General features: G+C 57.8%; 55 protein-coding genes, 3 pseudogenes and 1 riboswitch (2 of these 59 cut by a window edge). Of the genes and pseudogenes, 30 read left to right on the forward strand and 28 right to left on the reverse strand.

Features of this window, described 5'->3' with window-relative positions; genetic code table 11:
- The 6 genes from AXE86_RS06280 to dhaL form a co-directional block, all read left to right on the forward strand.
- On the forward strand, window positions 1–262 hold the 3' portion of the coding sequence (locus tag AXE86_RS06280) for a PTS sugar transporter subunit IIA (RefSeq protein ID WP_061945666.1). Its footprint begins 194 nt before the window's first position; 262 of the gene's 456 nt are visible here — the last part of the coding sequence; its start codon lies beyond the left edge, outside the window; its stop codon occupies window positions 260–262.
- Between the two features lie 101 nt (window positions 263–363).
- Window positions 364–645 (forward strand): PTS sugar transporter subunit IIB, encoded by a 282-nt coding sequence (locus tag AXE86_RS06285; RefSeq protein WP_006690682.1) that lies wholly within the window; start codon window positions 364–366, stop codon window positions 643–645.
- Between the two features lie 29 nt (window positions 646–674).
- Window positions 675–2033 carry a PTS galactitol transporter subunit IIC gene (locus AXE86_RS06290; RefSeq protein WP_006690681.1) on the forward strand — a complete coding sequence of 453 codons (1359 nt, stop codon included), beginning with the start codon at window positions 675–677 and terminating at the stop codon, window positions 2031–2033.
- Window positions 2034–2074: 41 nt separating this feature from the next.
- The gene (locus tag AXE86_RS06295) at window positions 2075–2743 is read left to right on the forward strand and encodes a class II aldolase/adducin family protein (protein ID WP_006690680.1); all 669 of its coding nucleotides are present in this window, start codon (window positions 2075–2077) and stop codon (window positions 2741–2743) included.
- Between the two features lie 38 nt (window positions 2744–2781).
- Entirely contained in the window at window positions 2782–3786 is a 1005-nt protein-coding gene (locus AXE86_RS06300) for a dihydroxyacetone kinase subunit DhaK (RefSeq protein ID WP_061945668.1), read from the forward strand.
- A gap of 8 nt (window positions 3787–3794) precedes the next feature.
- Window positions 3795–4430 carry a dihydroxyacetone kinase subunit DhaL gene (gene dhaL / locus AXE86_RS06305; protein ID WP_061945670.1) on the forward strand — a complete coding sequence of 212 codons (636 nt, stop codon included), beginning with the start codon at window positions 3795–3797 and terminating at the stop codon, window positions 4428–4430.
- 410 nt (window positions 4431–4840) lie between these two features.
- On the opposite strand, the gene AXE86_RS06310 is transcribed toward dhaL, so the two are convergent.
- Both AXE86_RS06310 and AXE86_RS13255 read right to left on the reverse strand, forming a co-directional pair.
- Complete coding sequence (locus AXE86_RS06310) at window positions 4841–6337, reverse strand: serine hydrolase domain-containing protein (RefSeq protein ID WP_061945672.1); 1497 nt, start codon at window positions 6335–6337, stop codon at window positions 4841–4843.
- Between the two features lie 566 nt (window positions 6338–6903).
- Window positions 6904–7029, reverse strand: coding sequence for a secretion protein HlyD (locus tag AXE86_RS13255; protein ID WP_071884749.1), 126 nt, complete (start codon window positions 7027–7029; stop codon window positions 6904–6906).
- A gap of 62 nt (window positions 7030–7091) precedes the next feature.
- Between AXE86_RS13255 and AXE86_RS06320 the strand changes: the two genes are divergently transcribed.
- The 5 genes from AXE86_RS06320 (at window position 7092) to AXE86_RS06340 (ending at window position 12568) form a co-directional block, all read left to right on the forward strand.
- Window positions 7092–7922: a menaquinone biosynthesis protein gene (locus AXE86_RS06320; RefSeq protein WP_061945676.1), complete on the forward strand. Its 831-nt coding sequence runs from the start codon at window positions 7092–7094 to the stop codon at window positions 7920–7922.
- Between the two features lie 115 nt (window positions 7923–8037).
- Entirely contained in the window at window positions 8038–8778 is a 741-nt protein-coding gene (locus tag AXE86_RS06325) for a peptidoglycan-binding protein (protein WP_442983646.1), read from the forward strand.
- An 11-nt stretch (window positions 8779–8789) separates the two neighbouring features.
- Complete coding sequence (locus AXE86_RS06330) at window positions 8790–10652, forward strand: phosphoethanolamine transferase (RefSeq protein ID WP_061945680.1); 1863 nt, start codon at window positions 8790–8792, stop codon at window positions 10650–10652.
- 10 nt (window positions 10653–10662) lie between these two features.
- Window positions 10663–11664, forward strand: a complete 1002-nt coding sequence (locus AXE86_RS06335) for a pyridoxal-phosphate dependent enzyme (RefSeq protein ID WP_061945682.1) — start codon at window positions 10663–10665, stop codon at window positions 11662–11664.
- Between the two features lie 4 nt (window positions 11665–11668).
- Window positions 11669–12568 (forward strand): Ppx/GppA phosphatase family protein, encoded by a 900-nt coding sequence (locus tag AXE86_RS06340; protein WP_061945684.1) that lies wholly within the window; start codon window positions 11669–11671, stop codon window positions 12566–12568.
- A gap of 303 nt (window positions 12569–12871) precedes the next feature.
- On the opposite strand, the gene AXE86_RS06345 is transcribed toward AXE86_RS06340, so the two are convergent.
- On the reverse strand, window positions 12872–13468 hold the full coding sequence (locus AXE86_RS06345; protein WP_061945686.1) for a hypothetical protein: 597 nt from the start codon (window positions 13466–13468) through the stop codon (window positions 12872–12874).
- Window positions 13469–13765: 297 nt separating this feature from the next.
- Here AXE86_RS06345 and AXE86_RS13265 point away from each other — a divergent pair.
- Both AXE86_RS13265 and AXE86_RS06350 read left to right on the forward strand, forming a co-directional pair.
- Window positions 13766–13912 (forward strand): annotated as a pseudogene (locus AXE86_RS13265) (secretion protein HlyD); the annotation flags it as partial.
- 77 nt (window positions 13913–13989) lie between these two features.
- Complete coding sequence (locus tag AXE86_RS06350; RefSeq protein WP_061946959.1) at window positions 13990–14886, forward strand: hypothetical protein; 897 nt, start codon at window positions 13990–13992, stop codon at window positions 14884–14886.
- Between the two features lie 154 nt (window positions 14887–15040).
- Here the strand turns inward: AXE86_RS06350 and AXE86_RS06355 are convergent, their stop codons facing one another.
- The 8 genes and pseudogenes from AXE86_RS06355 to AXE86_RS06385 all read right to left on the reverse strand — a co-directional run bounded on the left by AXE86_RS06355 (window position 15041) and on the right by AXE86_RS06385 (window position 22077).
- Window positions 15041–15445, reverse strand: coding sequence for a hypothetical protein (locus AXE86_RS06355; protein ID WP_157040584.1), 405 nt, complete (start codon window positions 15443–15445; stop codon window positions 15041–15043).
- Window positions 15446–15937: 492 nt separating this feature from the next.
- Window positions 15938–17173, reverse strand: coding sequence for a serine hydroxymethyltransferase (locus AXE86_RS06360; RefSeq protein WP_050341991.1), 1236 nt, complete (start codon window positions 17171–17173; stop codon window positions 15938–15940).
- A 194-nt stretch (window positions 17174–17367) separates the two neighbouring features.
- A complete protein-coding gene (locus AXE86_RS06365; RefSeq protein WP_050341989.1) occupies window positions 17368–17871 on the reverse strand; it encodes a hypothetical protein in 504 nt (167 codons plus the stop codon).
- Window positions 17872–17895: 24 nt separating this feature from the next.
- On the reverse strand, window positions 17896–19470 hold the full coding sequence (locus AXE86_RS06370; RefSeq protein WP_061945690.1) for an AAA family ATPase: 1575 nt from the start codon (window positions 19468–19470) through the stop codon (window positions 17896–17898).
- Window positions 19467–19976, reverse strand: coding sequence for a hypothetical protein (locus AXE86_RS06375; protein WP_232294851.1), 510 nt, complete (start codon window positions 19974–19976; stop codon window positions 19467–19469). The genes AXE86_RS06370 and AXE86_RS06375 overlap by 4 nt, the downstream gene beginning before the upstream one ends.
- Complete coding sequence (locus AXE86_RS06380) at window positions 19928–20122, reverse strand: hypothetical protein (protein ID WP_061945692.1); 195 nt, start codon at window positions 20120–20122, stop codon at window positions 19928–19930. Before AXE86_RS06380 ends, AXE86_RS06375 begins: the two co-directional genes overlap by 49 nt.
- Before the next feature lie 55 nt (window positions 20123–20177).
- A pseudogene (locus AXE86_RS13270) lies at window positions 20178–20300 on the reverse strand (secretion protein HlyD); the annotation flags it as partial.
- A 61-nt stretch (window positions 20301–20361) separates the two neighbouring features.
- The gene (locus AXE86_RS06385; protein WP_061945694.1) at window positions 20362–22077 is read right to left on the reverse strand and encodes a DUF456 domain-containing protein; all 1716 of its coding nucleotides are present in this window, start codon (window positions 22075–22077) and stop codon (window positions 20362–20364) included.
- 218 nt (window positions 22078–22295) lie between these two features.
- A riboswitch (cobalamin riboswitch) is annotated at window positions 22296–22467 on the forward strand.
- Between AXE86_RS06385 and AXE86_RS12730 the strand changes: the two genes are divergently transcribed.
- Both AXE86_RS12730 and AXE86_RS06390 read left to right on the forward strand, forming a co-directional pair.
- Window positions 22426–22569 (forward strand): hypothetical protein, encoded by a 144-nt coding sequence (locus AXE86_RS12730; RefSeq protein WP_157040583.1) that lies wholly within the window; start codon window positions 22426–22428, stop codon window positions 22567–22569. It overlaps the preceding riboswitch by 42 nt.
- 89 nt (window positions 22570–22658) lie before the next feature.
- A complete protein-coding gene (locus AXE86_RS06390) occupies window positions 22659–24752 on the forward strand; it encodes a TonB-dependent receptor (protein WP_083501164.1) in 2094 nt (697 codons plus the stop codon).
- A gap of 107 nt (window positions 24753–24859) precedes the next feature.
- Here AXE86_RS06390 and AXE86_RS06395 read toward each other — a convergent pair whose 3' ends face one another.
- Window positions 24860–26119 (reverse strand): SLC13 family permease, encoded by a 1260-nt coding sequence (locus tag AXE86_RS06395; protein WP_061945696.1) that lies wholly within the window; start codon window positions 26117–26119, stop codon window positions 24860–24862.
- A gap of 136 nt (window positions 26120–26255) precedes the next feature.
- Entirely contained in the window at window positions 26256–26504 is a 249-nt protein-coding gene (locus AXE86_RS06400) for a DUF1653 domain-containing protein (RefSeq protein ID WP_061945698.1), read from the reverse strand.
- Window positions 26505–26719: 215 nt separating this feature from the next.
- Here AXE86_RS06400 and AXE86_RS06405 point away from each other — a divergent pair, with 215 nt between their 5' ends.
- The 7 genes from AXE86_RS06405 (at window position 26720) to AXE86_RS06435 (ending at window position 34356) form a co-directional block, all read left to right on the forward strand.
- Window positions 26720–27682 (forward strand): D-2-hydroxyacid dehydrogenase, encoded by a 963-nt coding sequence (locus AXE86_RS06405; RefSeq protein WP_061945700.1) that lies wholly within the window; start codon window positions 26720–26722, stop codon window positions 27680–27682.
- 407 nt (window positions 27683–28089) lie between these two features.
- The gene (locus tag AXE86_RS06410; RefSeq protein WP_061945702.1) at window positions 28090–29325 is read left to right on the forward strand and encodes a glycerate kinase type-2 family protein; all 1236 of its coding nucleotides are present in this window, start codon (window positions 28090–28092) and stop codon (window positions 29323–29325) included.
- A gap of 18 nt (window positions 29326–29343) precedes the next feature.
- Window positions 29344–30066 carry a 16S rRNA (guanine(527)-N(7))-methyltransferase RsmG gene (rsmG, locus tag AXE86_RS06415; RefSeq protein ID WP_061945704.1) on the forward strand — a complete coding sequence of 241 codons (723 nt, stop codon included), beginning with the start codon at window positions 29344–29346 and terminating at the stop codon, window positions 30064–30066.
- A gap of 191 nt (window positions 30067–30257) precedes the next feature.
- Entirely contained in the window at window positions 30258–30971 is a 714-nt protein-coding gene (locus AXE86_RS06420; protein WP_061945706.1) for a hypothetical protein, read from the forward strand.
- Between the two features lie 161 nt (window positions 30972–31132).
- Window positions 31133–33292 (forward strand): GGDEF domain-containing phosphodiesterase, encoded by a 2160-nt coding sequence (locus AXE86_RS06425; RefSeq protein WP_061946960.1) that lies wholly within the window; start codon window positions 31133–31135, stop codon window positions 33290–33292.
- A gap of 166 nt (window positions 33293–33458) precedes the next feature.
- Window positions 33459–34088 carry a sigma-70 family RNA polymerase sigma factor gene (locus AXE86_RS06430; protein WP_050341967.1) on the forward strand — a complete coding sequence of 210 codons (630 nt, stop codon included), beginning with the start codon at window positions 33459–33461 and terminating at the stop codon, window positions 34086–34088.
- A gap of 43 nt (window positions 34089–34131) precedes the next feature.
- On the forward strand, window positions 34132–34356 hold the full coding sequence (locus tag AXE86_RS06435) for a type II toxin-antitoxin system RelB/DinJ family antitoxin (protein ID WP_039981258.1): 225 nt from the start codon (window positions 34132–34134) through the stop codon (window positions 34354–34356).
- A gap of 124 nt (window positions 34357–34480) precedes the next feature.
- Here AXE86_RS06435 and AXE86_RS06440 read toward each other — a convergent pair whose 3' ends face one another.
- Together AXE86_RS06440 and AXE86_RS06445 are read right to left on the reverse strand one after the other, a co-directional pair.
- Complete coding sequence (locus AXE86_RS06440) at window positions 34481–35233, reverse strand: phosphatase (protein WP_061945708.1); 753 nt, start codon at window positions 35231–35233, stop codon at window positions 34481–34483.
- 382 nt (window positions 35234–35615) lie between these two features.
- Window positions 35616–37592, reverse strand: coding sequence for a methyl-accepting chemotaxis protein (locus tag AXE86_RS06445; RefSeq protein WP_061945710.1), 1977 nt, complete (start codon window positions 37590–37592; stop codon window positions 35616–35618).
- Window positions 37593–38146: 554 nt separating this feature from the next.
- Between AXE86_RS06445 and AXE86_RS06450 the strand changes: the two genes are divergently transcribed.
- Entirely contained in the window at window positions 38147–38407 is a 261-nt protein-coding gene (locus AXE86_RS06450) for a DUF997 family protein (RefSeq protein ID WP_061945712.1), read from the forward strand.
- On the forward strand, window positions 38404–39855 hold the full coding sequence (gene panF / locus AXE86_RS06455; protein ID WP_061945714.1) for a sodium/pantothenate symporter: 1452 nt from the start codon (window positions 38404–38406) through the stop codon (window positions 39853–39855). Before AXE86_RS06450 ends, panF begins: the two co-directional genes overlap by 4 nt.
- Window positions 39856–40498: 643 nt before the next feature.
- Here panF and AXE86_RS06460 read toward each other — a convergent pair.
- From AXE86_RS06460 to AXE86_RS06475, 4 genes are read right to left on the reverse strand one after another with little or no spacing between them, the layout of a single operon-like run.
- Window positions 40499–41791: a glutathionylspermidine synthase family protein gene (locus AXE86_RS06460; protein WP_061945716.1), complete on the reverse strand. Its 1293-nt coding sequence runs from the start codon at window positions 41789–41791 to the stop codon at window positions 40499–40501.
- Window positions 41788–42375 (reverse strand): hypothetical protein, encoded by a 588-nt coding sequence (locus tag AXE86_RS06465; protein ID WP_061945718.1) that lies wholly within the window; start codon window positions 42373–42375, stop codon window positions 41788–41790. The genes AXE86_RS06460 and AXE86_RS06465 overlap by 4 nt, the downstream gene beginning before the upstream one ends.
- A gap of 11 nt (window positions 42376–42386) precedes the next feature.
- Window positions 42387–42818: a DUF350 domain-containing protein gene (locus AXE86_RS06470; protein WP_061945720.1), complete on the reverse strand. Its 432-nt coding sequence runs from the start codon at window positions 42816–42818 to the stop codon at window positions 42387–42389.
- A gap of 45 nt (window positions 42819–42863) precedes the next feature.
- Entirely contained in the window at window positions 42864–44054 is a 1191-nt protein-coding gene (locus tag AXE86_RS06475; RefSeq protein ID WP_061945721.1) for a DUF4178 domain-containing protein, read from the reverse strand.
- A 77-nt stretch (window positions 44055–44131) separates the two neighbouring features.
- On the opposite strand from AXE86_RS06475, the gene AXE86_RS13280 reads away from it, so the two are divergent.
- The gene (locus tag AXE86_RS13280; protein WP_071884751.1) at window positions 44132–44257 is read left to right on the forward strand and encodes a secretion protein HlyD; all 126 of its coding nucleotides are present in this window, start codon (window positions 44132–44134) and stop codon (window positions 44255–44257) included.
- Window positions 44258–44328: 71 nt separating this feature from the next.
- Here AXE86_RS13280 and AXE86_RS06480 read toward each other — a convergent pair whose 3' ends face one another.
- The 3 genes from AXE86_RS06480 to AXE86_RS06490 all read right to left on the reverse strand — a co-directional run bounded on the left by AXE86_RS06480 (window position 44329) and on the right by AXE86_RS06490 (window position 48179).
- Window positions 44329–44640 carry an AzlD domain-containing protein gene (locus AXE86_RS06480; protein WP_061945723.1) on the reverse strand — a complete coding sequence of 104 codons (312 nt, stop codon included), beginning with the start codon at window positions 44638–44640 and terminating at the stop codon, window positions 44329–44331.
- Window positions 44633–45400 (reverse strand): AzlC family ABC transporter permease, encoded by a 768-nt coding sequence (locus AXE86_RS06485; RefSeq protein WP_083501168.1) that lies wholly within the window; start codon window positions 45398–45400, stop codon window positions 44633–44635. Before AXE86_RS06485 ends, AXE86_RS06480 begins: the two co-directional genes overlap by 8 nt.
- A 130-nt stretch (window positions 45401–45530) precedes the next feature.
- Window positions 45531–48179, reverse strand: a complete 2649-nt coding sequence (locus tag AXE86_RS06490; RefSeq protein ID WP_061945727.1) for a heavy metal translocating P-type ATPase — start codon at window positions 48177–48179, stop codon at window positions 45531–45533.
- A gap of 158 nt (window positions 48180–48337) precedes the next feature.
- Between AXE86_RS06490 and AXE86_RS06495 the strand changes: the two genes are divergently transcribed.
- Together AXE86_RS06495 and AXE86_RS06500 are read left to right on the forward strand one after the other, a co-directional pair.
- Complete coding sequence (locus tag AXE86_RS06495; protein ID WP_061945729.1) at window positions 48338–48772, forward strand: flavodoxin; 435 nt, start codon at window positions 48338–48340, stop codon at window positions 48770–48772.
- A 247-nt stretch (window positions 48773–49019) separates the two neighbouring features.
- A complete protein-coding gene (locus AXE86_RS06500) occupies window positions 49020–49610 on the forward strand; it encodes a flavin reductase (protein WP_061946961.1) in 591 nt (196 codons plus the stop codon).
- Between the two features lie 2 nt (window positions 49611–49612).
- Here AXE86_RS06500 and AXE86_RS06505 read toward each other — a convergent pair whose 3' ends face one another.
- Both AXE86_RS06505 and AXE86_RS06510 read right to left on the reverse strand, forming a co-directional pair.
- On the reverse strand, window positions 49613–49882 hold the full coding sequence (locus tag AXE86_RS06505) for a GNAT family N-acetyltransferase (RefSeq protein WP_061945731.1): 270 nt from the start codon (window positions 49880–49882) through the stop codon (window positions 49613–49615).
- A gap of 115 nt (window positions 49883–49997) precedes the next feature.
- A complete protein-coding gene (locus AXE86_RS06510) occupies window positions 49998–51281 on the reverse strand; it encodes an S-layer homology domain-containing protein (RefSeq protein ID WP_061945733.1) in 1284 nt (427 codons plus the stop codon).
- A gap of 264 nt (window positions 51282–51545) precedes the next feature.
- On the opposite strand from AXE86_RS06510, the gene dpaL reads away from it, so the two are divergent.
- Window positions 51546–52745 (forward strand): diaminopropionate ammonia-lyase, encoded by a 1200-nt coding sequence (dpaL, locus tag AXE86_RS06515; protein WP_061945735.1) that lies wholly within the window; start codon window positions 51546–51548, stop codon window positions 52743–52745.
- 50 nt (window positions 52746–52795) lie between these two features.
- Here dpaL and AXE86_RS06520 read toward each other — a convergent pair whose 3' ends face one another.
- The 4 genes and pseudogenes from AXE86_RS06520 to AXE86_RS06525 form a co-directional block, all read right to left on the reverse strand.
- Window positions 52796–53197, reverse strand: a complete 402-nt coding sequence (locus AXE86_RS06520; RefSeq protein WP_232294853.1) for a DUF4411 family protein — start codon at window positions 53195–53197, stop codon at window positions 52796–52798.
- Window positions 53170–53320: pseudogene (locus tag AXE86_RS13285) on the reverse strand (secretion protein HlyD). Before AXE86_RS13285 ends, AXE86_RS06520 begins: the two are co-directional and overlap by 28 nt.
- 4 nt (window positions 53321–53324) lie before the next feature.
- Window positions 53325–53450, reverse strand: coding sequence for a DUF4411 family protein (locus AXE86_RS13290; protein ID WP_083501206.1), 126 nt, complete (start codon window positions 53448–53450; stop codon window positions 53325–53327).
- 20 nt (window positions 53451–53470) lie between these two features.
- Entirely contained in the window at window positions 53471–54628 is a 1158-nt protein-coding gene (locus AXE86_RS06525; protein ID WP_061945737.1) for an ImmA/IrrE family metallo-endopeptidase, read from the reverse strand.
- 242 nt (window positions 54629–54870) lie between these two features.
- On the opposite strand from AXE86_RS06525, the gene AXE86_RS06530 reads away from it, so the two are divergent.
- Entirely contained in the window at window positions 54871–56049 is a 1179-nt protein-coding gene (locus tag AXE86_RS06530) for a hypothetical protein (RefSeq protein ID WP_232294854.1), read from the forward strand.
- Window positions 56050–56058: 9 nt separating this feature from the next.
- A protein-coding gene (locus tag AXE86_RS13295) for a hypothetical protein (RefSeq protein ID WP_232294855.1) crosses the window boundary here: on the forward strand, window positions 56059–56593 show its 5' portion. It continues 122 nt past the right edge of the window; the window shows 535 of its 657 coding nt (coding positions 1–535); the start codon lies at window positions 56059–56061; the stop codon falls past the right edge of the window.

Here is a 56593-nt window from a genome sequence, read left to right on the forward strand (position 1 = left end):
TGCTGCGGCGGCGCATGCCGTTGAGGCGGCGATTCTGGTTGCACGGCTAAAGCATCCTGTTACGTTTAAGGAGATGGGCGGCACTGGAAAAGATGTGCCGGCACGTCTTGTGTTCATGCTCTCCATTGATGATCCCGAGGGACATGTCATTATGCTTGGGAAGTTTATGTCCATTTTCTGTGACGAGGGAAAACTTGTCGATCTTTATGAGACAAATGATCCAAAGGCCGTTGTCGAAAAACTTTCGAAGGTCGTTGCCTGAGGATATTGTCATATTATTTCGTATTCCTTAAAGAGGTGCGAAATGGAGTGCTTTTTGCTTCCTGATTTGTGGGGAGCCCGTATGCCGAAAGGGGCGATAACATGAAGAAGATTTTTGTTGCGTGTGGATCCGGTGTGGCAACCAGCCAGACAGTTGCATCCAAGATCGGAAATATGATCGAGGATGAGGGGCTGGATGCCTCTGTTGAGGCAGTTGATATCAAATCCCTCGAGAGTATCATTGATCAGTGTGATATCTATGTTTCCATTGTATCCAGCGATGCAGAGAGTTATGGCAAGCCGACAGTGAGCGGGATTCCGTTCCTGACCGGTGTTGGCATGGATGAAACATGGGAGCAGCTGAAGTCTTATATCGAGGCATGATTCTTACGCTGTAATGGGGGAGTTTATCTATGTTGGATGTAGTCAATTATATCCTTGGATTGGGAGCGGCGATCTTCTTGCCGCTTGTTATGATTATCCTGGGACTCGCCATGGGGATGAAGCTGAAAAAGGCGATTGCCGCGGGTTTGACGCTCGGTATCGCATTCACCGGCATGAATGTCATCCTCGGATTTATGTTTGATGCGATCGGACCGGCGGCAACGGCGCTGGTGGAACATACAGGCCTTCATCTGACGGCGATTGACGTTGGCTGGTCGCCGATTGCGGCGATCGCATGGGCGTGGCCGTATGCATTGATTCTGTTCCCTGTGCAGATCGGCATCAATCTCTTGATGCTTGCGCTGAAATGGACGAATTGCCTTAACGTCGACCTCTGGAACGTCTGGGGGAAGATTTTTGTCGCAGCAATGGTCATGGGGCTGACGGGCAGTCTGGTGTTTGGCCTGATTGCCGCAGGCATCCAGATTGTCTTTGAGTTGATCAATGGTGATCTGATACAGAAGCAGCTGTATCGCATCTGCAAGATCCCGGGGGTTACCTGTACACATCCGATGATGCTGCAGGCTCCGCTGCTGGCACTCATCAATCGTGCTCTGGATTTTGTTCCCGGACTGAACGCAATCAATATGAATGCTGCGGATATGCGTAAGAAACTCGGCCTCTTTGGTGAGAACAGTGTGATGGGATTTCTCATCGGTGCACTGATCGCTGTCATGGGCGGATATGATCTCAAGGGCGTTCTGACGACAGCGATGCAGGTTGCGACCTCGCTCGTTCTCTTCCCGATGGTGGCAAAGCTTTTCATGCAGGCTCTCGCACCGATCGCTGACGCAGCGGGTGCATTTATGAAGGCTCGCTTTAAGGGTCGTGAGTTTTATGTCGGACTTGACTGGCCGTTCCTTGCTGGTTCGTCCGAACTTTGGGTGACTGCCATTATCTTGGTTCCGTTTGAACTCCTGTGGGCAGTCGGCCTCAGCTACTTTGATATGAACAATGTTATTCCTCTGGCTTCCGTTATCAATGTGGTAGTTGCGGTTCCGGCACTGATTGTCACGGGCGGGAACCTCATTCGTATGATTATCATCTGCATTATTGCAACACCTACGTATCTCTGGGTTGCAACGAGTTTTGCCGGTATGCTGACCGATATGGCGGCGCAGACAGGAACACTGCAGGTGAATGCAGGACAGTATATTACGTGGATTCAGCTGGAAGCACCCGAATTCCGCTGGGCTCTGGCACATGCGTTTAACGGAGAGGCTGCAGGCGTTGGTGTACTGATTGCATTTTGTGCACTGTTCGTTTGGTATTTCAAGCGGATGAAGGCGCGCGATGCTGAGCTTGAGACGGCAGACAATAAGGCATAATTTCAGTGAAAAATTGCTGTGCGCGAAAGGAAGGCACTGTTATGTTAGAGGATTTGAAGAAACAGGTTGCAGAGTATGCACTTCAAGCAGACCGCATGGGACTCTGCAAGCATCGTTCGGGGAATTTCAGCATACGTGACGAAAAGACGCAGCTGGTTTGCATCACACCGACCGGCATGGATCGTGAAGAGATGTCCTATCATGATGTTGTTGTCATGAATATGAATGCCGAGGTGGTGGAGGCGGAAACCGGACAGCGCCCGACCAGTGAATCGCTGATGCATCTCATGGCATATAAGACGCGCCCGGAGATCCATGCGATTGCGCATACGCATTCGAAGATCGCGACGGCCTTTGCTGTGCTGAATAAGCCCATTCCTGCGGTCGTCTATGAGATTGCTACGCTTGGCTGCAAGGAGGGGTATATCCCGGTTGCACCATACGGCAGACCCGGGACGCCGGAGCTTGCCTCGTCCATTGTCGAGCCGCTGAAGATTTCGGATGTTGCACTCATGGAGAAGCATGGCGTTATTGCTGTGGACAGCAGCGAGCTTAAGGAGGCACTGCTAAAGGCTTCCTATGTCGAGGAGATGGCTGAGATCTATCTGACGACATTGACGGTTCTTGGCGGCAAGGAGCCGCCTGCCGTTCCGAAGAATGAACTGCAGAAATGGGAGTATCCGAAAGAGATCAAGCTCCTTCAGAAATAAACCGTATCGATCTCGGAAGGAAAAGGGAGGGGTCATTGATGAAAAAATTGATCAATAAGCCGGAGGATTTCGCACGGGAAACGGTGGAAGGGATCATTGCGGCGTATTCAGATCAGCTGAAGATTCTGGACGGCAGCTGGCACCGTATGGTACGTGTCGACGCAAAGAAGAAAGGCAAGGTTGCTATAGCCACGGGCGGCGGTTCCGGCCATTTGCCCGTGTTTCTCGGCTATGTCGGTTATGGACTCTGCGATGGCGTGACAATCGGCAATGTCTTTGCCTCACCGAGTGCAGAGGATATGTATGAGGTGGACAAGGCAATTCACAGCGGTGCCGGTATTCTCCATCTTTATGGCCGTTATGGCGGCGACATTATGAATTTCGGTATGGCGAAGGATCTCTGTGAGATGGACGACATTGAGGTTCGTGAGGTTCTCGTCACGGACGATGTTGCCTCTGCGCCGAAGGGCAGTGAGGATAAACGTCGCGGTGTGGCAGGACTTGTCTTCGCGTACAAGGTTGCCGGTGCTGCGGCAGAGAAGATGCTTTCGCTGGATGAGGTCTCACGTATCGCCCAGAAAACAGTAGACAATACGCGGACGATGGGGGTGGCACTGACGCCGTGCATTGTCCCAGAGGCGGGAAAGGCAACCTTCTCGATTCATGACGACGAGATGGAGATCGGCATGGGCATTCATGGCGAACCAGGCATTGAGCGGACGAAACTGCAAACAATCGATGCGACGGTGGAGACGATGCTCTCCCGTATTTTGGAGGATCTGCCGTTTGTGTCCGGAGATACAGTCGCCATTCTCATCAATGGCCTTGGGGCTACGCCGAAGGAGGAGCTCTACATCGCATATCGCAAAGCGGCGGAGATTCTGAAGGGAAAAGGAATTTTCATTCACCGCAACTATGTGGGTGAATTCGCCACCTCGCTTGAGATGGCCGGGATGTCCATTTCGCTGCTGCGTCTGGATGATGAGCTGAAGGAGCTGCTTGATGCTCCGTGTCATTCTCCGTTTTTTGCACAGACAAAGTAAGGAGGCACATGGTGGATATTGTTCGAAAGGAAGAACTGACGCAAATCCTTGATTCGATTGTTGCCGTCATGGAGGGCGCGAAGGAAGAGCTGATCGAACTTGACGGCGCCATGGGCGACGGCGATCTCGGCCTTACGATGGTCAACGGGTTTACTGCCGTGGCAGAGGAGATTCGCGCCCTTGATGAGACGGATATGGGCAAGATCATGATGAAGCTCGGCATGAAGATGAATGCGACGGTGCCGTCGACGATGGGGACGCTCATTTCGGTGTGCTTCATCAAGGCGGCGCCTGCAGCAAAGGGGAAGACAGAGCTCAGGCTGCAGGATATGGTCAAGATGGGGCAGGGCGCCGTTGCCGGCGTGATGGAGCGTGGGAAATCGAAACCCGGTGATAAGACGATGCTCGATGCACTCCATCCTGCTGTAGAAGCACTTGGTGCAGCGGCTGCTTCTGGTGACACTCTTTCCGATGCATGGCAGAAAGCCTATGAAGCGGCTAAGGATGGTGTAGAGAAGACGAAGACCATGCAGTCTGTTCATGGGCGAGCTGCATATTACCAGGAGAAATCTGTCGGGCGGCAGGATCCCGGTGCCACCGCGATGATGTATATTGTGAGCGGAATTGCAAAGGCTGTTCGCTGACATTGCTGAACGGAAGATAGTCAAATGTTGTTAAGATGCCCGCTTTGTATTCATCCAGCGTGAATGCAGAGTGGGTATTTTAGGAAGTTCTGCCAAAGGCGCTGGTGCACGCAACAAACGTGCACCAGCGCCTTTTTTGTAAAAAAATAGTTCCCAATGTTTGATGACACCGGGAACTGGCATAAAAAGCATGTCAAAGCAGATTTTACACAAGGATTATACATCCTGCAGAGACGTTCAATCCAGCTTTCTCAAATTTAAGGAATCACTAATACATTCAAGCTTTTTTGGCACAACTTTTCGTACTTCGATGAAGCAACTGCCACAGGCTCATATACGGTGTCCGATTTTCCATCTCGTTTGGGTGAAAAATCTACGCCGATTCGAGGAGCTGGTTTATCAGAGGGCCTTTAATCTTTCGAGAGCAGAGCCTCGGTCAGGGCATCCATGATCTCCTCTTCCCAGATGTAGTTGCCGCTGAATGTGCCTGCGCTGCGCGGGTCGTCATCCTCGGCGACGGCTTCGCCGTTCATGATGTAGACGAAGCCGTCCTTCGTTCCAGGGCGGAAGAATACGCCGGAGAGCAGACCAAACGCCTCGCCGTTGTGCCCGACAAGATCGACCACATGGCTGCGGTTCACACGCGCCGTGCTGTCGCCTGCGATCTGCAGTTCGCCAAGCCCATAGGACAGCAGTGTGCCGCCGGCGGTGTTTCCGTTTTTCTGCGTTGCATCATACTGCCATTGGGGGCGCAGCATCTCTTGGATGGATGCAGGAGAGAGAATCTGTTTCCCGCGATAGGTTCCGCCGTTCATCAGCAGTTCCAAACCGTGTGTCAGCTCCTCATAGGAGATGCGCAGACCGCCCTGCGGGGAGAGCATCGTTGCATTCGTGCCGGGCACATAGCCTGCGAGGGGAAACCATCCCTGGATGTCCTCTGCGTACGGATTTTGCAGGTAGATGGACTCTGCTTTCGGCTGGCGGCCGTTATAGTCATCCGCCTTGCCGTACCAGGGGCCATTTTCATTCCAGGTGCCGTTTTCGTCCTTCTTTTGATAGATCGTGCCGAGCTTTGCAAAGCCGCGCTTCGTAAGATTGCCGGGCACATAGTCTGCTGCCGTATCCAGCTGCTTTAGAATGTGCTCCTTTTGGTAACGGTCAAAGCGCTCGCCTGTCACTTTCTCAATGATGGTGCCGAGCAGTCCGTAATTGATATTGGCATAGCAGAAATACTGTCCAGGAGCTTCATTTGCAGGGGCAAAGTGACCGCCGTCTTCGTAGTAACGGCCCTCGGGGGTAAAGAACTCGCGCACGCTGACCGATGGCGGGATGCTGTAGACTTTGCCGTCGCGCAGCGATGAGGTGTGGCTCGCGAGCATCCGCACTGTAATCGGGGTATTGGGGTGGGCAGGATTTCTCAGAGAGAAGCCGAGGTAGCGGCTCATATCGTCGTCGAGGCTGAGTTTTCCTGCTTCAGCAAGCTGCATCAGTGTGAATACCGTAAACTGCTTGGAGACGGAGGCGATACGGAAGCGTGTATCGCGCGTGATCGGCTCTGCTGTAGTCGGGTTCTGGCGGAGAAAACGGCGGCTGCCGGCAAAGTGACGGTATACCTCCTGTCCGTTGCGGTAGAGGATAACACCGAGTCCCGGCACTTTCGTGCCCGTATCTCCGATCATTGCATCCAGGCGCTTGGTCAGTTGTGCTGCTGCCGCAGGAGAGAGTGCGGCACCCTGTGGGAGTGCGGCAGGGTCGCCGACGACGGGGGATGCCGCTGTCTTGTGTGCAGCGGCGGCGATGGAGGCAGGAGCGTTGTTTGAGGCCGCGTATGCCGCAGGCATTCCGCAGAGGAACGCCGCGCCGATGACAAGGGAGAAGCGGCGCAGGGAGGTGATTCTTTTCCGCATGAGAAGCTCCTTTCGTAAGATGAAAACGAGACAGAAGAATACAACGGTAATTATACAACGGTTCTCTCGATAAAGCACGATGGACTGAGAAAGAATATTGTATACGGCGGAACAGGCTGTGCGTACCCATCTGCCGTATCCATCCGATTGCGTTAAACGGAATTTGCGGCTGAAGCCGTGTGAGTTGCAAGAAACCCCACAGTGCGTTAGGTGTGTATTGCAGAACCCTTTCCGAATGACTGTATCTTTTCAAGACGGCATTTTTGATCATGAGTGTGGTGATCTCAAGATCGTGTAGATCGGAACGAGCCATTAGATTTGCAGAAAGAGGAAACGCCGCGTCCATGCTTACAGGTCACCCCCGCCGGACAGCAAATGCCGCCGACAGCCTGACGCCTTCGGTCGTTCTCCTCTTTCACTTTTATGATATAGGAGAAGTTTGGCAGTGTCAATCAGGAGGCAAGCACCTTATCAGTATTTCCCTAGAGATGACCAAACAAATGGGAAAGATATATTTTCAACATACTGTATTTTTTGGCGCATTGGGATTATAATAGAGGTGTAACTTAAGGAATCACTGATAAATTCTGCACGGCCATCTTGACACATCTTTTTCGCTCGCTTTTCGTTAGCAAATCCTCCACATAGCCTCTGCTATGCGTCCGGTTTGCTGCCTCAAGCGGACAAAAAATCTACGCCAATCTGGCATACCCCATTTTATCAGTGATTCCTTCGATTCAGAGGAGGGCTGCGCATGGTGCCGCGCATGGGTCATATTGCGTTTCTCAATGTGCTGCCGCTGACGTATGCGCTCGCGCATGGGGCGGCGGAGGGGCTGGATATCCTGCGTGCGGTGCCTGCACAGCTGAACGATCGGCTTGAGGCGAAGAATCTCGATGTGTCGGGGGTGTCGTCGATCACCTATGCGCGCCATGCGGAGGATCTGCTCATCCTGCCCGATGTGTGCATTGCCTCGGACGGTGACGTGCGGAGCGTGCTCCTCGTGAGCCGTATGCCGGCAGAAGAGATCGGGACGCAGCGCGTCCTGCTCTCGGATAAGTCCGCCTCGTCCCATGTGCTGCTGAAGATCATTCTGCACCGCCGCTATGATGCCGCGCCGACGTATGAGGTGCGGCCACTCACGCCCGCTGACCCCGTGCCGGGCGGTGCGGCGGCGTCGATGTTCATCGGTGATGATGCGCTGGAGCTCTACCATCATCCGCCCGAGGGGATCTATATCTACGACCTCGCACGTGAGTGGAAGCTGCTGACGGGGCTGCGCATGGTGTTCGGGATCTGGGCGGCGGCGCGCTCGTTCGCGGCGGCGCACCCCGTGGCACTCCGCATGGTGCACGGGCGCATCGCAGGGGCGTTCCGCCACTGGGCGCGCGTAAAGGACGCGGCGATCGGCGAGGTGCTCGCGGATGGGCGCTTTACGCGCGCGGAGCTGACGGCGTATCTCGGTCACGCCGTGGTCTGGCAGCTGGACGCGGAGACGCTGGAGGGGCTGCGCTGCTTCTATCGGTATGCGGCGGAGGACGGGCTGATCGCGCGTGCTCCTGTGATCGAGTTGGCGCAGGTTTGACGGATTTCCTTCTTTATAGTAAAATATTTCCATCAAAAGAAATGGATGCGCTGCGTGGAGGGCGCGGATTCCATACGGCCAATCGAGGTGTATGAGGTGTGTCGTCGATGAGGGAATGGCTCGCAGTGCGTTGAGAGATGAAGGGAGCGCGAGGATGACACGGATACGAAAACTCCTTTTCGCACTGAAACATATTTTGAGACATCAGCGTCGGGTGACGCGGCGGACGCTGCGCCGCGGTCTTGCGGCAGGAACGGCACTGGCGATCTGCGCACCGCTGGTGGTGCAGATGCCCGCCGAGGCAGCACATATCCTCGTCAAGGAGGGGATGCGCGGCGGTGCGGTAAAGCACGTGCAGGAGCTTTTGATTCAGGGCGGTTATCTTGCAGGGGCAGCGGACGGGATCGCGGGCCCCATGACACGCGAGGCAATCGAGCGCTGTCAGGCGGCGCATCAGCTCACCGTGGATGGGATCTGCGGCGAGGCGACCTACCACGCGCTGTCGGGCGGGGCGGACTATGACCCCGTGGCCCTCGGCATCGTCGAGGAGCGCCCCCCGCAGGTGAGCCGCGGCGGCGGACGCTCGGTCTACGTGTCGGCGACGGCGTACAGTGCGTACGATCCCGGCAACGGCAGCCATACGGCGACGGGGACGCTCGTGCGCCGCGGTGTGATCGCCGTTGACCCGTCCGTGATCCCTCTCGGGACACACGTCTTTATCCCCGGCTACGGCGAGGCTGTGGCAGAGGACATCGGCTATGCAATCAACGGCTATCGTATCGACGTTGCCTTTGATACACACGCGGAGGCACTGTCCTTCGGTCGACAGGATCTTGAGATCTTTATTATGGAGTAGTGGATTCGTTCATGAAGCTAAGTGTGGAGCGGACCAATGAGTGGATCCGCTATGCGGCGGCGGCGGGCATCTATTTTCTGGTCATGGTCGCCGCCTATATCAATATGGGACAGGACATGGGCGCGGAGTATTTTCTCCCCGGGCTCATTCCTGTCCTTGTTGTCCTTATGCTGCTGCAGTATGGGACGGGCGTCTCACTCTTTTCGCGCGGGATGCTCGGGGCGATGGTGCCGGGGCTGCTCTGGGGTCTGACGTTCCCGCTGCTTTATGCGTGGACGTACCATCAGGACTGGTACAAGTCACTGATCTACTTTGACTTTCTTATCGGGACGGCGCAGATGATTGCGCTCGCTGCACTCGGCGGGGCGTTCCTGCGGCTCGGCCATCGGCGCGTGACGGCGGCACTGCTCGCTGTGCTCGGCTTTCTCATGTCACTCATCCCGCTGACGCAGATCGCGTACTATATGACGGTCTGGCACGCGCTCAGTCCCGCCTCACTGATGGCGCTCTATCTGACGAACTGGCACGAGGCGGGTGACTACATCGAGTCGACGGTGGGGACGCTGCCCGCGCTTGGCATCGGGGTGCTGCTGCTCCTCTTTGTCTATCTCCTCTACCGCAGCTACCTCGTGCTCGCGCGCCATATCTATCCGAGCGCAGAGGGCTCGCGCATGGGCGCGCTCGTCGCGGTTATGGTGGTCGCGGCAGGCGTTCTCTTTGCCCTCGTGCCCGAGTGCTCGATTGCAGGGGTATACAAGGACGTGACCTCGTATGTCGAGGAGACGCAGTCGTATGGACTAAATCAGGGCGAGCGCTACGAGTCGCTCATCATTGATCTGGAGAATACGCTTGCCGCACGTGCGCCGGGGACGGTGATCTTTATCATCGGTGAGTCGGCGTCGCGCGACTATATGCACGCCTATACGCCGGGCTTCCCGTACGAGGATACGCCGTGGCTGGAGAGTATGGCGAGCCGGGACGGATTCCTGATCTATCAGAATGTATACTCCTCGTGGACGCAGACCGTTCCCGTGCTGGAGCGCGCGCTGACGGAGAAGAGTCAGTACAACGACAAGGAGTTCTATGAGTCGGCGTCGATTCTCGATGTGGCGAAGAAGATCGGCTACAAGACGTATTGGTTCAGCAATCAGGGGCGCTATGGGCAGTTCGACAGTGCGATCACGATGGTCGCCAAGACGGCGGACGTGGCGGAGTGGACAGATGACTCCTACAATTTCACGACAAAGTATGACGAGAGTCTGCTCCCATACCTGACACGTATTGATCCAAAGGCAAACAACTTCGTCGTCCTGCATCTGATGGGCAGTCATATCTACTACAACAACCGCTACCCCGATACGTGGGCGAAGTTCGCCTCGACGGCGGGGGACTCGACGGCGACGAGTGCGCCGTCCTATGCGAACAGCATTCTCTATACGGATCATATCCTCGCGGAGATCTTTGCCTATGCGGAGAAGAATCTGAACCTGCGCGCGATGGTCTATTTCTCCGATCATGGAGAGAATCTGCAGATCTCGCACAATCCCGATGTGTTCAAGTTCGATATGGTGCGCATTCCCATGTTCATCTATCTCTCGCCCGAATACCGCGCCGCGATGCCGCGCCGCACGGCGACACTGACGGGGCGGCGGGATGCGTACTTTACGAACGATATGATGTACGATACGGTCTGTGGCCTCCTCGGTGCGCCGAACAACCGCTACGATCCGCGGCAGGATTTCTCGGCGTCTACGTACGGGTTCACGCGCGAGACACTGACGACGATGTTCGGGATGCATGCATTGACCGAGGATGTCGATCCGCCGATATATGCGGCGGGCGCACCTGTTGCGCCTGCTGATGGGAAGGAATAGGAGGATTACGATGCACTTTTTCTGTGAGCAATGCAAAAAGGAGTATCCCGTTGCGACGCATTCTTTTCAATGTGAGTGCGGCGGCCTGTTCCGTCTGTACCAGAGTGCGATGGATGCAAAGGATGTCCATGATGGGGTGACGCTCGGCGAGGTGCCCACGCCCCTCCTGCCGCGTATGATGGACGGGCGGCGGTTCTATTTCAAGATGGAGGATCGTCAGCCAACCGGCTCGTTCAAGGATCGCGGGGCAAAGCGGCTCATCGGGGAGCTGGCGCATATCGGTATCGACAAGGTGGCACTGGACACGGCGGGCAACGCGGGCGCGGCAGTGGCGGCGTACGCGGCGGCGGCGGGGATCGCGTGCCGCGTCTACGTCCCCGACGATGTGTCGGCGGAGCGCGTCAAGCAGATTGCAGCGTATGGGGCGGACATTGTCCGTGTGCCGAATGGCCGTGCACATACCATGGCGATGGCGCAGGAGGAGCTCGGGGATGCCTACTACGCCTCCCATATCTATAACCCGCTCTTTATCGACGGGGTCAAGAGCATGGCGTATGAGATCTATGACCAGCTCGGAGGCACCGTGCCCGACTATATCTTCGTCCCCATCGGAAACGGGACGATGCTGCTCGGGCTCTATCAGGGGTTCGAGGAGATCGGCCGCCTGCCGCATTTCGTCGGTGTGCAGAGCACGAAGTGCGCGCCCGTCGTCGATGCGTTTCACGGGTTCCCGCGCACGCCGTATCGGCATACGATCGCCGAGACCATCCGCGTGGAGGAGCCGCCGCGCATGGAGGCGATTCTCTGGGCGCTGCGCAGCAGTCAGGGAGACGCGATCGCCGTGGAGGACGGCGCGATCCTGACGGCGGCAAAGGCGCTCGGGGAGCGCGGTATCTATGCGGAGCTGACGGCCGCGGCGGCGCTCGCGGGGGCGCGGGCGTTCTTTGCCGAGGGGATGCCCGACAACTATCGCGTGATTGTGCCGATCCCGGGCAGCGGGCTCAAGAGGTAGCGCGATGCTGCACGCGATCATCGACATCGGCTCGAACACCATCCGCATGGCGGTCTATCAGATCGAGGGCGATACGTTTACGATGCTCATGAAGCGCAAGCACACGGCGGGACTTGCGGGCTGTCTCGCCGATGGGCGGCTTACGCGCGAGGGCGTTGACCTGACGATAAAGATCCTCGGCGGATTCGTGGATCTCATCGACGCCCTCGGCATCGGCCGCGTCCATGCCTTTGCGACGGCGGCGCTGCGCACAGCGACGAACCGCGCTGCGGTGCTCGCGGAGATCGAGCGGTGCACGGGCGTTCGCATCCGCGTGCTCTCGGGCGCGGAGGAGGCGGCGTACGCCTTTCGCGGGGCGGCGGCGAGCATCCCCTATGCGGATGGCATCATGGCGGACATCGGCGGCGGCAGCACGGAGATCGTCTCCTTTGCGGGGGGCACGATGCAGGAACGGTGGAGTCTGCCGCTCGGCTCGCTTGCCCTGCGGCGCGCCCATGTGACGGGGCTCTTTCCGACGCCCGCGGAGTGTGCGGCGATCGAGGCGGATGTGCGGGAGATCCTCGTGGAGATGCCTGCGGTGTGCGCCCTGCGCGCCCAGCATCTTGTCGGGCTCGGCGGAGTGCTCAGCAGCACGAGCCGCCTCCATGCACTCCTCTATCCGATGGAGCCACAGCGATGTATCGCTGCGGCAGCACTCGCACCGATGATTGCCATGCTCGGCAGCGGCCGTCCGCTCGAGGAGCGCGACACCGCCCTCCTCCTGCGCGCCGCGCCCGACCGCCTCCACAACATAGTCCCCGGCATGATCATCGCCCGCGTCCTCGCGGAGACCTTTGCCGCCGAGGACATCACGTGCAGCGACGGCGGCGTGCGCGAGGGCTATATCCGCGCGGAGATTCTTTGAGACCATACATTCTGTGCCAACCTATGCCGATGGCAGGGGAGATCCGTGCGGCATCGGCAGCGGCACATCGGATTAAGGAATCACTGATAAAATGAGGTCAGCCAGATTGGCGTAGATTTTTTGTCCGATTGAGGCAGCAAACCGGACGCATAGCGAGGGCTATGTGGAGGATTTGCTAACGAAAAGCGGGCGAAAAAGATGCGTCAAGATGGTTGTGCCGAATTTATCAGTGATTCCTTAAGAATCGTTCCACAAAAAAAGACGCCTGTGTGGGCGTCTTTTTTCGATTGTTATGTGATAGAATTATTTTACACCAACGATGACAAGGTGCGTAAATTTACCACCGACTTTATTCGGAACCTCCGAGATACCAACAGGATACCCATAAATTACGACCCGTTGCCCTTTGCTCAGGCCTTTTGTTGTCCCACGTAACAGACCGTCTACGATGGTTTTTTCGTTGCCGATAGTCATGACCACCTCACAGCTTTCTCCGCCAAGTATTTTTCCGATATCCGATCCCGCAGGATAGTCTTGTAAGATACCGGCAGTTCCTTCAAATTTTAGAACTTTTCCGTAGTAATCCCAAGGCCGTTTGATTACCTCGGCTGCGGAGGCAGTCTCTGCCTTTGCCGCTAGATTTGAATCGTTTTTGACCAATTTTGCTGCGATTTTTATATTTCCGTTCTTTTGGGCATCCATCTCGGACGTGTTCCATTCGGGGGCTTTCGTCGAGGCTGCCTTGTCCTCGGTTTTTTTCGTCTCAGTTGATGAGCTTGTCTGCGTGGCTGTCTGAGTATTGTCCTTTTTTGTGTCATCCTTTCCTACTACGATACCGATGACCACAAGGACGAGAAAGATGGCGATAACTCCTTTGAGTATTTTTTTTACAATGTTCATAAAGACTCCTCCTGTAATACATACTAATAATCTTTTGAGATACTTCATGAGCATCTAATATATTGTAATATTCTAGGGGGGGTGAATATTCCTGCAAGAAAGAAAAAAATATTTAAGGAATCACTGATAAAATGAGGTCTGCCAGATTGGCGCAGATTTTTTTCGTCCGAACGAGGTGGAAAACCGGACGCAGAGTGGTGCTCTGTGGAGGATTTTCCGCCGAAGTGCGGGCAAAAAAGATGCGTCAAGATGGTTGTACCGAATTTATCAGTGATTCCTTAAGGATTCGCTGATAGAATGAGGTATGCTGATTGGCGTAGCTTTTTTTGTCCGAACGAGGTGACAAACCGGACGCATAGCAGAGGCTATGTGGAGGATTCTAGGGCGCAGACAGGGGGAGAAAGATGTACTAAGATGACGGTGCTGAGTTTATCAGTACTTCCTTTATACGGGCAGAAGCAATATTCTTTTGATGAGAGAGAAAGGTGAGGGGCTTGTATCAAAGAGCATTGGGCGAAAATATGTTCCACGATTTTCAAAAGGGTGGCCCGCTTCACGACCTGCTCACGTACGTGCAGCATGATGACACCCTTGATTTGGAATTTCGAGGGGAGTACGCGGCGAATATTTACTATCGCGGCGGCAGCCTCTTCCGCATAGACCGAGGCGTGATGGGCTATACGCTCACGTTCGATACGAAGTATAATGCGGGGATGGCGGCAAATCCTTCGATCTGCGTGGCAGTCGAACGTATCCCACTGTATAAGCATGCGATGGATGTCTGGTTCGCGGAGAATCGGAAGTATGAGCGGGAGTTCCAGCAGGTCGTCGTACGGGAGAATAATCGGCATGGCGCGATCTCGCATGCAACGGATTACTATATCGCTGATGTGGAGTATGTCTATCGCGATGCAGAGGGGACGAATGCGCGGTTTGATATGGTCGCTGTGAAATGGCCGTCGACCGTGTCTGCCCGAAAGGACGAGGGAGCACCGACGCTCGCTGTGATCGAGATGAAGTATGGCGATGATGCGCTGGATGGTTCGGCGGGGCTGGTCGCTCATCTGAATGATGTTCAGGCATTTGTCGGCGGCGCGGCGATGCATCAGTTCTGTGCGGATATGGCGAAGGTGTTCCGGCAGAAATGCGAGCTTGGACTGATTTCGGATATGGCGGGGAAAAAGCATCATATCACGATATCCGAAGAAAACATCGAGCTGATCTTTCTCATCGCGAACCATGATCCAGACAAGACAAGGCTAAGAGCAGCGGTTAACCAAATGGCAAATCTTGTTGCACATCAGCCGTATCCGTTCGCCATCAAATTCGCGGCCTCATCCATGATGGGGTATGCACTCTATGCCGATCCGATGAAGACCCTTGGGGAGATGCAGGAGATGCTCGAAAAAAAGGCATAGCACATACGAAAACGCACCCCTCCGTACATGGACGGAGAGGCGCGTTTTGTCTGTGTGTGTAGAGACTTAGGAAGAAGCACTGATAAATTCGACATGACCATCTTGGCATACCGTATGTTTCAGTGATTCCTATCTGCAGCGTTTGCGTATATCACTATTCACTGGCACGAACTTTAATTGAGGTTATCATACCGTTCTTTACCGTAAACCACATTGTCACAGACTCGTTTACATTATATGCATATATCGTTTTGTCGAAACGTTTCCGATACTCCTCATTATCTTTTTCAGAAAGCTTCGGGGCCTTATGTCTTTCCGTAGATACACCATCTGCTGTGCCGTATATTTTGGATAATACAGTTTCTGACATTCCGACACGCACACCATCTGCTGTACTAAAGTCGCCTCTCCCATCTACGGTAATTGAGGTTACGATATAATTATCATCCAAATCCCATGCGGTCAATTGAATACTTGCTCCCTTGTAGGAAAGGTCTATTCTATGGTCTGATTGTGACGTATGATACGGCTTTCCAAAAGCAGCAAGCAGTTTTTTCATAGAATCCCCTACACAGATACCATTGATTGACGTCTGCTCCTTGTATATAGAACAACTTATCGGAATAGCTCCGAGATTCCTTGTGTATTCCACGGGACGTTGAGCAACACATATAGGACTAATAAATAAGCAGAAAAAGAACACAATGCCTATCTTTTTGAAATATTGTCTTCCGAACATCATCTCATTCCTCCATATTAAGGAAGCACAGATAAATTTAGCACCGCCATCTTAGCGCATCCTTTTGCCCCCCTTTTTGTCGGCAAATCCTCCACATAGCCTCTGCTATGCGTCCGGTTTGTCTCCTTGACAGGAAAAAATCTGCATCAATCCACGGGCCTGTTTTATCAGCTCTTCCCTAACAATCGACATTTCATTTCAGTAAAGGGGTGCTGCACCATGATGTTGCCTCTCTCGTCGTGCTGCTGTTTCCCTCTATTATATAATATTTCGGAGGCCAATCATGCAACAAAAGAATTTATCAATATTTCCTTAGCTCTCAGAATCGCCCATCCACTCGTCGGCGAAGAGGGGGGCGTCTTTGACGAGGGCGACGATTTCCTTGCGCGTTGCCTCGATCTGCTCGGGTGTGAGGACGGTCGAGAGCGGCTTTGCGAGCAGGGAGCCGATGTAGGCGATGTCCTCCTCGCGCATTCCTCGGGTCGTCGGGTTCGAGGTCGAGAGGCGCAGGGCGTGGAGGAAGAGTCCCGGATCCATTGTGGGCATGGTGTCGAGTTTGACGCGGATGCCCATCTGTCCGATGACCTTGACCGCCGTGCCGATGTCAACGCCCGCCGCCGTGGAGGCGAGGACGAGGTGTGTGTCCGTGCCGCCGCAGAGGACGGACGCGCCGTGGTCGGCGAGGGTGCGAGCGAGCACCTGTGCGTTCTGCACGACCTGTTCGGCGTAGTTGCGGTAGCGCTCGCTGGCTGCCTCGCGCAGGACGACGCCGAGCGCGGCGAGGTGGTTCATGTGGAGTGCCTCATGCCCCGTGTTGATGACGGCAGCATCCATGCGCGAGGCGAGCTCCGCCTTCGTGAGGACGACAGCGCCGTCGGGCCCGCGCAGGGAGTCGCGCGTGGAGAACGTGACGACATCGGCGAGGGGGACGGGCGAGGGGATGAGTTTGGATGCGACGAGGCCGACGCTCTGGCTGATGTCGACCCAGAGGTAGGCGTCCACGGTCTGTGCGATCTCATAGAGGATCTGGTAGTCGATCGTGCGCGGGAAGCTGACCGGGGAAAAGATGATGAGCCGCGGCCGGACGCGCTCTGCCTGCGCGCGCACTGCTCCCCAGTCGATTTCCTGCGTGCCGGGCTCGATGCCGTAGTTCTCAAAGCGGTAGGAGAGTCCCGCGACGTGATCCTTTTTGCGCAGGTTGAGGGAGAGTACCATGTCGCCCTCTGCGAGGAGCGCCTGAAAGACAACGCGTGAGGCGGCGACGATGTTGCCGAGGCGGACGATGGCGTGGTCGCTGTGAAAGAGCTGCTTTGCACGGTCGCGCACGATGGCCTCGAGGTGGAGGCCGCCGGTCGGGGTCTCGTCGCTGCGGTCAAAGAAGCTGTTCGTGAGGATACTGCCCTCAAGATACTTTGCGAACGGCGACATGGCGTTCATGTTCGGCATCAGCGAGAGTGTGTAGCGCTGGCGCTGGCGTTCTTCCTGCAGGAGGTTGTAGATCTCGGGGTCGAAGGCTTCGAGATGATGGACGACTTCTTCGCGTTTCATGGGCAATTCTCCTTAAAAATCGACAAAGAAAGGATACTGTTGACGTTTTCCATGCCCACAGTATACCACAATATTTCCGTTTGGTCACCCACTTTTGACGTTTCTGAATATTGCTATCAGGGAGAGAGGGGGCTGCTATGCGCCCCTTCACTGTGCATAGCGCGCCCGATGGCGGGGCAGCACCCCGCTGCTCCTCAGTGCGGATGGACGACGGAGACGGCGCCATTGCTGCTGATGGCGCGGTACGTGCCGTCGCTGTAGACCTCGACGAACTCGTAGCCGCCGTGTGCGGCGAGCGAACGTGCGCCCTCCATGCCCTCGGGGAGGGGCTCGCCGCGCTTATAGTGCATGATGATGCCCCCGGTGATGTTGATGGTGTGCACCTCGTAGGGTGCGCCGAGAAAGCACTGCGCGACGATGCCGATGGGGATGGATGCGATGTTGACGATGTCGGGAAACTCCGCGCGGATGGCGTCGACGATGGCGTCGCGCTCCGCCGTGCTCATGGTCGCGCCGCCCGCATCGAGCTTGTGGATGGCGTCGATGTACGCCTTGGAGCGCGGCTCTTTGAGACGGCGCGCGAGCTGCACGGCGTTTTCCTGCGCCTCTCTCTGCGTCTCTCGGGGGGCAGCGGTCAGGCTCAGGCGGCTTTCCTGCGTCTGTTCCGTCTGATTTCGGTGGAGTAGTGGTCGCGGCATGTTCGTTCCTTTCTGTCGGGGGAGTTACACCAGTACCTTGCGCGTGCGCATCTCGGCGGATTTTTTGAGCTCGGTCTCGCTGCCGATGGGGCGTCCGCTCGCGGGGACGGCACGCTCACGTCCCCAGTCGCGGATGGCGGCGATTTTTTCCGGCGCGGTCGCGGAGAGCGGGACGACGTTTTCAAAGGCGCTGCGCAGGTTCTCTGCGCTCAGGCTGAACGCGGGGTTCGCGATGGCGCGGTAGGCGAGGTCGCGGACGGTGGACTCGAGATCCGCGCCCGTAAAGCCGTCGGTCATTGCGACGAGGGTGTCGGCGAATGCGCCCGCGAAGTCGAGCCCCAGATACTTTCGCATGTAGAGGTGCAGGATGTCGCGGCGCTCGTCGGCGGTCGGCAGGTCGATGAAGAAGAGCTCGTCGAACCGCCCGCGCCGCAGGAGCTCCGAGGGGAGCATGGAGACGTCGTTCGCCGTCGCGACGACGAAGACCGGCTTGCGGCACTCCTGCAGCCAGAAGAGGAACTGCCCGACCATGCGCGTGGAGACGCCGCCGTCGTTCGAGCTGCCCGCGCCCGAGAGTCCCTTTTCGATCTCGTCGATCCAGAGGATGCACGGCGCGACGTTCTCCGCCGTCTGGAGTGCGCTCTGCAGCTGCTGCTCGGTCTGCCCGACGTAGCTGCCTTGTACGGTCGCAAAGTCGAGGCGGTAGAGCGGGAGTTTCCAGCTGGCGGAGATCGCCTTGGCCGAGAGGGACTTGCCGCAGCCGGGCACGCCGACGAGCAGGATGCCGCGCGGGGACTTGAGTCCCTTTTCCCGCAGCAGGCTGCGTTTCTCCGCAGTAAAGAGGAGGCGTTTCTCGTCGAGCCAGTTCCGCAGTCCCGTGAGCCCGCCCACGTCGCGGACGCTCTCGTCGACGGTGATCTTCTCCAGTCCCGAGATGTCGGAAAAGAGGCGATCCTTCGCCGTGCGCACCTCGTCCATGTCCTCCCGCCGGATGGATTTTTTCGCGATGAGCGCCGCCATGACGTTCTCTGCCTCGATGGCGGTGACGCCGCAGAGGATGGAGGCCGCCTCGCGGATGTCGGCGTCCGTCCACTCGATCGTGATCTCGCCGCGGTAGTCGTCGATGTAGCCGCGCACGATCTGCTCCATCTCGTCCTCGTCGGGCAGCGGGAGCTCGAGACGCAGCCCGAGGCGCTGGAGGCGGTTCCAGATGGGGGAGGTGGTGAGCACGATGATCTGCCCGCCCGTCTCGTTCGCGAGGGTCACGAGGTCGAGGAGCTGCCGCGCGTCGTTCGTGTCGGTCGAGAGGTCGGGCGTCTCGGTCAGGACGAGGGTCGTGTTCGCGCGGTGCTTCATCTGCTCGCCGATGAAGTCGAGCGCGCCATAGACGGACTTGTCGTCGCTGAGCACCTTGTCCGTGGCGAGGTCGTAGACGCCCTTGGACAGGGTATGGATGCAAAAGGGTAGGGAGAGCTCCTCTGCGACCTCTTTGAGCAGTGTCAGCGCGCGGGCGCGCTCGACGGTGTGGAGCGTGATAAAGGGGATCCGTGCGATGCCGTAGCGCGCGAGCAGCTCCTTGCACGTCTGTCGTGCGGTCATGAGAACGCCTCCGTTTCCAGTACGTTTACCCTGTGGCTGCGCACGAGCGCGCTCATGCGCCCCGTGCGGTCTGTCTTTGCGGAGGCCTCAAGGGACTCCTGCGTGCGGTCGGCTGCCGTCTGTACGGCAGCGATGGTCTCTTTGCGCGTCGCGGCGGGGAGGGCGGGGAGATCGGCCGCCGCATAGAGCGTGCGAAATCTGCGCCGCTGGGCGAGGAGTGCCGCGATGGTATCCTGCTCGGCGGATGCGCGCGCGAGGTCGCGCGAAAATGTGTCGCCGTCCTTCTGGATGCGCGTGTTCAGGGCATCGAGCAGCCGCTGGGTGAACCGCTCGGCGACGCCCGACTGCCACACGAGCGTCCCCGCGCGCATGGCGTGCACTGCCTCCTCGTCCGCCGTCCCCGCAGCGAATGTCGTTAGGAGCGCCGCCCACTGGGCGTAGGTGCGCGGCGGGGCGATCATGCGCGTCTCCTGCGCACGGGCGCGGTCGGCGGCTCGAGGTTCCACGCGGGCAGCCCCGCCGCGAGCACCTCGGACTCGCCGCGGGCGCGCCTCTCCTGCGGGCTGCGTGCGTCCTGTGCGGCGGGGGTTGCTGCGCCGTGCGCTGCCGCATCGCTTGTGGGGATCGCAGCAAACGGATGTTGTTCGTTCATCGTAGGCCTCCTATATCTATATCCTCGGCGAGACACCTGCGGGCGCTGATCTATAGGGAATCACTGATAAATTCGGCACAACCATCTTGACGCATCTTTTTCGCCCGCTTTTCGTTAGCAAATCCTCCACATAGCTCTTGCTATGCGTCCGGTTTGCTGCCTCAATCGGACAAAAAATCTACGCCAATCTGGCAGACCTCATTTTATCAGTGATTCCCTAGCCCGTTCATTGTTGCCTCCTATATCTGCATCCTGCGGCCGCCCTCGCGGACGGTGCGGAAGGCGGAAACGTCCAATGACGTGAGGTAATCCAGCGCCTTTTGGCTCTCGGCGTCGAGCGCGCGGAATGCCTCGCGGTAGTCCACGACCTCGGCGAGGAGGCCGCGCACGATCTCCGCCCCTGTTTTGCCCTGCTCGGCAAAGCGCTCCTGCAGCTCCTCGCGCTGCGTTTCGAGGGCGCGCTTTGCGCTGCGGTAGTTCAGGTAGATGAGCACGCCGATGACCGCGCCGATGACGAGCCCGACCGCACCGCCGAGATAGAACCCGAGGACGATGGGGACGATGCCCGCCCACCGGCAGAGCTCCTGCTTCCCGGTCAGACGCAGCTTTGCCAGCTCGCGGTCGCGCATGGCGTCGTTCCACGCGGCGAACTGCCGCAGGAGCTCCTCCTCGTTCTCGCCGTTTTCCGTCTCCCCCTCGAACTCCCCGATGCGCAGCGCAATGCTGTGCGGCACGGCGGCGCGGTTCTCCGCGATGTGGTCGCGATAGGCGGAGAGCATCCAGTCCTTGGATATGGCGAGCGCCATCTTCTGCGTCGCGACGCTCGCCTGCGCCTCCTTCGGGTTCATGGCGGCGTCGGTCAGGAGCTGCATAAAGTCGCGCCGCTCCTCGAACGCCTCCTGCTTGAGCTGCATTTCCTTCTTTGCGCGCGTCTCGTCGCCGCCCTCATCCGCGACGAGCTGCTCGAACGTCACCGCTTCGCGCAGGGGCTGCTCCGCCGCGTCGAAATCCGTCACGAGGTTCGTGAGGACGCGGTCGAGCTCCTGCACCAGCGTGCGCATGGGCGGGTTCTGCATGACGATTTGCTGGACGTGCGCGTAAAATTTGCCGTGTAGCTCCGCGCCGGCGAGTGTGGACTTCAGATCGGCGACGGTCGGGCTGTGCTCCTCGAGATAGGGATAGTGGAACGCGGCGGGCGTCTCGGGCTGCATGAGGGAGAGCGCCTCCTTCCAGCGGCCCTCCTGCGCCTCGACAAAGCCCGGCTGCTCGGAGAGGCGGGCGAGCCATGCGTCGAGCTGCTGCGCAATCAGCCCCTCCGTGTCCACGCCTAGGAGCCCGCTCGCATACGCATCGACGATGAGGATCGCCTTGCGGTCGAGTGCCGTCTCATCCTGACGCATGAGATAGTGCTGCGCCCAGTGCAGGGCAGGGGCACCGCGTCCCGCACGGCGGCAGACGAGGGCAAAGAAGAGCGCCGTCTTCTCCTCGTCACGGCGCAGTGCCTCGCGGAGCGCACGCACGGCGATCTCCTCGTGGTCGCTGATCCAGGCGGAGAGGGCGACAAGCGCGGACGCGAGCCAGTACTCGGGTGCGCGCAGCATCAGCTCCTCGCCTGCCGCGCGCACCGTCTCCTGCCGCACGATGGCGAGATCGTTCGCCTGCAGGATGCCCTTCGTCGTGCGGCGGATCTCGGCGTAGTGCCCGTACTTTTGCTCGAGCTCCTGCCGCAGCTTGACGAGACGAGTCTCCGCGAGCTGGGCGCGCGCGGTGAGGCGGTGCGCCTGCACGAAGGCGTGGAAATCCGCCGTCAGCGCATCGAAATCCTGCTGCAGCGCGTCGACATTCTTGCCGACGGTGATGACATTGGAATTGGTTGTGTCGATGTACTCACCGAGCTCCCGCAGACAGTTCCATATCCCGGAAAGATCCGCCTGAGCAATAATGCGGTCAGCCATGCAGTACCCTCCTGTTCAGCGATGCATCATATAATTTGATTCTCATTATATCATGTTGCGAAAAGCGTGAAAAGCCTGCGTTTGTGCGAATGAATCCGCAGCGGATCGAACACCGAATCGTGCCCCCGACGGGGATGGACGAGAGTGCGGCGTACACGAATGAAATCTGTGAAAAGTAATTGACACTGCGATATACCTACGGTATACTACGATAGCAAATATAAATAAGCAGGTTCGGTGCCCCTCGGGGCGTAACAGGGAAATCGGTGCAATGCCGATGCGGTCCCGCCGCCGTAATGCTGAGGATGCCCTATGATGTCACTGGGAAACCGGGAAGGCAGGGCAACGATGAAGCAGAGCCGGAAGACCTACCGAATCTCGTACGCCGGTGCGCTCATGGCGCGCGCCACTGCATCCTGCGATGGACAGGACGGCAGGCTTTTTTTGCGGGCGTACACGGTCATCTGTGTGATTTTGGGGGAATGGAAATGACACGACGGAATTTGGCACTTGCGGTCGCATTGGCGGCACTGAGCGCAGCATGGACGGTGCCGGCAGCGGCGTAGGAGGGCGCGGCGGACGTGCACGCATCACCAGATGAACATACCCTTGGCGAAACCGTTGTGACGGCGACTCGTATCGCAGAGCCACGCATGAAAATCCCTGCTAACGTGACGGTCATCACCGCGAAGGATCTTGAAAAAAGGCATGCGTTTAGTCTGCGCGATGCCCTGACACGTGAGGCGGGCATTTACGTTGCACCAACAGCCGAAGTCAAGGATGGTGTCATGCTACGCGGATTTTCGGGCGCAGATATCCTCGTCATGTATAATGGGCAGATGCTGAACACTGCCTTTGACGGAGGTGTCAATTGGGACTCCATCCCACTGACCAATATTGATCGCATTGAGATCGTGCGTGGCGCCGGATCGTCGCTCTATGGTGGACATGCCGTCGCGGGCATCATCAATATCATCACGAAGAAGCCGACTGCATCAGAGGCGACAAAACCTCAAATCCATGGACAGGTCGATCTTCAGAGAGGCAGCAACAATACATGGCAGCGCGGACTTCAGGTCACAGGTGGTGATAAGAATATTTCCTTCCGCGTCGGCTATGAGAAGCGTACGTCGGACGGATGGGTCGGTCATGCCGTAACGGCGGAGGAAGACAGTGGAAGTTATACGCCCGATGCGACCGGTTCCTTCAGGAGGCTGTCTGATGGCGACTATATTATAGGCAGCCGTGGGGCAAAGAAGAAGGACAGTGAGAATACCTTCGTCGATCTGAATTATGCGTTTGACAAGAACCGCTCACTTGGCTACACCTATCTGCATGCCTCGTATCAGTACTCCTATCATGATCCCATCACCTATTTCAGGGATGCCGCCGGGCTCCCTGTTTTCTCAGGCACTGTCCTTCTGCCAAACGGAAACTATATCAGTGCTTCGCCCGATGATTTTCTTGGCTACTATGGCCAGCGGGAGCAGGATATTCACAAACTGCGCTATGAGGATACAAAGAACGGTTTCAAGGCAGGAATTGGCTACAGCAATACTTGGAAGGATGGATACTCCAGTGCTGATGGAGCAACGGATATTGACTGGACGGGTGCCGGCGACCGTGCGGAGTATCCGGCCAAGAACTATAATGCGGATCTGCAGAAAAAGTGGACGCTTGGCAACAATACACTGCTTGCCGGATTCTCGTGGATGAAGGATAAAATGCGCTATCGCAGATTCGATCTCCTCCATTGGAAGGATTGGGGCTCGACCTATGGCGCACCGTATCAGCAGAGCGGCGGTTCTGTGATGTCGTCGGCACTCTTTTTGCAGGATGAGCTGGCACTGGATGCACGCTGGAAACTTCAGCTCGGTATACGCTATGACCGCTTCGACAAGAAGGACGGGTACTCCTACATTGGAGCCGCACGCAGGGACTACGAGGACACATCGTTCCATGCGTGGAGTCCGAAGTTTGCCGTTAGCTATGAGCCGCAAAAGGATACAATGCTCTATGTAAGCTATGGAAAATCCTTTAATCCCCCGTCGATCTATCGGCTCTATCGCCGTGCGGGAAACAGTGCGAGCTCTATCCAGGCAAACCCGGATCTGACCCCGGAGATCTCCCGTACACTTGAGCTGGGAGTCAAGCAGAAGATCGGTAGAAATACCTCCTATGGACTGACGCTGTTCCGCGTGGACACGGAGGACAAGATTGCGATTGCAAAGAGGAATAACGTGCGTGCCTACTATAATCTGAACGAAGCGATGGTCAAGGGGGCGGAGTTTGAACTGAAACACCGTTTTCATCGTGACTGGCGTGCGTATTTTAACTATACCTTTGAGTCCGGTGAGTATACGAGTGGCGGCAAGACCAAGCGTGACTGGGATCTGCCAAAACACATGATGCGGTTTGGTATCGAATATAATCGTAATAAATTTAACGGCGTACTCGATGCCCAGTACATTGCCGCGCGTCAGGGCGCGGACAGCGTTACGGGAGAGTATGGCTCGGAAGACAGTTACTTCGTGACCAATTTGTATCTCAATTACAAGCTCAATGAGAACGTTAAAATGCAGTTCGGCATTGAGAACCTCTTTAACCGCAAATACTATGCAGGTGAAGCGGCAAACGAGAGAACCTACACCTTTGGTACAACATATTCGTTCTAGATTTTTAAGGAATTGCGCCTGTTGAAGGATGAATAGAGGAACATAGAAAAAGCTGCTGCACGAGGAGATACTTCGTGCGGCAGCTTTTTCTATGCAATTTCGGCGTGTCAGAACGGCCAGACGAGGGGGATGATGAGGACGCAGACGATGAGGGAGAGGAGGACAAGCGGGAGGCCGATTTTAACGTAGTCCATGAAGCGGAACTGTCCCGCAGCAAGGACGAGCGTGTTCGGCGGGGTCGCGACCGGTGTGGTGAACGCGCAGGAGGCGGCGATACCGATGGCCATAACGATCGGGTACGGCTCCGCGCCGATGGTCTGCGCGATGGAGATGGCGATGGGGGCGAGGAGTGCCGCCGCCGCCGTGTTGGACATGAACTGGGTCAGCCCGCACGAGAGGATGAACATCGCCGTGATGATGAGCATCGGCGAGGGGGCATCGCCCATGAGCCCGACGACAACATTCGCGATGAGCTGCCCCGCGCCGCTGCTCTCCATGGCATTGGCGAGCGGGAGCATCCCCGCAAAGAGGAAGATCGTTGTCCAGTCGATGCCGCGATACGCCTGCTTTTCTGTCAGGCAGCCCGTCAGGACACAGGCGAGTGCGCCGATGATGGCGATGGTCTCCATGGCGACGCCGATGCTCTTTTCGAGCACCATGGCGAGGACAACGGCGATGAGGATGACGGCGCAGATGACCATTTTGCGCGGATCGCTTTTCTCCGCCTCCGACTCCTCGGAGGCACTCTCCAGTGCGAGGTGACGTGGACAGAGATGGCGGCCGATCGTGAGCATGTAGATCATGCCCGTGAGGGAGAGCGGGATGCCGATCCATGCGAATTCAAAGAAGCCAAAGGGGCGCAGATGCGCCGTCTCAAGGGTCGCACTCATGAGGATGTTTGGCGGCGTGCCGATCATCGTGATCGTGCCGCCGACGTTCGCGGCGATGGCGAGCGCCATAAGCTGCGGCGAGACGGGGATCTGTGCCGTGCGGCAGATCTGGATGACGACGGGCATCAGACACGCAACGGTCGCCGTGTTCGAGGAGACCGACGAGAGGATGATTGTGATGAGCATGAGGGCGGCCATCAGCGCGCGCTCGTTTGTGCCTGAGCGCCTGACGACGGCGATGCCGATCTGCTGTGCGAGTCCCGTCTGGAACATCGCTGCGCCGATGATGAACATGCCCGCAAAGAGGACGACGGTGGGGTTCGACAGCCCAGCAAAGACTTGTGTCGGCGTCAGCACGCCGAGGAGCCCGAGGACGATTGCCGCACTCATCGCTGTGACGGCGAGCGGAATGACCTCGGTCGCAAAGAGCACCGCCGCAGCGGCGAGGACGATGAGCGTCAGTGTTGCCTGATCCATAGATTTTTCTCCATTCTCAATCAGTTCAGTTCTTCCTTGGCATGATTCCTGTCATGCTCGTATCTGTATGATTTGGTGTAATTCGCGATAAAGTGGCGCATACCTGCTGTCGGGCGCGGGTAAAATACACACGGCGTTATGTGTCGTGCGCCGTATTGATTCGCTCAAACCGATACCTCTGTGCGGCACCGGGGTATTTCATGCGGTCCACCTCGCTCAGAAACATCGCGAGCGGGCGCGCGTAGATGCCGTATGTCCCGTAGAGTGCCTGATAGATGACGAGCATCTCGCCCGTCTCCGTGTGCTCCGCCACGGTCTCAATGCGGTAGAGGTTCCCTTTGAAGTGCCGCCAGATCTCGCCATGCTTTGGTTGTTTGCGTGTCATGCTGCTCCTCCTTTATTCGCTGTGCATGATAATAGATAATATGACGGTGCTTGTCAATTCTCAATTACATCTTGATCCCGATGCCTTCTCCGTACGGGAGAAAGCCCGCGAAGCGGTGGAATGGGCATATTTACGCCTTCCCAATGTAGGATTATTCGTGTAAAATAAAAAGCGATAAAAGGATTGATTCAAAGTACAGTTGAGGAGGAAATGCCATGAAGATTGTTGTGCTTGATGGGTATGCGGAGAACCCGGGCGACATCAGCTGGGCGCCGCTGGAGGCGCTGGGCGCGGTGACGGTTTATGACCGCACGGCACTCACGGAGTCGCCGCTGATTGCGGAGCGCATCGGCGATGCGGAGATCGCCGTGACGAACAAGACGCCGCTCACGCCTGCGGTCATCGATGCTTGTCCAAACCTCAAGGCGATTGCCGTACTCGCGACGGGCTACAATATTGTAGATACGGCATATGCACGCAAAAAGAATATTCCCGTCATGAATGTGCCTGTCTATGGTACAGACAATGTCGCGCAGTATGCGATAGCGCTCCTCCTTGAGGCGTGTTCGCAGGTCGGGCTTCATGATCGCTCCGTGCACGCGGGCGACTGGACGCGGAGCATCGACTTCTGTTATTGGCAGCACCCGCTGATCGAGGTCAGCGGCAAGACAGCGGGCATCGTTGGATTTGGGCGAATCGGTCAGGCGGTCGCCCGCATCCTGCGCGCAATGAATGTCCGCGTCCTCGCTTACAGCCGTACGGAGCGCGCGGAGGGGCGGGCACTCGCGGACTATGTGCCGCTCGACACCTTGTTCCGGGAGGCGGACTTTATCTTCCTGCACTGTCCGCTCACAAAGGAGACGGAGGGCATCGTGAACGCGGCGAACATCGCGCAGATGAAGGACGGCGTCATCATCGTCAACAACGGGCGCGGACAGCTCATCGCGGAGGAGGAGCTTGCGGCGGCGCTCACGAGCGGCAAGGTCGCGTATGCTGCGCTCGATGTGGTGTCGACGGAACCGATCAAGGCAGACAATGTCCTGCTTACGGCGAAGAACTGCATCATTACGCCGCATATCTCGTGGGCGACGAAGGAGGCGCGTGAGCGCATCATGAAGACGACGGCGGATAATGTGAGGTCGTTTATCGAGGGGAAGCCCGAGAACGTTGTGAACTGAGAGTGTTCTGATCATAAAAGCCTGTTTGGAGGAGCGTTCTCCAAACAGGCTTTTCGATAATATGTTTGACTTTTCGTGTGAGCGTCCACTATAATGGAGGTGGAACGTCCCCGGACTTGTGGCAGCTTCTTTCCCCCGAAAGGGGGTGCGTGAGTATGACCGAATTTGACGCGATTGTATTGCTTGTCGTGGCAACCGGATATTTACTTGCAATAACCCAAAAGAAATAACCGCCCAGCTTTGACCGGTCGAGCGGTTATTCTCTATGAATATAACACTTGACTCTGGAAAGATGCCACTAGGGACGTTCTTTCTATGTCTATTATAACAGGTGACATACAGATTGACAAGAGGCAGGGCGCCTCTTGAATCGTGTGGTATAATAGGAAGAAAGAAGAAAAGGAGCGATGATTATGAATCTGCGCAGCGATGCGGATGGCATCATACAGGAATCATTGGCGGCGATTTTGCCGGATGCGGCGGTGGAGAAGGCTCTACGCGGGCATACGTTCGGCACGGGGCGCATTGTGTTGGTCGCGGTCGGCAAGGCGGCGTGGCAGATGGCGCATGCGGCATCGGATGAGCTTGGCAGCTGCATTGGCCGCGGCATTGTCATTACAAAGTATGGACATATCAAGGGCGATATACCAAACATTGCCTGTCATGAGGCGGGACATCCCGTGCCGGATGCGAATTCGTTTGCGGCGACGCAGGAGGCGCTTGACCTGACCGAGGGGCTCACGGCGGAGGATACGGTGCTCTTCCTCCTCTCGGGTGGCGGGAGTGCGCTCTTTGAAAAGCCGCTGATCCCGGCGGAGGAGCTGAAGGATCTGACGGAGCAGCTGCTCGCCTCGGGCGCGGACATCGTGGCGGTGAATACGCTGCGCAAGCGGATGAGTGCTGTGAAGGGCGGGCGGTTTGCAGAGCACTGTGCACCCGCACAGGTCTTTACAATTGTACTGAGCGACATTCTCGGCGATCCGCTCGATATGATCGCATCGGGCCCCGCATATCCTGATACATCGACGGCAGAGGATGCACACGCTGTCGTGAAGAAGTATGGCATCCGTCTATCTGACGCTGCAACAAAGCTGCTCGATACGCCGCTGCCGTCGGAGCTGCCGAATGTGACGACGCACATCACGGGCAGCGTGCGCGAGCTGTGCGCGGCGGCGGCCGAGGCGGCTGAGCGGCGCGGCTATACCCCCATCCTCCTGACCGATCAGCTCGACTGTGAGGCGCGTGAGGCGGGGCGCTTCCTCGCGGCGATTGCCCGTACGCACGCGCACGCGGGCTCGTTTGCCTATATCGCGGGCGGTGAGACGGTGGTACAGCTGAAGGGCAGAGGGCGCGGCGGCCGCAATCAGGAGATCGCACTCGCGGCGGCGGACGGTATTGCCGGCATCCCGAACGTGGCGGTGTTCAGCGTCGGGAGTGACGGGACGGACGGCCCGACGGATGCAGCGGGCGGCTACGTGGACGGCGGCACGGCGGCGGCACTCGCGCGGGAGCGGCGGAGTGCGGCGGAGGCTCTCGCGGAGAACGATGCCTATCCCGCGCTGAACGATGTGGGCGGGCTGATTGTGACGGGCCCGACGGGGACGAATGTGAACGATGTGTCGGTGCTGCTGATTCGCGGCTGAGAGCAGAAAGGGGGCAGTATGACAGCGTTTGAGGAGATCCTGGCGGCGCGCGCGGCCGAGGCGGGCATCCCGCTGACGGCGGAGCAGATTGGGCAGTTTTCGGTCTACCATGAAATGCTCCTCGACTGGAATACGCGCATGAATCTCACGGCACTCACCGCGCCCGAGGATGTCGCGGTCAAGCATATCATCGACAGCCTGACGGCGTACGATGCCGCGCTGTTCGACGGGGCGCGGACGCTGATCGATGTGGGGACGGGCGCGGGGCTCCCCGGCATCCCGCTCGCGGTCTATGCGCCGCATCTCACGGTGACGCTCCTCGACTCACTCAACAAGCGCGTACGTTTTCTCACGGAGGTGACGGCGGAGATGGGGCTCCAGAATGTGCGCTGCATCCACGCGCGCGCGGAGGAGGCGGCACGTACGGCGGAGCACCGTGCGGCGTACGATATCGCGGTGAGCCGCGCCGTGGCACGGCTGCCCGTTCTCCTCGAGTATACGCTGCCGTTCGTGCGCGTCGGCGGCACCCTGCTCGCGCTCAAGGGACGCGCCTATGCCGCGGAGCAAAAGGAGGCGCGGCGCGCGGCGGAGGTGCTCGGCGGCGGCCGCATCACGGCGCGTCCCGTGCATCTGCCGGGGCTCGACGATGTGCGCGTGATTCTCACGGTGACTAAGGAGCGACAGACGCCCACCGCCTATCCGCGCGGTGGAGGAGCACCGACGCGTCGGCCGATCGTTTAGCAAAGAGGGCCTCTGCTTTGGGCGGACGGAATCAAAAAAACCCATGTTTTAGTAAAGGATTTACACGGTCTGTGTCGAAATTAATTAGGACAGCATAATGTGTGTTTCTTATACCGTTTTTGCGTATGACACAGTGGGGGCGCGCAATACGGCATATATTTTGATAGAGACGGGAAGGGCGGAACGGTAGGATGACGAGATATTGGAAGGGAATCGCGCTCGGGACGCTGATGGCGTTTGCTGTCGGCAGCGGCGTGAGTGCCGCCGCGCCAGAGGACGCACAGGCCGTGGCGGCACAGGCGCAGGGCACGGCGACGGCAGAGACGGCGGATGCGCCGATAGGGCTGTCTGCGCGCCTGGCGGCGAAGCGCTCCGCAGCGGACGCCAAGGCGGCGCAGAAGGCGGCGCGTGACGCGAAGAAAGCAGAGGAAAAACGCGAGAAGAAGGCGCGATACAAGACCCTTTTTGTAGACAACGGCTTTACCTACTATCTGGACTCCAAAAACTCACGTTGGGTACTGCGTCCGAACAGCGGCAGGGAGCGCATGATCGAGGCATGGGTGCGTCTTGTGGAGAACACGACGGGCAGCACGGTTTCCGAGGATGGAAAGGTACGCCCGAACAAGTACTTTTTGGAGCATTACTACATCAGCCCCGAGCGGCGCGAAATCATGTTCATCTCGGAGCTCGAGGTGACGGGACGCCCCGAGAACGCTGTCAAGGAGCGCCCGTACGATGCCGCGAACTGGGAGCAGCTGGTGCCGGGCTCGATCGAGGACGATCTCTTTGACGCCATCGTCGCCAAGATGAAGCAGGCTCCGGGGGAGCGCTCGGGCGTGCTCAGCGGCACGAGCGGCATGAGCCTGCGTGACATGCTCGAGGAATTCGCGCGTATCTCGCTCTGAGAAATCACAGATCAAACCATGGATCAGATTTTCCTGTTCGGCTGCGCGAATTACCGAGCATACCGTCGCAGCCGGGCAGCAGCTGCGGCCCGGAAAAGCGGGGAAAGATGCACTGTTGCAGCACTGCGGGGCGATCCCCTTAGGGGGTAGGTGAGGTGAATATGGGAACAACATTACTGGAAAACTATAGTAAAAAAGAGGCCTGCCCTGTGACCGGCCTTCTCAATATGATGCAGTTCATGCGGCACGCATCGCTCCATTTGCAGGATCCGATGACGCGGCCGCTGACGTTCATTTACTTTGATATTGAAAATTTCAAGAGCTTTAACCAGCGCTACAGCTTTCAGCAGGGCAACCGTTTCCTGCGCTATGTCGCGGATCTCCTGCGGGAGACGTTTCCGGGGGATCTGCTCTCACGGTTCAACGACGATCACTTCGTCGTGGCGACGCCGATCGAGCAGCCGGATCGACAGGTGCAGTTCATCCACGATCACGTCCGCATCTACGATACGCATCTTCCGCTCGAGCTAAAGGCGGGCATCTACCGCCCCGATGCAGATGTGACGGATGTCGCGCGCATCGTGGATCGCGCTAAGATCGCCTGCAACACCATCAAGAACACCTATGATCTCGTGTGGGCGGTGTTCGACCCCTCGATGGAGGAGGAGCTCAACTTCCGCAGCTACATCGTCCGCAATTTTTCCAAGGCAATTATGGGCGGGCACATCATGGTCTATTACCAGCCTGAGATCCGTACGATGACGCGTGAGATCTGCGGATTCGAGGCACTCGCGCGCTGGCATGATCCCGTCTATGGTGTCATCTCGCCGGGCGTGTTCGTCCCTGTGCTGGAGGACGCGCATCTCTCGCCGCAGCTTGACCTCTGCATCATTGATCAGGTCTGCGCGTCCATCGTACAGATTCAGCGTGATATACCGGATTGGAGTCTTCTGCGTGTCTCGGTGAACCTCTCTCGGGCGGATTTTCGCCTGATGGATATGGTGCAGGCGGTCGAGGATGTCCGCCTGCGCCATGGCGTGGCACGGAAGATGCTCAACATCGAGGTCACGGAGGGCGTGCAGGGCGACGATGAGACGTTCCTGCAGGGCGAGATCGCGCGTTTCCGTGCGCTGGGCTACGAGGTCTGGATGGATGATTTCGGCAGCGGTTACTCCTCGCTGAACAACATCAAGGACTATATCTTTGACGTGCTCAAAATCGACATGAACTTCCTGCGCTCCTTCGAGACGAACCCGAAGTCGGCGATTGTCATCCGCTCCATCGTCAACATGGCAAAGGAACTCGGGATGCACACGCTCGCCGAGGGCGTCGAGACCGAGGCGCAGTTTGAGTTTCTGCGGGAAATCGGCTGCGAAAAGGTGCAGGGATATCTCTTCAGCCCGCCGATTCCGTATGCAGAGGCGATTGCCTACTGCCATGGCCCCACGGCGCGGGTAAAGGTGGAGCCGTTCCGTCTCGGCAGCTACTACGCACGCGTCGGCGCAATCAACGTGCTCTCGAACACACCGCTTGAGCGGCGTGGCTCGCCTGAGATCGGCGACTCGCTCGCGCTCGCCATTCTCGAGGACTGCGACGGCTCGTTCAAGTACCTCTATCAGAACCACATGTTCCGCCTGTTCATGAAGAGCATCGAGCTCGACGATGGGAGTGTCGACACACCGCACTACGAGCGCCGCCTCGAGCAGAACCGGCGCATGATCGCGCGCATGATCGAGGAGGCGGACCGCACAGAGCGCGAGGTCTATACGGATTTCGTCACGCGCAACTCCTTTAACAGTGTCCGCCTGCGGCTCATCGCACGCGACGCGGACGACACGCGCGCCGTCTTCCTTATGGCGACTGTGAACATCTCGCGGTTTAGTGCTGAGGCAGGCTCCACACAGGAGGCGATGAACCAGATCATCGAGCTCTACGACCGCGTCGATCTTCTCGACCTCAATCGGCGTCGGCTTACGCAGGTGTACTGCTCCGTCACCGAGCCGAGCTATCTCAACAAATTTGATCCATTTGAGGAGTTGCTCGACCGCTACGGCAAGGCGATGGTGCTCCCCGCCGAGCTGCCGCTCTATCAGCGCTTTTACAGCACAGCGCATCTGCAGAGCCTCCTCCTCCACGCGGATGCGGAGAATACGATCCTCCTGCACAAGCGCCTGCCCGATGGCACGCGCGTCCTGCGGCTGCACCACCTCATCCCGTTCCACATGGAGAACCGTGACTACATCATCTCCTGCATCCAGCAGGTCGACGAGAACGTCATCAGTGCATCCCTTGCGTCGCTCGCGGCGCCTGAACTGCCGTAAGAAAATTTTGCGTATGCTGCATGGGTGAAAAAACCCATCGAAAAGATATCTGCCGCAGAGAAATCTGCGGTTTTTTCTGCCATCACAGGGATGATGCTTTTGCAGGGCGTTCATCGAGCTGATATACTCCAGATAACAAAACAAATGTTTGAAGGAGGAGTATCAAATGGTATTCGATGGAAAACAAAGGTACGCGCCCCTAACGAAGGCGGAGGAAGACGCTGTCATCATGCGCGCCGTGCGCGGTGAGGCGGGCGCCATGGCGGAGATGACGGCGCGCTACCGCGGGCTGATCGTTGCGGAGGCGTATGCGCCGTATCTGCGCGGGACATCACTCGCGGCAGAGGCGGAGAACGTCGCGGCGCTCGCCTTTCTCGAGGCACTACATGACTACGACGCACAGCAGGGTGTCCCGTTTGCGGGCTTTGTCAAGGCGCGCGTCCACCATGCGCTCATCGCGGAGTTCCGCCGTGAGCTGCGGCGGCGAGCGCGCACCTGTGCACCGCCGGAGGAAGCGGACGGTCAGGAACTGTGGCGGGGGTGTGCCGCCGACCGTCCGATGGAGCGGGCGGAGGAGCGGCTCCTCGCCGAGGATATCCTCACGCGCGCGATGCACCGCCTCACGGCGCGAGAGAAGGAGGTGCTCGATCTCCACTACTTTCGCGACCTCACTCTGCGCCGTATCGCGGTGCTCCTTGGCACGAGCGCGGGCGCACTCTCCAAGAGCAAGGCAAATCTCCTGCGAAAACTGCGTGCCTGTGCGGCTCTCCCTATTGCAACGGCGCACGAAATATGATATTCTTAGAAGAAAGTGTGAACTTGTAAAGGGGATGGCATACATGGCACAGACCAGCATTAGTATCCGCATGGATGCCGAGCTCAAAAAGAGCTTTGAGCAGTTCTGCGGTGCGGTCGGGATGAATATGTCGACGGCGATCAATATGTTCGCTATTGCGTGCGTGCGCACGCAGAAGATTCCGTTCGAGATTTCCGCGCAGCGCGCCCTGCCCGGAGAGTCGCTTGATCTCTTCACGGATACCTCGTGGGGGGAGAGCGAGGAGTAAGAGGCGACGAAAAAGCACCGATCAAGAGATTCTTGATCGGTGCTTTTTGCTGCGGAAGTGTGCGTTATCCATGAAAACAATAAATAAAGATAAATAAAAATAAATTACGATAAAATCAAAACAATTAGGAAAAATAATCCAAGCCCTGTACGCCATTTTTTGCACGGCGCCCCGTCAGCCATGCCTTCAGCCGTGCGGGATCATCGTTGAGCGCAAGCTCTGTGGGGAATCCAATCTCATCGAGAATGGCGTGTGTATAGCCGTGTTCCCCGACGTCTGCGTCGATGTGCGCATCACTCCCGAGGAGGATATGTGCGCCGTGACGGCGGCAGGCGGCGAGCAGATCGCGTGCGAGGCGATCACTGCCGGGGCGGCTGCCGTGCGGGTCGTGGGAGGAATTGTTCATCTCGATGAGGACGTGCTCCGCTGCGGCAGCACGCGCCAATATGTCAAAGTCGACAGGGTAGGAGGGATTATCGGGGTGACCGATGATGTTGACGTAGGGATTTTTCATTGCGCCGACGAGCGCCGCCGTATTCTCCGCCGTGCTGCCGGGGGCGATCACGAGATCGTGCAGGCTCGCAATGCCGTAGTGGAGCTTTTTCAGCACCTTTTCGGGGAGATCGACGCGCCCCGTCTCATCCATGACGTTCAGCTCTGCCCCCATCATGATCTCGACGCCGTACGAGGCGTGACCGATCACCTTGAAGTTGTGAAAGTAGATCTCATGGAACGTCCCGGGCATGGCGGGCGCGTGGTCGGAGATGCCGAGGAGGGAGAGACCCTTCTCCTTTGCGGCTGCAGCCATCTCGCGGATGGTGCTGTATGCGTGCATGCTCGCGACGGTGTGGGTGTGCAGGTCGATGATATCCGTCATAGGGCTTCCTTTCTGTGGTGAGATTTGTCTTGCGTGCAGGTGCGGGGTCTGTTATAATAACAATAGAAAGAACGCCCCAGGCGGTGTTTTTCCAGTATAATAGGTTATCTTTTTCTAACCGCTCCACCGGTCAAAGCAGGGGCGGTTATTTCTTTTTGTTTATCGCAAGAATGTAGCCTGTTGCCACGACAAGAAATAAGATCGCGCCAATCTCGCTCATTATTGCTCACCCCCTTTCGGGGGAAAAGACACCGCCGTTTGTCTGGGGTCGTTCTGTGGTTATTATACCGTGAATTCGGTGAAAAGCAATTGTTTCTTACGAAAAGAGGGCTGTTGCACGAAGTTTGCAGCTTCGCGCAACAGCCCTTGTTTCATGCGGGATTTAGAATCTAAACTTCTGCGTCGTATTCTGCAGGTCGGTGGCGAGGGTCGCGAGTGCCTGTGAGGCGGCGGCGATCTCCTCGCTGGACGCGGACTGGCTCTCCGAGGCGGAGGCGATGGTCTGCATGTGTGCCGCCGTGGTCTGGGAGATGGCGTCGGCCTCGCCGGCGGCGTGGACGATCTCCTCCGCGCCCTGGGCAACGTTTTGCATGGCCGCATTGATCGCCGTCATTTCCGTATTGATCGCATCGACCTTGTGCATAATGCTGTCAAACTGCTCACCGACGGCGTGGATCGCACCTGCACCGACCTGTACCTCCTCAGTGCCTGTATGCATGGCACTGACGGCGTGCGTCGTGTCGCTCTGGACGGAGGTGATGCGCTCCTTGATCTGGTCGGCGGCGTCGCGTGACTGCTCGGCGAGCTTTCTGACCTCCTCGGCGACGACAGCGAAGCCGCGTCCCGTCTCGCCCGCGCGTGCCGCCTCGATGGCAGCGTTGAGCGCGAGGAGATTCGTCTGCTCGGCGATGGCGGAGATGGTCTCGACGATCTCGCCGATCTGCTGGGAGCTCTCGCCGAGCTTCTCGACAACCTCCGCCGAGCGCTGGACGCTCTGCTCGATGGCGGTCATTTTATCCATGGCGTCGTTCATCAGGGACATGCCCTTCTTGGCGGCGTCGGCGGTCGCGGCAGACTCATCGGCGACGGCGTCGGACTTCGCGGACATTGCTCCGATGTCATCCGATACCTTGTGGATCGTGTCGCGTGCCGCCGTGAGTGCATGGAGCTGCTTCTCCGACCCCGTCGCAGTCGCAGAGACCGTGCCCGCGATCTCCGTGGCGGACTCTGCCATCTGATGTGCACTCGCCGTCAGCTCTTCGGAGGAAGCGGCGAGCTGCTCGGCGGTTGATGCGACCTGTTTGATGAGATCACGGATGTTCTTCGTCATGGTGTTGAAGTTCGCGGCGAGCCGTCCGAGCTCGTCGTCCGAGTTCACAGGGAGATCAGGGAGGTTCAGCCGTCCGTGGGCGAGCGCATCCACATGACCTGTGAGTTCCTCCGTTGCCGTTGTGAGCGTCGCGGCAAAGCGCAGCAGGGCGATGATGATGCCGATGACGAGCAGGATGCCGACAATGGTCAGTCCCGCATAGGAGATGCGCAGATCCGCAAGCTGAGCAAATGCCACGCGCTCGGGAACGGCAATGGCGATGATCCATCCCGTTTCGGGGACGGTTGTATAGGCGATGATCTGCTCCTCATCATCCATGGGGGCGACGAAGTGTCCCTGTTTTTTCTCCTGCATTTCCGCGAGATGATCCTTGAGGACGGGATCATCCGACGCTTTGCGCAGGGTATTGCCGTCGGCATCCGTGATAATGATACCTGTGCGGTCGATGATGACGCCTTTCCCTTCGCCGTGGTATTTCAGTTCCTGTACGCGTGCGGAGAGCGTGTCCAGTGTGACGTCGGCGCAGACGGCACCTGCGAAGGTCCCGTCTGGTGTTTGGTAGGGAGCGGTAGCCGAGATGATCAGCTTTTTGTTCAGCGGATCCTGGTACACTGAGGTGAAGCCGGGGGCATCCGCTGCCTTTGCCTCTTTGTACCAGTCGCGCGTGCGCGGATCCATCTCGGCGGTGATATCTCCATCCACCCAGCTGATGAAAATACCGTTTTCGGCACCGTGACTGAGGTCAAGGATCGCCTTGTCGCCGGCGGCAAGACTCATGAGACTGCGGTCATGTTCCATGGGACTGCCCGCCATGGCGGTGAGCAGATTTGCCGCGCTCTGAGCGAGCTGCTTTCTTTCCAGCAGCCAGCCGTTCAGCGATGCAGCTTCGACGTTCAGTGCAGCGTCAATCTCGTTGGAGGTGCTCTCAACGAGGGCACTTTGTGCCCTATGATAGCCAACCGCGCAGATCACGCCGACAAGGATCGCCATGACGGCGCCCATAAGCAGCAGCTTTTGTTTGATGGACATGGTATTCTTCCTCCCCGATCGCCTGCATATCCTGCCATATAAAAAGAGTGTAGCGCGTTTTTCTCAAAGAATCAAGGAAAATTCACATTTATTCTAATCTGCATAAAATAAATTAATGCCGCGGTGCTTTAGGAGCTGCCGGTACAATGAAGTCTGTCAGATGGGCGTAGATTTTCCGCCGAAGTGCGGGAAAGAAAGATGCGTCAAGAGACGCGCGCTGAATTTATCTGTGCTTCCTGTATTTGCGATGCGATGTGAGATGTGTTAAGATGAATCTCGTGCCGCAGGCAGGATATGTCCGCCTGACGGCGCGCCTGCGGCATCTATTGGGGGCGTGTCTGCGCCGCTCCATACGATGCGCAGAAGGGCTTTAAGGAAGTGCTGATAAAATAGAGCCTCAGATTGGCGTAGATTTTTGTTCGGACGAGAGACCCCAATCGGACGCATCGCTAAAGCGATGTGGAGGATTTGCAGGGATTGAGCGGGCAAGAAAGATGCGTCAAGAGACGCGCGCTGAATTTATCCGTGCTTCCTTAGTATCAAGGAGGTTCATCATGCAGGATGAAAAATGGGCAGACGCCATCAGCCGTGAGGCGAGGCGTACTGCGGCGGTGGGCGTGCTCTTTGCGCTCATCTGGATCGTGCTCGGATTCGGGCTGTCTGCCGTCCCTGTGACGGTACTGGGACTGCCGCTCTGGGCGGTTGCGTCGTCGGTCGGCGTGCTCGTCACGGGCGCGGTGCTCGCCGTCTGTCTCGCACATACGGCGGAGGATATTCCCCTCGACGATGAGGCGGGAGAGGGGGGGGCGCGATGAGCGGGAATCTCATGGTACTCCTGCCGCTCCTCGGCTTTATGGCGGGGATGCTCGCGCTCGGTTTCTACGTGCGGCGGCAGAGTGCGGCGGGCGGCTTCCTCTCAACCTACTTCGTCGGCGGGCAGTCGCTCGGCGGCTTCGTGCTCGCGATGACGATGGTCGCGACCTACAGCTCGGTCAGTTCCTTCGTCGGCGGTCCCGGCATGGCGTATGAGATCGGCTTCGGCTGGATCTACATGGCGGTCATCCAGACCATGACCATCTTCCTTGTGCTCGGGATCTTCGGGACGCGGGTCGCACGGCTCGCCCGGCGGATTCACGCCGTCACCATCGTGGACATCATCCGTCACCGCTATCGGTCGGATGCGCTCGCGGCAGCCGCGGCGTTCGTGATCGTGCTCTTTTTCGCCGCCTCGATGGTCGCACAGTTCGTGGGCGGGGCGCAGCTCTTCGCCGCGGTGACGGGCTATTCCTACGAGCTGGGGCTCGTGCTCTTCGGCATCGTGGTTGTCATCTACACCTCGATCGGCGGGTTCCGCGCGGTTGCGCTCACCGACACCTGCTGTGCGATCGTGATGATGCTCGGCATCGTCCTGCTGTTCTACTACGTCCTCGCGGCGGGCGGCGGATTCGCAGCGATTCTGGAACAGCTGCGCACGGCGCATCCCGCGATGCTGACCCCAACGGCGGAGGGACGCATGCCCATCTCGCTCTATGTCTCGCAGTGGCTGCTCGTGGGGGCGCTCACCATCGCCCTGCCGCAGTCCGTCGTGCGCGGCATCAGCTATCGCAGCAGCCGTGATATGCACCGCGCCATGATCATCGGGACGGTGGTCATCGCCTTTATGAATATCGCCGTCAATCTCGTCGGCGTGCTCGGGCGCGGCGTGCTCGGGGTGGAGGCAAAGGCACTCGGGGGCGTCGACAGCGTGATCCCGCAGCTCATGGCGCACGTCATGCCGCCGGAGCTGCTCGGCTTTGCGATCATCGGGCCGCTCGCCGCCTCCATCTCGACCATCTCGGGCGTACTCATCGTTGCGTCCTCCGCCGTGGTGAAGGACGTCTACCTCCACCACGCACAGAAGCACGGCAGGGACGTTCCCGAGGAGCGGCTGCGCCGTCTCTCCATGGGGGTCACTGCCGTGCTCGGTGTGATCGTCTTTCTCCTGGCAGTATCGCCGCCGTCGCTCATCTGGCTCATCAATATGTTCGCGTTCGGCGGCCTAGAGACGGCGTTCTTCTGGGTGCTCGTCTTCGGCCTCTTTACGCGCTGGGCCAACCGCACGGGCGCACTCGCCGCGATGGCGGGCGGCACGGTCATCTACTGCGCGGCAATGGCACTCGGGATCAAACCGCTCGGCCTGCATCCGATCTCTGTCGGCATCACCGCCTCCCTCATCCTATTCCTTGCGGGGAGCTATGTGGGGCAGCACAGCGAGCGCACTTGACAGGATTTTGTGGGGAGAATATAATAGGGATAGAAAAAGAGTGACTGACGCGTCGGAACGTCGGTCTCTCCCTATATCTTCAGTACTTGAAGAAGGAGCCTTCGTTACCTTACGTAAGGTTCTTTTTTCTTGCCTATTTTATAGGAATCGCTGATAAAATGAGGTCTGCCAGAGTGGCGTAGATTTTTTGTCCGATTGAGGCAGCAAACCGGACGCATAGCGAGGGCTATGTGGAGGATTTGCTAACGAAAAGCGGGCGAAAAAGATACGTCAAGATGGCTGTGCCGAATTTATCAGTGCTTCCTATAAGCAAGAATATGATGTTGACCGCGAGCGTTGCCGCCGCTAGCACGAGTGAAAGTACTTCGTACAGACTCATGCACATCACCTCCCTCGCGGGAGAAAACCTACGGGCGTCAGTCACTTATTATCAATACAACACAGATGTTCCGTTAGGAAAAGGTCTCGGTTGACTTTTTCTTTGCCGAAATCTATAATAGAGACATAAGGGAGCGGCTGATGAGTGGTTGCGTCGGTCACTCCTCTAGAATCATTAGATCTTTGAAGAAGGAGCCGCTGCGAACCGCGGGCGGTTCTTTTTTGATCGAAAAGGGGAATAGGCGAGTTGCCTATTCCCCTTTTGCTATGTGATGACCAATGGGACGAAGAATGCCTCCGTCCCTGCGATTTCCTCGGGGGAGAACCGTGCGCCCACGGCGGACGGCGTGCCGAAGAGCATGAAGCACGAGAGCGTCAGACAGCCTGTGAGGCTGCCAGAGTCGACCGTATGCGTAAAGCACGGCTGACGGACGAAGTCCTGATACATTGCCTTCTTGCTCGCGCGGCAGATGATCTCCTCGGGGCTGTCGGGCTGCCGCTCGTAGACCATCTCTTCGCGCCCGCCGCGCTTCTCGACGAGGCGGACGTTCTTCCCCTCGCGTCCCCAGATCTCCTTGCGGATGTATGTGCCGTCCCGCAGCGCATCGAAATCGTCCTCGAAATAGGACGGCGTAAGGTAACGCTCCACCAGTGCACATTCCTCGGGCGTCAAGAGCTGCCCCGTGCGTGCGAGCGCGTAGACGAGCGCCATAAAGGACTTGTTCTGCAGGAGAATCGCCTCGGGCGGATTCATCATGGCAAAACTGCCTGCGCGGTAGAGATCGAGGAACATTGTCCCGAGCGGTGCATCGTCCTCCGTGCGCTCGTCCACGAGAATCTCCATCGGGTGCAGACGATAGAGCGCTGATGCGTATGCGTTGTCGTCCAGTGGAATGCCGCGCGCGTCGATCGCGAGATCATAGAACGAGAGGAAACGGATGTCGCCGTGGGGGACACCCTCCTGCATGAGCCGCATGAGGTAGAGCGTCGTCCCGAGATCCTCGGGGTAGTCGTCGAACGCAGAGAAGACGAACGGCCGCCGCGTGAGTGCGCGCCGTCCGAGATCGGCGAGGGGGGAGGAGAGACGGTTGTGCACCTCCGTGAGAAAGCCGCGCAGCTGCGCCTCCGCCCCCGCGTTCGGATCGCGGCGTCCGTCGTATGCGGCGGCGACACCGTTCGCATAGAAGGACTCGATGACGAAGCACGGTGTATCGGCGTTGATCTCCACCATGTGCAGCTGCTGCGCCTCGTCGAGTACGAAGTCGAACCGCGAGAGCCACGTCGGCAGGTGAAAGGCGTTCACCGTGTGCAGATAGGGCAGGATCTCGCGCGGCATATCCATCGCGCGTGCGAAGTCGTTCGGTGCACGTTGGAGCACCTCGGCGGCCTTGCAGAAGACGCGGAACAGCCCGGCCGATGCCGTGCGCATCTCCTCATAGAATGACGCCGGAAACGCCTGCACTGTATGCGTGGGGTAGCGATCTGCATAGTCGGCGTATTGGATAAAAGGGAAAATCGTAGGATCGAGCTGATCAATATAGGTGGCTGGGTGCATCATGATGCACCCGAGGAGGAGCGGATGCCTGCCCGCCCAAAGCCGGACTGCTTGCTGATGTCCTTGATGCGGCGGCTCTTGTTCCGCTCGTAGTTGTCGTTGTCGCTGTTCCCTCCGCGCCCGCCGCCGCTATTGATGACCGTTGTGTGATGATGTCGGCCCGACCGTACGGGGATGGCCTCGGGCAGCGGCGTGAGCGTCCCGTCGATGCGGTAGGTCATCTGCGCGAGCTCCATGTGACCGCCGGGGTAGGAGAACCCGTGGAAGGCGAAGTAGTTTGCGGCCAGAGGAGCGATCATGCTCGCTGTGCCGTACAGCCAGACGAGGTCGCCGCCCTCGTCGCGCCGGAAGGTCACCGCCGTATCATTGTCGTAGAGCACGGTCTCCGTGCCGTCGCCGTTGTTGAGGAGGCTGCAGCGGCGGTCGAGATCATCCGTGAGACGTGCCTCGCCCTCATTCCATTCGGGATGTACGATGTCACATATTTTATATATAATGTCGTTACGATAGTAATACCCTGCCCCCAGAGCACCGACGGCTGCGACGGCAGCGGCGAGGATGGCAGCCTTGCGTCCCATGTTTTCCATGCGCCCGCTCCTTAGTGCACTGCACCGCTGATGACAAGGGAGAGCCCGACGAATACGCCGAAGAGGAAGATGCCCGCTGCCGTGTTGCCGCGCATGATCTGCTCGGCAAGAGCGTACTTTCGATGCCACATCTTGATGATGAAGAAGCCGAGAACGAAGAACACGATGCCGACCGCCGCGTAGACGATGCTGAGCAAGACGCCCTGCAGGAAGTCGGGCGGGACAGCATCGTAGGCGGGGGAGAGGATCACGGCGCGCAGGATCTGCCCGATGCCGATGAAGGAGCCGGCGGAGAGCCATGCGACGGCACAGTTGCCGCGCTTGATCTCAGCGGCGAAATCGCCGGGGACGAAGAAATCCATGATCGTATTGGAGACGATCATCAGCAGGATGCCAAAGAGCGCATAGAATGCGGTGAGCAAGAGGGTGGACAGATCAATCATAGTGGTTCTCCTATCGTCAGTGAACGGCATTTCATCAGCGATTCCCTAGTGTACGAGATGCAGGGACGGCTTTACCGCTGTCCCCTCGGACGCCGCCTGCATTTTCTCAACCCATTCGGCGCGTGTCATGAGAGATGACTTGTCCTGTGCCGCTGCCGCATCAGAGGGCGCAGCTGTGGACGCATGGGCGGCGGGGGCGGCAGGCGGCGTTTTCGGCGGCGGTGCATAGATGGCTCGTGGGAGCGGCAGGGGGGCCTCATTCGGGCCGGGCTCGACAACACCGCGGCGGCCGGTCTCACTCCACCCGCGCACCGTCTCGGCATAGTGACCGAGCGTGCGGGCGGTCACCGACGCCACGCGATCCGCAGGCAGCGGCGCGTGTGAGACGACAATGCGCGCCTTCCCCTCGCCATCATCGGAGATCTGCAGGTTCTCTTTCTCCGCGCGGAGGAAAATCAGCTGCTGCGGCGCATCCATGTCACTCTCGGCGATCTCATCCACGTACCCGCCCAGCCCCTCGATGAGATCGAGGGCAGCGGCGTTCTTGTCGATACTGGCACGGTAGACCTGTGCATCCCCCTCCGCCGGCTCCTCCGTGTAGTATGGCGCGTCCGAGAGGCGCTCATGAAGTGCATACGGGAAACCGAACGTGCGGCGTATGTCGTGGATGGAGTTGATGTCCAGGTCAACATCCAGCATGATGACGACGAGAAATATGGTCACACCCCATACGGCACTGCTGGAGAGTACCTTCGTTATGATGGCCTTTTGTTTCTTGGTCAGGTACCCGCGGCGCTTTTGGGGGCCGGGGTCAAAGGATTGAATCAGATGTGCATCGATTCTCACCCCGCGCGACCCGTATTTTGACCCGTCCCAGTCCTCAAGGAAGAAGTATTGATTGTCGTCAATCTCGTACTGCTCGTAGGCCGCACAATCGCCGTACGCGGCCTCCGTATCGCCGAGTGCGCTCGTGACGAGCTTGATCCCCGTGTCGATCAGACGGTAGGATTTTGCCGGCACGACACGCGCGACGGGGGTGGAGAGCGTGCACTCCTCGCCGTCCGCGCTGATGCTCAGCCACATGCGCGCCTCGCTGTCCTTGTCCTCCTCTAGGGTGAGCCCGTACTCCGTCCATGTGTCGCTTCCCTTCTGCTCGCGGTAGCAGATCTTTTCCACGATGATGTAGCGTATACCGCCGATGATGATGCCGGACCAACAGTCAAACTCGATGGACATCCCTCGCCTCCTTTCTCCTGATACAGCTTCTCGTCTAGGGAATCGCTGATAAAATGAGGTCTGCCAGATTGGCGTAGATTTTTTGTCCGATTGAGGCAGCAAACCGGACGCATAGCGAGGGCTATGTGGAGGATTTGCTAACGAAAAGCGGGCGAAAAAGATACGTCAAGATGGTTGTGCCGAATTTATCAGTGTTTCCCTAGCATTTTATCAACGATTTCTTAAAATAAATAAAATTTTATAAAATTTCTTCATCAAAGGGCGCCGTGCATCTCTAAAATCCAATCACAAGCCCCTCGACCACAAAGACCATGATACTCGCCCCCGCCGCACAGCGAAAGAGACTCGCGCCGTTCCACGCGAGAAAGAGGGCAAAGACGAACGCCGCGCCGCCCGCCAGAGGGGTGCGTGTCGCGAGTACGATGGCGGGGAAGGTCATGACGGCGAGCGTCACGTAGGGGACGTAGAACAGGAACGAGCGAACGAAACGGCTCCTGATCTCACTGCGCAGGACGAGCGGCGGGATGAGGCGGATGGCGAGGGTCACGATGCTCATGACCGCGATGTAGATCCATACGTCACGCATCGGCATCCTCCTTCTGCTCCGTGATGGGAAACAGCCACGCACCGACGCCCGCGATGAGCAGCGTCAGAATGATCGTGCGCGTGCCGCCCGAGAGCTCACACGTGATGGGGGCGTACGTTGCCGCGAGCGAGAGCGCGAAGCTCACACCGACCATCCCCGCGATGGGGCGGCTCTTTTTTGCGGGCGGGAGGATCACCCAGACGAACATCCCATAGAGCGCGACTGAGAGCGCGGAGAGTGCCGCCGCGGGCAGAATGCCGCCTGCGAGGATGCCCGCCGACGTGCCGATCGCCCAGGCGGGGACGGAAATCGCCATGGCGCCATAGTTATAGTAGGGATTGACCATGCCGCCGCGTGCCACCGTGATGCCGAAGATCTCATCGGACACACCGAAACTCACGGCGAGGCGGTGGAGGAGGGAGGTATCAGGGGCAAACCGCTGCGTGAGCGCTGCGGACATGAGGAAGTAGCGCGCATTCGCGACGAGGGTCAGCACCGCGATCTCAAGATAGGGCGCTTGCGCCGCGATCACCGTAAAGCCCACATACTCGCCCGCTGACGCGAGATTGACAAAACTCGTGAGAAAGCCCTGCCACGGCGTCAGACCCGCCGTCTTGGCGAGAATCCCGAGCGTAAACGCCACGACGAAATAGCCGAGTGCAATCGGCACACCGTCATGCACTCCCGCGAGAAAAACTGCGCGCTGTGACGCGCCGATACCCTGCTCCATGAATCCTATCACCTTGCCCATTACTGTCATTTGATTCTCTTATTGTAAGATAAATCACGCCATTTGTAAATTGTCGATCATACAAACAACGACGCTAAAAACGGTCATGCAGGAGATGTTCCTACATGACCGTTTTTTGTCCTCTGTATGTCCTCTGCGATCAGCCCAATTCGTAGCCCGCGTCGTCGAGGACGGCAGCGTACTCGCTGTCGGGGATGTCGCGGCTCGTCTTAAAGCTCGCCGTGCCCGCCTCAAGGCTGACGGCGACGTCCGTGACGCCGTCCATGCCGCTGAGCGCCTTCGTGACGTGCTTGACGCAGTGCGGGCAGGTCATGCCCTTGACGTGAATGGTCTTTTCCATGAGATTTGCTTCCTTTCTGTCGGCGGCAGATTCTGCCGCGGCTTTGGTGATGGATGGGGACGGTGCGTCCGGCGCGCTGTCGCTGTCGATGGGGGCGATAGTCGGTGCGGCGGGAGCTGACTCCGTGCGCTCTGCCGTCTCCTTCGTGATGGAGAAAAAGCGCAGGCGCAGGGCATTCAGCACGACGCAGATGCTCGACAGGCTCATCGCCGCCGCCCCGATCATGGGCGAGAGCTTGATGCCGAACGCGGGGTAGAGCACGCCCGCTGCGAGCGGGATGCCGATGACATTGTAGAAGAACGCCCAGAAGAGGTTCTCCTTGATGTTGCGCATGACACTGCGCGACAGGCGGATCGCACTGACCGCGTCGAGGAGATCGCTCCGCACGAGGACGGCGTCCGCACTCTCGATGGCGACATCCGTGCCCGCGCCGATGGCGATGCCGAGATCTGCCTGCACGAGGGCGGGCGCATCATTCACACCGTCGCCGATCATGGCGACACGGTGTCCCTCAGACTGCAGTCTCTTGACGTGCTCCTGCTTATCCTTTGGCAGGACACCGGCGATAACCTCTGTGATGCCGAGCTGATTGGCAATCGTGCGCGCCGTGCGTGCGTCGTCGCCCGTGAGCATGACGGGGGTGAGCCCCATTGCCTTCATCTGGGCGATCGCCGCCGCGCTCGTCGGCTTTTCTGCGTCGCGGACGCCGAGGAGCCCAACGATCTGTCCCGCACGGACAACGATGAGTGCCGTCTCGCCGCGCCACGCCATCTCGGCACGCACCGTCTCGATGGCGGGCGGCAGGGCGATGCCGAGCTCCGTGAGGAGCGCCGCATTGCCCGCCGCGCAGTCCGCGCCGCCCACGCGGGCGCGCACGCCCTTGCCAAATACGGCGTGAAAGTCCGCCGCGGCAGGGATGCTCTGCCCCTGCGCCGCCGCGTACGCCGTGATCGCCGCCGCGATGGGGTGCTCGCTGCCCGACTCAAGGGCGGCGGCGAGTGCCGTCAGATCGTCCGCGGTGACGCCGACGGGACGGATGCTCGTGAGCCGCGGGCGCCCCTCGGTGAGCGTCCCCGTCTTGTCCATGAGGACAGTGTCGATGCCGCCCGCCGTTTCAAGTGCCGTGCCCGACTTGATGAGGATGCCGTGCGCCGCCCCGCGCCCCGTGCCGACCATGATCGCGACGGGGGTTGCGAGCCCGAGCGCACACGGGCAGGAGATGACGAGGATGGAGATCGTGATGGAGAACGCGAACTCAAGGCTCGCGCCCATCATCAGCCAAACGCCGCCTGCGAGGAGCGCGATGGCGATGACCACGGGGACGAATACCCCCGCGGCGCGATCCGCCAGACGTGCGATCGGAGCCTTTGACCCGCCCGCCTCGTCCACGAGACGGATGAGCTGGCGGATGGTCGTATCTTCGCCGACGCGCGTCGCGGTGAATCGGATCGTCCCCTCGATGTTCTGCGTGCCCGAGGTGACCGTATCCCCTGCCGCCTTGCTGACGGGCATCGACTCCCCTGTGACGGCGGACTCGTCGACGCTCGTCATGCCCTCCGTGACCGTGCCGTCGACGGGAATGCGTGCGCCGGGACGCACGACGATGGTATCGCCCGCGGCGAGGGCACTGACGGGAACGGTCAGCTCCACCCCGTCGAGGAGAACGGTCGCCTCCTGCGGTGCGAGCTTCATCAGCGCGCGCAGGGCGTCCGTCGTCTGCCCCTTGGCGCGCGCCTCCAGATATTTCCCGACCGTGATGAGGGTGACAATCATGCCCGCCGACTCAAAGTAGAGATTCGTACTGTACTCCGCGGTGAGAGCGAGGTCGCCGTGCCCCAGACCGTAGCTCATGCGCAGCATCGCAAATGCGCCGAAGAGAGCGGACGCCATCGAGCCGATGCCGACGAGGCTGTCCATGTTCGGCGCCCCATGCAGGAGATTGCGAAAACCGTTGACATAGTATGTACGATTGACATACATGATCGGTAAAATAAGCAGGAATTGTACGAGTGCAAAGGTCAGCGCATTCTTCGCGCCCCAGAAGATATCAATAAAAGCGGGCGCGTAGGGGATCCCCCATGCCGCGAATGTATGGCTCATCGAGATGGCGACCGTCGGCACGAGAAAGAGGATGGAGATGAGGAGACGCGTGCGCATCGCACGGATGGCCTTGCCCGCCGCATCCGTTCCCGCAGGTGTCGTGCCTGCCGTTGGCGCACTCTGCGCGGTGGGTGCGCCCTTGATGCTCGCGCCGTACCCCGCGTCCTCGACCACGGCGATGATCGCGGCGGGACTTGTGACTGCTGCATCATAGGCGAGCGTCATCGTATTCGTTAGGAGATTGACGGAGACCTCCGCCGTTCCCTCCATCTTCTTTACGGCGCGTTCCACCCGCGCCGAACACGCCGAGCAGGTCATGCCCGTCACGTTGAATGTTTCTTTTTGCATATCATACCTTTCAATATTTTAGAAGATATTTTGTTACAGTATAACATTCCTGTCAAGTAAAAATAGTAATGAGAAAAAATTTCAAAAAACATTGCGTTGAAATATGAGAAGTGTTATCATCGAAGAAGCAAAAGCAAATCACCCAAAGGAGGTTTTACATGGCAAAGATTGCAGTTGTATTTTGGAGCGGCTCGGGCAATACCGAAGCGATGGCGAACGCAGTCATGGAAGGGGTTGCAAAGGGCGGCGCGGAGGGTGAGCTCATCCGCGTCGGTGATTTCTCTGCCGATCGGATTGCGGATTATGACGGCATCCTGATGGGCTGCCCTGCCTGTGGCGTGGAGGAGCTCGATGAGGGTGAGTTCGAGCCGTTCTTCGTCGAGGCGGAGAACCATCTGAAGAACGTGAAGGTCGGTCTGTTCGGCTCGTACGGCTGGGGCGGCGGTGCTTTCATGGAGACGTGGACACAGCGCACGAAGGATGCAGGGGCGACGATGGTCGCGGACGGTGTGACCTGTGAGACGGAGCCTGACGATGATGCGCTCGCTGCGTGCACGGCACTCGGTGAGGCGATGGCAAAGGTGGTCGGCTGAGACTGCACGGATTGATGAAGGAGAACGGGACTGTTGTACGTCCCCCCCGTAGACAGGGAAAGCTGATCTGCCGTTCTCCGAAGCCTTCCCCGTTTGACGGGGAAGGGGGATCGTGCAAGCGGTAGAAGGGGTACGAAGAAGGAGCATTGTACGAAGTTTTTCTCTTCGTACAATGCTCTTTTTCTGTACGAAGGCTTGACGCAGGTGGTATGCTGAAAACAGAGTTGTTGACGGAAAGGGGCATATGATGCATCAGAGAATTGAACGATTGGGGTTTTACTACGGGTTTCCCGTGTTTTTCATGACAACGAAGGACCGCGCGACCGGCGCAGACGATCTGACGCCGCTGTCCTCGTCCTGGACGCTTGGCAATACGATGGTGATCGGCATCGGCCAGGGGAATAAAGGCTTTCAAAATCTGGAAGAGGGAGCGGAGGCGACGTTCAGTGTGCCGGACGGCACGCTCTATGAACAGCTGAAGCGCATAGAAAAAACGACGGGCCTCAAAGAGCCCGTCGGTGTGAAAAAAGAACTTGGCTATACCTATTGCCCGGATAAATTCGCCGCTGCCGGCCTCACGAGGCTGCCCGGCGAGACGGTGCGGACGGTGCGTGTCGCGGAGTGTCCCATCCATATCGAGACCGTCGTGGAGAGCATCACGCCCAAGGATTGGTTCGCCGTCGCTGTCTGCCGGATCACGGCGATCTTTGTCTCGGACGAACTGCTGCGCGACGGGCGAATCGACACGGCGAAGTGGCACCCGCTCATCTACAAATTCAAAGAATATACGACGACGGGTGAGCGGATCGGACTGAATTTCGGGTTCAGCGAGCACTGAGATTACAGTACGTCGCGGTACTCCTCTTTGCCCGTCATCATCTTCTCCGCATAGGAGCAGATGGGGACGATCTTTGCCCCGTCACTGCGTGCCGCCGCGATGAGCACCTCGATCAAACGGCGTGCGATGCCCTGCCCTCCATAGGCGGGGTCAACCTCTGTATGTGTGATGCTCCAACGTCCGTCCCGCGCGTCGAACTCCGCGACCCCGATGCGTTTCTCTCCATCATACGCTGCGCTGCGGCAGTGTTCGGCTTCGTATCGAATCTGCATGGCGATTCCTCCTTTTCTTTCCATTGTAAGGGCTGACGGCATGGTTGTCCATTGCTTTGCACACAAAAATACCGCAGACCGAGATCTGCGGTATCTGTGTGTGAAAATAGGGGAATCAGAAGAAGAACTCGACGCGGCCGAAGAGCTTCGATGCCCTGTCCTTATCCGAGCCAAGATAGCGCGCATAGAGATCCTTGCCGCGGAAATACTTCGCGGAGAGCACGACGTTCGGCAGCAGCGTGTAGTCTGCGCCGATCTCGATGCCTCTTGCCCCCTCCATTGCACCATCCGTCGTCGGTGCCACGGAGGCACCTGCGATCTGGCGGTAGGCGACGTATGCCCCCCACGAGCCGCGATCCTCAGGCTCTGCACCCCTGTACTCGTACGCGATCTGATAGGATTTGTCAGGCATATTTCCCATCTTGAAATCCTTGCTGTATGCGTACGCACCCGAGAGGAAATTATACTTGTCGAAGCGATAGGCGAGGTTCACCCCGAAAATCTGCATCGTCTTCTTGTTGTTCTTGAGCATCCCTTGGAGATCTTCTGCATTGAGGCGGTAGTAGCCGAGCCCTGCCGTCAGGCGTCCGTTGTACTGGAGCTCTGCGCCCTGATAGTTTGCCGCCTTGTCATACTGGAACTCGTCACTGCCCATGCGTCCTGCCTGCAGCTTGACACGCAGGTCCTTGCCAAAGTTGACCTCAGCTCCTGAAAACTCGCGGTCGAAGACGATCGCACCCGGCTTGGCATACGCCTCTGCCGAGAGCATCTCCAGCTTGCCGAGCTTGACGTTGAAATTGCCGTAGTCGCCCTGTGCCCATGCGCGCTGGAGCGTTACCTTGTCGTTGTCCTCTTCGCCCGCGTCCTTGTTCACCTTTATCGAGGCATCGAGGCGTGCATTGACGTGCCAGTGGCTGTTGATCTCGGCAGACGGCTCAAGACGGAACAGCAGATTGTTGTCGTTGACTTTTGTCGCTCCTGAGGGCGTACGCGATACTTCCGTGCGGTCGCTCGTGTAGGTATACTCAACTTTGCCGTTCCACTTCACCATGTCGGCGTTGCGCTCGAGGTTCGATACGCGCACGCCGAGATTGTTCAGCTCGTCGGCGAACTCGGCGGCGAGGCGATCAACGAGTGCGCGGTCGGAGGCGGATAGGTCGCCCTTTGCCATCGCCTTGGCGACCATCTGTGCCATCTCGTAGCGCGTGATGTTGCGGTCGCCGCGGAACGTCCCGTCGCCGTAGCCCTCAACCACGCCGTCATTGGCGAGCTGCGTTACGGCATCATACGCCCAGTGGTCGCGCGGCACATCACTGAACGGATTCGCCGCCGCGAACGTTGTTCCTGCCGCTCCCACGACGAGAACCGCCGCAAGTGCGGACACCAGAGTTTTCTTCATCGGAAAATCCTCCTTTTCGGATCATGCGAATCGGCACAGCCCGTCTATGTTTCCCATCGTGGATGGTGTCCGTGACGTTTGCTGCATCCATTCGCGTAAATAATAATAACTTTTCTCATTATATATGATACTAAGATGAGACGTCAAGCATAATATTCTAAATACAGAGAATAAACATGACGAACATAATTCGTATCATTAGAGTGGGAATCTATGGTATAATAAAAATACAGAACTATTTCAATGGACGGAGGAAAGAATCGTATGAACGAATCAATCAAGGCGGCACATCTCACGCATGATGCAGCGCCGCAGGTAGATCTCACGCCCTACAGTGCAGAGGCAGCAGCGCGTGTGGAGGCGTTTCATCGGACACTGCCGACGTACGAGCCGACGCCGCTCGCCGACCTCAGGCATCTCGCACGGTCGCTCGGACTGGCGCGTGTCGCCGTGAAGGATGAGAGCAAGCGGTTCGGGCTGAACGCGTTCAAGGGGCTCGGTACGAGCTACGCCGTGGCGCGCTATCTCGCGCAGTATCTGGGCATCCCTGAGGAGGAGATGACCTATGAGCGCCTGCGCGCACCGGAGAACCGCGAGCGGCTGCGCGGCGTCACCCTCGTCACGGCAACGGACGGCAACCACGGGCGCGGTATTGCGTGGGCGGCGAAGCTGTTCGGGATTTTTGCGCATGTCTTTATGCCGAAGGGCGGCTCGCCCGAGCGTCTGGCAAACATCCGCGGACTCGGCGCAGAGGCGTCGTTCACCACCTACAACTATGACGATACCGTGCGCTATGCCTCGCAGATGGCGCAGGAAAAGGGGTGGGTGCTCATGCAGGACACGGCGTTCGGCGGCTACACGGAGCGGCCGCAGTGGATCATGCAGGGCTATTCGACGCTTGCCCATGAGGCAATGGAGCAGTACGCTGAGATGCCGACGCATATCTTTTTGCAGGCAGGTGTCGGGTCGCTGCCGGGGGCGATCACGGGATACTTTGCCGCGCACTATGGGGCGGAGTGTCCCGTCATCACCATCGTCGAGCCGAACCGCGCCGACTGCATCTATCGGACGGCGGCGGCGAACGACGGGGAATCGCACATCGTGACGGGGGAGATTAGTTCCATCATGGCGGGGCTCTCGTGCGGCGAGCCGAATCCCCTCGCATGGGAAATCCTGCGGGACTACGCCGATCACTTCGTCTCCGTCCCCGAGTGGGTCGCGGCGAAGGGCATGCGCATTCTCGGCAACCCGCTGGATGACGACCTGCGCGTCGTCTCGGGCGAGAGCGGCGCCGTCACCACGGGACTCGTCGCCGAGCTCATGCAGAACGCGAGCCTCGACTACCTGCGCGACGCCATCGGCCTCACGAAGGACTCCCGCATCCTCTGTATCTCCACCGAGGGCGACACCGACCGCACGAACTACCGCCGCGTCGTCTGGGACGGGCTGTACCCGAGTTTTTGACCCTAAATAGATACAAAATGCCCCTGCATCGAAATGGTGCAGGGGCATTGTCATAGGCGAAAGCATTCTTGCCGCATCATATCAAATAGGGATGTGTATGGTACTTGGAAATGGCATGCGACATCGGGAAGTTTCGGATTGTTCGAGCGCGTCGTTATGCGACCGGCTGACTGCTCGAAGCTCAGGAGCGTATAGCCATATACTTTGGCGGCGGAAATCAGCCACGGGTCAGCAACATTTTCTCGCGACCAGAGACGAAGTGCGGCTTCGCTGTATTGATCGCTTTGCTGAATAAAGCTCAGAACATCTCTATACATTTGAATGATTTGTATCTCCTGCGTCGACAGAATACATTCGTTCGGAAGATCACTTATCCAGGCAGAGAGTTCGTCTGTTCCCTTTAGAATCTCATCCCGTACCTTATCTAGGGAAGCACTGATAAATTCAGCCACGCCATCTTGACGTATCTTTTTTGTCCGCACTGTGTCGACAAATCCTCCACATAGCCCCTGCTATGCGTCCGGTTTGTCTCCTTGTTCGGACGAAAAAATCTACGCCAATCTGACGGACTTCATTTTATCAGCGATTCCCTAGAACGGCTATTTTATCCAGTGAAATTTTAGGACGCAGCTGCTGCCAAAAAGATGGGGCGAAATCAAATGGATAATATGCACGGGCAGGGCGTATCAGGCTATTGGCATCGATGAGGTATTTTTTTGCTCAACTCAGACGCCTCCCATCCGCTCAAGCGTTTCTCTGTAGGTCTTGCGATTGGTTGCTGTCAGCCGGTAGGCATCGGTATCCTGTGTGTTTCCCTGAATTACACTCCGTTCAAGGGCGGCGAGGAAACGATGATCAAGGTTCAAGAGCAGAGTGTTGTAGAAATCTCCGCCGCTGCTTTTCTTTTTTTGTGCCTTTGCATGCTCCCAGCGCTCCTTTTGCAGAGCTAGCATACGCGCATATACATCCCGTGGTATTCTTTTCATCTCATAGGCGCGCCGCAGAATTACGGATTCACTGCATCGGAAATGACGTGCGGCCCGTTCTATCATATCTTCAACAGGAATGGACGATTCCCATATCTCGGAAAAATCTGCTGCAGGGACGAGCAATTCTGCTGCAACGGCATTGCACTTCTGTTCGAGCAGACTCACGTGCTCATTCGACCATTCTGGATTGTTGAAGAGGCTGTTTTTGCCGAGCCATACATGAACCGTTTCGTGCAGGAGGGAGAAGAGGCGTCCGTTTGCTGTGTCTGTTGTGTTTATAAAGATGAGCGGCGCGTATGCATCGACGAGCGTAAAGGCACGAAACTCCTTCACATCGAGTGGACGATGTGTATTTGCTCCGACCTTTCCCCCCGTAAAGATGAGAAGCCCATGCTGTGCGAGTGTGCTGCGGAGGTGATTGAAATTATCTTCCGCATTTTTTCCTTCTCTGTACCAGTTTGTTTTGAGTGCAAGGGCATCCCGTATCCGTTGCGCAATCTCGGTTGCAGAATCGTGGAGACTGCAACACCCGACGAAGGGAAGAGCGTCCGACTGTTCCTGTCTGAGCTCGTTTCGCATCCAGTCCTGAATCGCCGTCATCTGATCGAGGATATCGATGAGCTCGCGACTTGGCTTTTGACGTCTTTTACTCCCAATAGTGCGGTATTCGGCAAGCGCAATGTTTTCGTCAGGCGGTGTCTGTAAAAGGAAATAGCCGAATGGGATACGCGTCTTCCTGCTCATCGCTTCCAGCTGTTTCAGCGTAGGCTGCTTCTCGCCGGTCTTCCATGCGTTCAGCTGGTCGAGCGCATCAGGAGCGACCTGATCTTCGTGGATGTTCTGCATGATCCAGTCGATCACAGGTGCATGAATCAGTACCGTGACGGTTGCCATTCGCACCACCTCCTTTTGTTCGTTTCTTTTATGATAGCATATTTATGAAGTGAGTTCTATAGAAAACGACCTGCCGGCTGCCGAAATGCAGAGTTTTATCAGGGCTGTATTTCCGTTTTGTTGAAGAACGGAAATATGTTGGGGATGACTGGTATAGAAAAATCTACTTTATATGAAGGGAAAAAGACGGCATAAATAGGATACTAAATCAATGAAAATATAAATAAAAACGAGGTGAGTTTGTGTCATTGCGGATCAAAGATGTTCTCATCAAAGAGACGGGGGCAAAGCGGATGTTTCCGGGACAGCGGCACAGCCTTGATACGACGGAACGTCCGACCATCGACTATGGGCGGGATGACGCGACATGGGAGCAGTCCGGCGAGACGGATGCACAAAAGGGGTATCGCTCACTCAAGGAACGGTGTAATCAGCTCAAGCAGTATGACGTGGCGGATAGCCTTGTTTACTTTCTGGACGGCTCGCGTCATGTCTATAAGGTTGATGATATTGCATTTTCTCAAAATAAGCGTATTTCGGTCTATCCAGTGCTTGCGGGACAGATCGGCGTAGGGTGCTGTAAACGCCATGACCGCACGATGAAGAAACATCGCTTTTCCTTTGAGTGTGTTCTTGCCCTGCCCGACCTTGCTGATGCGGATAGACGGACGGGCTTTTCGAGTGCGCTCGTGCAAAAGCTCAATGAGGTTGAGGCGGTTCGGCGGCGCGGCATCCATTTCGGGCATGTCTTTTTTTATGATACATCGAAACCAAGTGACGAATGGAAGCAGATTGGGCGGAATTTCTATGAGAGTCGAGGCACGGCAAAGATTCAGGATCGTATGATTTGGCTCGAGCAGGAGATGGTACGAAATCTTGTGAAGGAGCACCTGCTCGATCAGGATCACTATCTCATCAAGGACGGCTCGCTCGAATATCGTGGACTAAAGCGTGGGGATGCTGCAGGCGTGACGGCAGAGATGCTCCATCAGGAGCAGTACGAGTGGGTGCTCGGCGTGTCAAAGAATTTTAATCCCGAGGTCTGCAAGGATCAAAATGGCAAGCCGAATCCGGGCTTTATTGCGGAACTCCCCTTTTGTCATCGTACGCCTGCTGCCATGTATAAGTGGGACGAGGTTCGCTATGCCGTATGGTATCTCCGTCTGCGCGAGGCGGAACGGACGCGCTCCATCTTTGACGGCGCTGTCAAGGTGGAGAAGGTACTGGTCGGTGATGAATTTGAAAAAGGGATGGACACGGAGCGTATCGACGATCTGAGCGCGCGAATTCTGAATGAGCGAAATCCTGTCTGCTACGGCTCGGATCTGCGCTGGGCAAATCATCTCTATCCGATTTATCTGACGGAACAATTCGTCAAGGCACGGTATATTCCGAATGAGAGTTTTTTACAGATGTTTTGAGGTGACATAATGGCAGACAACTTGATCGGACGCGTGATTGCAACGGAGAAACGCCCTACGACGATGGACACATTTACCTTTTGGACGAGTGAGAACGAGAAACTTCACGCGTTCGACATCGTGAAGGTGGAGCATATCGAAGGCTCGTTTTCCTATGGTGTTATTCAGAACATCTCGCATATCACGGATGCGCAGAGTTTTCTCACGAGTTTTATCTCGAGCGATTTTGGCGATGTCGATGTGGAGGGCAATACGGCGCGGCTTGGCATGAACTACGTTGAAGCGGCGGTATCCTACAATAGCAAGGGGATTTATACACCTGTGCACAGCGGTGCAAAGGTATGCCGTGCGAGTGTGGAGGAGATCACGACAGCACTCGGATTGGGGGATGTGAAGAATCCGCTTGTCTGTGGCGCGGTCAAGATGTATGCGGACACGGCATCAGAAATCTCGCTGAGTGTTCCACTGAACGCCAAATTTCTGCTCGGGCCGGAGGGGGCTCATCTCAATATCTCGGGCATCTCGGGGCTTGCGGCAAAGACCC

Origin of the sequence: Selenomonas sp. oral taxon 136 (assembly GCF_001554015.1) — a bacterium.
In the GTDB taxonomy this organism is placed as follows: Bacteria; Bacillota; Negativicutes; order Selenomonadales; family Selenomonadaceae; genus Centipeda; species Centipeda felix.

Excerpts from the sequence above, each read along its gene's own strand:
- AXE86_RS06295 (WP_006690680.1), top strand. The coding sequence starts at position 2,075 with ATGTTAGAGGATTTGAAGAAACAGGTTGCAGAGTATGCACTTCAAGCA.
- AXE86_RS06525 (WP_061945737.1), bottom strand. The coding sequence starts at position 54,628 with ATGGCAACCGTCACGGTACTGATTCATGCACCTGTGATCGACTGGATC.
- AXE86_RS06400 (WP_061945698.1), bottom strand. The coding sequence starts at position 26,504 with ATGACACGCAAACAACCAAAGCATGGCGAGATCTGGCGGCACTTCAAA.
- AXE86_RS06395 (WP_061945696.1), bottom strand. The coding sequence starts at position 26,119 with ATGGATCAGGCAACACTGACGCTCATCGTCCTCGCCGCTGCGGCGGTG.
- AXE86_RS06345 (WP_061945686.1), bottom strand. The coding sequence starts at position 13,468 with ATGAACATTGTAAAAAAAATACTCAAAGGAGTTATCGCCATCTTTCTC.
- AXE86_RS06460 (WP_061945716.1), bottom strand. The coding sequence starts at position 41,791 with ATGATGCACCCAGCCACCTATATTGATCAGCTCGATCCTACGATTTTC.
- AXE86_RS06480 (WP_061945723.1), bottom strand. The coding sequence starts at position 44,640 with ATGCGTGACGTATGGATCTACATCGCGGTCATGAGCATCGTGACCCTC.
- AXE86_RS06435 (WP_039981258.1), top strand. The coding sequence starts at position 34,132 with ATGGCACAGACCAGCATTAGTATCCGCATGGATGCCGAGCTCAAAAAG.
- AXE86_RS06510 (WP_061945733.1), bottom strand. The coding sequence starts at position 51,281 with ATGAAGAAAACTCTGGTGTCCGCACTTGCGGCGGTTCTCGTCGTGGGA.
- AXE86_RS06380 (WP_061945692.1), bottom strand. The coding sequence starts at position 20,122 with ATGAACGAACAACATCCGTTTGCTGCGATCCCCACAAGCGATGCGGCA.
- AXE86_RS06425 (WP_061946960.1), top strand. The coding sequence starts at position 31,133 with ATGGGAACAACATTACTGGAAAACTATAGTAAAAAAGAGGCCTGCCCT.
- AXE86_RS06495 (WP_061945729.1), top strand. The coding sequence starts at position 48,338 with ATGGCAAAGATTGCAGTTGTATTTTGGAGCGGCTCGGGCAATACCGAA.
- AXE86_RS06335 (WP_061945682.1), top strand. The coding sequence starts at position 10,663 with ATGCACTTTTTCTGTGAGCAATGCAAAAAGGAGTATCCCGTTGCGACG.
- AXE86_RS06410 (WP_061945702.1), top strand. The coding sequence starts at position 28,090 with ATGATTATGAATCTGCGCAGCGATGCGGATGGCATCATACAGGAATCA.
- dpaL (WP_061945735.1), top strand. The coding sequence starts at position 51,546 with ATGAACGAATCAATCAAGGCGGCACATCTCACGCATGATGCAGCGCCG.
- AXE86_RS06350 (WP_061946959.1), top strand. The coding sequence starts at position 13,990 with ATGTTCCACGATTTTCAAAAGGGTGGCCCGCTTCACGACCTGCTCACG.
- AXE86_RS06490 (WP_061945727.1), bottom strand. The coding sequence starts at position 48,179 with ATGCAAAAAGAAACATTCAACGTGACGGGCATGACCTGCTCGGCGTGT.
- AXE86_RS06370 (WP_061945690.1), bottom strand. The coding sequence starts at position 19,470 with ATGACCGCACGACAGACGTGCAAGGAGCTGCTCGCGCGCTACGGCATC.
- AXE86_RS06365 (WP_050341989.1), bottom strand. The coding sequence starts at position 17,871 with ATGCCGCGACCACTACTCCACCGAAATCAGACGGAACAGACGCAGGAA.
- AXE86_RS06445 (WP_061945710.1), bottom strand. The coding sequence starts at position 37,592 with ATGTCCATCAAACAAAAGCTGCTGCTTATGGGCGCCGTCATGGCGATC.
- AXE86_RS06310 (WP_061945672.1), bottom strand. The coding sequence starts at position 6,337 with ATGCGGAAAAGAATCACCTCCCTGCGCCGCTTCTCCCTTGTCATCGGC.
- dhaL (WP_061945670.1), top strand. The coding sequence starts at position 3,795 with ATGGTGGATATTGTTCGAAAGGAAGAACTGACGCAAATCCTTGATTCG.
- AXE86_RS06320 (WP_061945676.1), top strand. The coding sequence starts at position 7,092 with ATGGTGCCGCGCATGGGTCATATTGCGTTTCTCAATGTGCTGCCGCTG.
- AXE86_RS06465 (WP_061945718.1), bottom strand. The coding sequence starts at position 42,375 with ATGGAAAACATGGGACGCAAGGCTGCCATCCTCGCCGCTGCCGTCGCA.
- AXE86_RS12730 (WP_157040583.1), top strand. The coding sequence starts at position 22,426 with ATGAAGCAGAGCCGGAAGACCTACCGAATCTCGTACGCCGGTGCGCTC.
- AXE86_RS06485 (WP_083501168.1), bottom strand. The coding sequence starts at position 45,400 with ATGACAGTAATGGGCAAGGTGATAGGATTCATGGAGCAGGGTATCGGC.
- AXE86_RS06360 (WP_050341991.1), bottom strand. The coding sequence starts at position 17,173 with ATGAAACGCGAAGAAGTCGTCCATCATCTCGAAGCCTTCGACCCCGAG.
- AXE86_RS06330 (WP_061945680.1), top strand. The coding sequence starts at position 8,790 with ATGAAGCTAAGTGTGGAGCGGACCAATGAGTGGATCCGCTATGCGGCG.
- AXE86_RS06385 (WP_061945694.1), bottom strand. The coding sequence starts at position 22,077 with ATGGCTGACCGCATTATTGCTCAGGCGGATCTTTCCGGGATATGGAAC.
- AXE86_RS06505 (WP_061945731.1), bottom strand. The coding sequence starts at position 49,882 with ATGCAGATTCGATACGAAGCCGAACACTGCCGCAGCGCAGCGTATGAT.
- AXE86_RS06325 (WP_442983646.1), top strand. The coding sequence starts at position 8,038 with ATGGCTCGCAGTGCGTTGAGAGATGAAGGGAGCGCGAGGATGACACGG.
- AXE86_RS06355 (WP_157040584.1), bottom strand. The coding sequence starts at position 15,445 with ATGAAAAAACTGCTTGCTGCTTTTGGAAAGCCGTATCATACGTCACAA.
- AXE86_RS06470 (WP_061945720.1), bottom strand. The coding sequence starts at position 42,818 with ATGATTGATCTGTCCACCCTCTTGCTCACCGCATTCTATGCGCTCTTT.
- AXE86_RS06405 (WP_061945700.1), top strand. The coding sequence starts at position 26,720 with ATGAAGATTGTTGTGCTTGATGGGTATGCGGAGAACCCGGGCGACATC.
- AXE86_RS06500 (WP_061946961.1), top strand. The coding sequence starts at position 49,020 with ATGCATCAGAGAATTGAACGATTGGGGTTTTACTACGGGTTTCCCGTG.
- AXE86_RS06420 (WP_061945706.1), top strand. The coding sequence starts at position 30,258 with ATGACGAGATATTGGAAGGGAATCGCGCTCGGGACGCTGATGGCGTTT.
- AXE86_RS06430 (WP_050341967.1), top strand. The coding sequence starts at position 33,459 with ATGGTATTCGATGGAAAACAAAGGTACGCGCCCCTAACGAAGGCGGAG.
- AXE86_RS06440 (WP_061945708.1), bottom strand. The coding sequence starts at position 35,233 with ATGACGGATATCATCGACCTGCACACCCACACCGTCGCGAGCATGCAC.
- AXE86_RS06340 (WP_061945684.1), top strand. The coding sequence starts at position 11,669 with ATGCTGCACGCGATCATCGACATCGGCTCGAACACCATCCGCATGGCG.
- AXE86_RS06450 (WP_061945712.1), top strand. The coding sequence starts at position 38,147 with ATGCAGGATGAAAAATGGGCAGACGCCATCAGCCGTGAGGCGAGGCGT.
- AXE86_RS06285 (WP_006690682.1), top strand. The coding sequence starts at position 364 with ATGAAGAAGATTTTTGTTGCGTGTGGATCCGGTGTGGCAACCAGCCAG.
- rsmG (WP_061945704.1), top strand. The coding sequence starts at position 29,344 with ATGACAGCGTTTGAGGAGATCCTGGCGGCGCGCGCGGCCGAGGCGGGC.
- AXE86_RS06290 (WP_006690681.1), top strand. The coding sequence starts at position 675 with ATGTTGGATGTAGTCAATTATATCCTTGGATTGGGAGCGGCGATCTTC.
- AXE86_RS06300 (WP_061945668.1), top strand. The coding sequence starts at position 2,782 with ATGAAAAAATTGATCAATAAGCCGGAGGATTTCGCACGGGAAACGGTG.
- AXE86_RS06475 (WP_061945721.1), bottom strand. The coding sequence starts at position 44,054 with ATGTCCATCGAGTTTGACTGTTGGTCCGGCATCATCATCGGCGGTATA.
- panF (WP_061945714.1), top strand. The coding sequence starts at position 38,404 with ATGAGCGGGAATCTCATGGTACTCCTGCCGCTCCTCGGCTTTATGGCG.